The organism is Aequorivita aurantiaca, from assembly GCF_030410135.1.
GTDB lineage: Bacteria > Bacteroidota > Bacteroidia > Flavobacteriales > Flavobacteriaceae > Aequorivita > Aequorivita aurantiaca.
In genome coordinates this window covers 1-57,671 of sequence record NZ_JAUGQQ010000008.1, presented here as the reverse complement: position 1 = coordinate 57,671, position 57,671 = coordinate 1, and the positions used below count along the sequence as shown (strand labels likewise).

Below are 57,671 nucleotides of genomic sequence, written 5' to 3'. Positions count from 1 at the left end.
ATGCTTTTACGGTAATGAGGCTATTTTTATAGGAAGAAATTCGCGAATAAACCTGCTTGTATTTATATACGTCTTTATCAAGGTTCATTTCCTTAATCACTGCACGAATTACGCTTTGCGAATCTTGCGTATCGTAAATGGTAAAGTTGGATGGATAACCTAATTTATCAGCCTCGAATCGAAGTATTTTCGCAAAAATACTGTGGAAGGTTCCCATCCACAGATTTTTGGCTTCGCTAGCGCCAACGATTTTTGAGATACGGTTTTTCATCTCGCGCGCCGCTTTGTTTGTAAAAGTAAGCGCTAAAATATTGAAAGGGTCCACGCCCTGACTCATCAAATATGCAATGCGAAAAGTTAGCACGCGCGTTTTCCCGGAGCCAGCGCCGGCAATCACGATCATTGCGCCGTCCTTTTGCAACACTGGCGCGCGCTGGGCGTCGTTAAGTTGTTCTAAATATTGTTCCAAAACTTCATTTTCTTCAGGTTGTGAAAATAACCATTATCAATCTTTTTTGGGAATTGAATTGTGGTAAATTATAAACAAAAGTGATGGAACTTCACATTCTTTTAACGGGGGGCATTCTTCAGAAACTATATTATTTTAAATATCTTTATAAAAAACTTGATATGGATGCTATTTTATCTTTTTTAGGCGACATCCCTTGGTGGGGTTGGATTCTTTTCTTTTTATTGATTGTTGCCGTTCGGGATATTTTTTTCAACAAAAGACATACTATCAGCCATAATTTTCCCGTGCTTGGGCACTTGCGCTATATGTTGGAAACCATTGGCCCAGAGCTTCGGCAATATATTGTGGCAAACAACCGTGAGGAGCTTCCCTTCAATAGAATTGAGCGCGGATGGATTTATGCCTCGGCGAAAAATGAAAATAATTATGAAGGTTTCGGAACGGATCGGGATATTTATGAACCGAATTACATTTTCATAAACAATTCACTTTTGCCATTTAAGGTTACCAAGGACAACCCGAATTATAAAAATCCTTATTTCGTTCCCTGCGCAAAATTGATGGGCGGTTATCACAAACGCCGCAGACCGTATCGTCCGGCATCGGTGATTAATGTATCCGCTATGAGCTTCGGTTCGCTTTCGGCCCGCGCTGTGGAATCGCTAAACAAGGGTTGTGCGATGGCCTATTGCTATCACAATACCGGCGAGGGAGGGCTTTCTCCTTATCACAAAACAGGAGCCGATGTGGTTTTTCACTTTGGGACGGGATATTTCGGTGTGAGGGATGATGACGGAAAATTTTCCATGGAAAAGATTGTAAAACTCGTAAATGACAATCCGCAGGTAAGAGCCATTGAAGTGAAATTATCACAAGGAGCAAAACCTGGAAAAGGAGGGGTTTTGCCAGGTTCAAAAATAACAAAGGAAATTGCAGAAATACGGCATGTGCCCTTGGGCAAGGACGTACTATCACCGCCGGAACACTCGGCTTTCGAGGGTGTGGAAGGATTGATTGAATTTATTGAAGACATTGCCGAGGCCACTGGTTTGCCAGTAGGTATTAAATCTGCTGTCGGTCGTTTGGGCGAGTGGGAAAAACTGGCAAAATTAATGAAGGAAACAGGAAAAGGTCCTGATTTTATTACCATTGACGGAGGTGAGGGCGGAACTGGAGCCTCGCCACCGAGTTTTGCCGATCACGTTTCCCTTCCTTGGCTATTCGGTTTTGCTGAAGTTTATAAGATTTTCAAAAAGCATGATATCTGTGACCGAGTTGTTTTTATTGGAAGTGGAAAATTGGGATTTCCGGCAAAGGCAGTAATGGCATTTTCCATGGGCGCCGATTTGGTAAACGTGGCGCGCGAGGCCATGATGAGTATTGGCTGCATTCAAGCACAACAGTGCCACACCAACAAATGCCCCAGTGGGGTTGCCACACAAAATAAATGGTTGGAGCGCGGTATCAACGTTGAGGATAAATCGGTTCGGGCGCATTTCTATTTCAAAAACTTTCGAAAGGAATTGATTGAAATGACCCACGCCTGTGGCTATGAGCACCCGTGCCAATTCACAATGGATGATGTTGATATGACTGTTGGAGATAAAAACCTCATCAAAACATTGGCACAATCCTTTATGTATCATAAGTGCACAGTGCCTTTTGAAAGTGTAAAGGCCCTGTCGGATTGTCCACATTTGGGCGGAAATTATCATGAAAAAGAGGCCAAGAAGGAAGTTAAGGAAATGCGTAAAACAAATAAAGTTCGGTATTAGTTTAGGTTTACAATACAATGCAGAAACATTTTTTTTAATTTAAAATCCATTTGAAAATTTTATTCTGAAGGCACCGTAGGTTTGGTACATTTTCCAATAGTTGTGCAGTTGCCGAAAACATATTAAGTTTGTCCACTTTAAAAAATTATGGAACAGACCACTCAAATCATTAGTTATGTAGCTTACTTGTTGCCTGCCATTGTTGTGGGAATCATAGCTTATTTTTTCTTTAAGGGACACACCGCCAATGAGGAAGGACGAAGAAGATATTTAGTTCAAAAAGAGGCGCAAAAGCAAGTTTTGCCCTTGCGGCTGCAGGCTTATGAGCGGCTAACCCTTTTTCTTGAAAGAATTGATCCGAACAAGCTGTTGGTTCGTATAAAACCATTTTCCGATTCAAAGGACGATTATGAAAACCTGCTTGTTAAAAATATTGAACAGGAATATGAGCATAACCTAACGCAACAAATTTATGTTTCCCCTGAATGTTGGAATCTTATAAATGCTGCCAAGAATGCCACAATACACGTTATTAGACAGGGTGCGATGCACCAAAAGGACGGAAATGTAGATAAGATGCGGGAGTGGCTTTTGCAACATTTTATGGAAGAAATTACTCCTTCACAAAAAGCGTTGGCATACATCAAAAAAGAAGTAAGCGAACTTTTTTAAATGCTTAATATTTTCTACGGAATAAAAATATTGTGCTGGATGGCGAAAAGGATAAGCCCGATCCTATTTTTCAAACCGAGTTTTCTATAAAGGGAATCCCGATAACCCTCAATGGTTTTATAACTACAGCACATGGCATCGGCAATTTCCTTATAGCTCATTTCCGTGCAAGCTAGTTTTATAAATTCCAGCTCCTTATCCTTAATTTCAGTGTCAATTTTTTTTTCGGCCGAATCTATTATTAATTTCGATATTGAATTGGAAAAGTAATGACCTTTTTGCATTACTTCCAACAACGCTTTTTCAAGAATTCCTTTTTTTGTGTCCTTCATTAAATATCCCTTTGCGCCGGCACGTAGCATCTTCAAAATCGTGTATTCGTCTTCTTCAATGGAGAGTGCCAGCACATTAACCTGGGGAAATTGCTTGTGAAGTCTTTCGGTGGTTTCTATGCCATTTAGAATTGGCATTTTAATATCCATCAGCACCAAATCTGGAATTTTCCGTGGATCATTAAATTTATCCAACAGTTCTTGCCCGTTTTTACAAAGATATAGCACTTTAAAATTTTCAAATTCATTCACAAGTCCTCCAATGGCTTGTGATAGCAAATAATGGTCATCAACTACTACTACGGAATAATTCATTTCTATTTTTTTTTTTGAAAGTATCCTTACCTAATGTCAATTAAATATACACTCCAAATACAAGGCTGTTCCTTTCCCTTTTTCAGAATTAATTCTTAGGGTGGAATTGATAAGCTTTGCTCGTGTTGTCATATTTTTCAAGCCTATACCCATAAAATCATCATTCTTTTCGAAACCGATGCCATTATCAGCGGCTGTTATTGCCAATTTATTGTCCGTATAATCCAACACCACACTTAACTCGGATGCTCTTGAATGTTTAATGGTGTTTGAAAAAAATTCCTGTAAAATCCTAAAAAGTATAATTTGTGTGTTTGCCTCAATAGGGGTTACGATTCCTTCCACCGTCAATTTCGCGGCTATAAATTTTAATCGGTTAAATCGGTCAATCTCCATACCTACTGCTTCCTTCAAACTAAGACTTTTTAATGCTTCGGGATTTATCAACTTTGAAAGTGCGCGGAGCTCATCAATTCCCGTTCCGATGGTTTCCGAAACCTCTACCATCATCTCGGGCTTTTCCAGGGACATTTGGGCCTGGATTTTGGCGAGGGTCATCAATTGTCCTATATTATCATGCAGTTCCCAACTTATGTTTCGCAGCGTTTCTTCCCTAATTTCTATTTGCGATTCTGCCAGTTCACGTTCAAATTCCTTCTTCGCCGCTTCCTGTTCTTGCAGGAGCCTGTTCTTTCTTCGCGCAAAAACACTGAACAATACTATAACTATAATCACTAGTGATATAGGGATGGCTATGGCAGCAATTACTATTATCTCTTTTTCATCCATAAAAATCCCGTCAAAAAGAACAAATACATTATGATTATTAGCGAAAACTGAATTACCAGTAAAAACTCAAAAAAACTATCGGGTTTATAAAACCAGGTTTTTATGATTTTAATGGGAATATAACCAATATAAAAAAGAAAAAGACCCACGCTAATCCAAAACAAAAGATCATTCTTCACCACCAGAACTAAGTAGGATTGTAGAATATTTATGTAATAAAGAATTATACAGAAAACCAAAATCCCGGCCCCGGCAATATATGTTTTGGCAAAGGAATCGGTACCAATACCAGTGAAAAATAAATCGCTTAAGAAAAAAAGCAAAAATATTCCCATCCCAATTCTAATATATTGTTTGAACCTCCCATCGTCAATTATTGCCATAAAAACGTAAAAGAAAAATGAAAAATGAATTAAATAATATAGGTTGAAAACGAAATAATTTATGCGCAGAAAATCATATTTAATGAAATATCCCACATATTCCGTGGCAATAGTGATAAAAAGAATGACCGGCAAAAACTTGAGCGGAGTATGTTTATATAAGGGTAATTTAAAAAGCGCTATAATAAACACAATGACATATAATGCCATAAAGGAATTCTCAAGTATTTTTAAAACTGCTTCCACGACAATCTGGTTGGACTGACGACCCTAATGGTTATGGCCGAAATCAATAGTGGGCGGGGGCGGTGCCAATTGGCCATCGTTCAAAATCAAACTGGTTGTTCCGCCACCTTGGGCAGCTGCATTATTGGACATAAAAAATCCTGCTTCGTTTGTTTGCAATGTTGAATTTGCATTGGTTTTGCCGCGGTTTTCCCTAGGATTGGAAATTTCTCTATTTATTGGAACCGCAGAAAAATTACCGTTTATTTCTTCAACAGAGAACCCCACGTTCTCCCCTCCCAATTCAGTTGTTGGAACAACGAAAATGCTATTTCTTCTAGTATATTTAACCGGATCGCCATTTAAGAATTTGGTACTATTGGGGTAATTTGAAAGGTAGAAGCGAAGTGTATTAATGCTAACATTGGCACGTTTTGCTTCGTGCTCTATAAAAGCAATATACTGTTTTATTGTTTCGAGATCATATTCTGCGTAACGTGTGGGCTCAAACTTGGAACCATCTGATAATAAACTGTCTTCATATTCCTGAATAATAGGAATGCGCCGCTCGGAATAGGCATTGTACATTTCTTGAGCTTGGGCAACGGAAATAATATGATCCTTTGGTGGCCCTTCATACGGCGGATGTGAAGACGGATCTTGGCAGCCAATAAACATAAAAATGGTAAAAAGCATAAGCAGAAATCGGAAGGAAAATTTTGTTTTCATAATAGAAAAATTTTTTGGTTGTGGCATAAATGTAATTACAAATTAATTAGTTTGAAAGAGGGTGTTTTTCAACTTCGAATGAAAATACAATTTTCTTATTGATAATCAACACCTTAAATAATGTTTTGACATAAAAAACAGGGAAAAACCTGAAAAAAAGGGGGATTTCCCCCTAAGTTAAATTCGAAGAATTTTTTCAACGTTGTGTGTGGTCTTTCAGACAACTAATGGTTATAAACTTTAGTAATTACGAGCCAGAATGAAAACAATATGCGTACGGTCGCGACAATTAGGATTATCTATGCAAAAGCTGTGCGTTCATTCCTTTAAAATGGAATTTAAATAACTCGCTCCAATTTCAGAAACCTGTCTGCCCAAAATCTTAACCTGTTCATAGTATTTTTTACTTTGAAGTAAATTATTCAAAAGTGCTTTTGAAATTTTTGCGAAGCGCCAAGTGGGATGCACGCAGGCTTCCACCAAATTTTTCAGCGTTTGCGTGTCCCAGATTTGAAGCTCGTTTACAAATTCAAATGCTTTTTCGCGGATTTCGAAACTAAAATCCGTTGAAGTATAATTTTTTAATTCGCTTATATATTTTTCCCTTTTGGGGTTTTCGTATCCGTCGGTGATAATTGCCAAAGCCAGCCAAAGCTGCCGAATATTTTTATTTTGAAAACCTTCCATGCCCATGATTTTATTGAGATATTCAAATCGCTTTTCGGGAAATTGCATCCAAAGTTGATAAAGGGCAGTTTCAATTGTTACATAGGAATCGTCATTCAACAAACTTTCATATTCCGTTTGAAGTTCCTTCGGAATGGTTTGCAAAGAAAGCGCCACGGCCTGACGGACATACAGATTATTGCTTTCAAATGCCGTTTTGTATAGCGGAAGTGTTTCAGCAATTGGCTCGTCCACCAATTGAAAAACCGCTTCCTGCCCAATAAAATCATTCGGAAAAGTGAGCGCCGTTTTTAATTGATTTTTTTTATTGGAAAAAGGAACTGCACGAAGCGCGGAAACTTCGAAATATTTTTTGATAAACGAAGATTTCATTAGGGATTGATACGCTTCCTCACTTTGAAAAGCGCTTTGTTTCAGCCAATTATTTTCAAAATCGGTAATATCTATTTGTGAAACTGATTTCACTTCATTCAAAAAATCATCCGTGGAAACATTGTTGAATTTGTATTTTTCCAAATAGTTTTTGACAGCAGTTTTAAAAGCCTCATCCCCTATTTTCTCCCGCAAAATATGAAGCGCCCACGCTCCTTTTTGGTAAAATGTAAGCGAACTTGCTTTAGGGTTCAATAGCGATTCCCCTTTGCCTTCGTCGCTCAATGCCTTTAATTGCTCAGCGGTTCGGTATAATTGCCAGGAAAAATAATCTTCTCCGAATACATCTTTTTCCGCAAGCAAAGCATAATATGTTGCAAACCCTTCCTGCAGCCAGTGATGTGTGTCTGCCGTAGCTGTTATCAAATTCCCAAACCATTGGTGGGCGAGTTCGTGGGCGTTTACATTTATATAATTTCTATCGTCGAAGCCAATGGAATCAACCACAAACGCTTCGGAAAAGAAGGTTGCGGTGGTGTTTTCCATCCCAGCATACAGAAAATCGCGAACGGGAACTTGCTTATAATTCTGCCACGGATACGCAATGCCGATTTCAGTTTCCAAAAAATCAAAAATCTGTTTGCTGTGGCGATACGTTGGTTCAACCTTTAAGGAATCCGATGGTTTGTAATACAATTCAATGGGAATTCCAGAATTTGAAACGAGTTCTTTTTTATCAAAATCACCGATTGCGAAGGCTACCAAATAGCTGGACATTGGTTCTTTCATATCGAAATTATACATCTGCCCAAGCGAATCATTTTCAATTTCAGTCAATTTTCCATTCGCGATTACAGTTTTATTGACCGGAGCGAGTATTTTTAAATCAAATTCAATTTTATCATTTACATCGTCGATGCTCGGCAACCAATGTGATGTGTACTTTCCTTGGCCCTGCGTCCAGATTTGATCCTCGAAAAAATAAAGTGTTTGTTTTGGATTCATACTGTACCATAAATCTGCCGTATAAGTTTTTCCTTTTTCAAAGTTTCCCACAAACCAAACCTTCTTTTCATCAGAAGATATTTTGAAATTTTTAGTTTCAACATCATTTATTTGAATATTAACAGCATCCATAAAAACGGAATCCGTTTCTTTCAACAGTTTAAAAGTAGCTACAAATCGACCTGCTATTTTTTTTTCAGCAGCATCCGGCTTAATCAAAGCCTCAATCTTCAAAAAATCCACAACATCAGTTTGTTGCGCAAATACTGTAAAACTTGAAAAAAGAAACGTTATAAGAAATTTGTTCATTTTAAGAAGGGAAAAATTTTATGAGTAAGCAAATTACAAATTTTCAATCAATGGGATTCACGACTTGGCGGGAATTAGTATTTTCGTTTTATGAACGCAAATTTCCTGCAAACTCCCATAGATTATCTAAAAGGCGTCGGCCCAAACCGTGCGGATTTGCTGAAAAAAGAGCTGGGCATCCACACGTTTCAGGATTTGCTGAATCTCTTTCCGAATCGTTATCTCGATAGAACGCAATACTACAAAATTGGCCAACTTCAGCAGACTAATGCTGAAGTTCAGATTATTGGGAAAATTACCCATATTAAAACGGTTGAGCAGAAAAAAGGAAAACGGTTGGTCGCCACTTTCATTGACGAAACGGGCACGATGGAATTGGTTTGGTTCCGCGGACAAAAATGGATTCGCGAGAATTTGAAGTTGAATGTGCCGTATGTGATTTTCGGAAGAACGAATTTTTTCAATGGCAGTTTTTCTATGCCACACCCCGAAATGGAATTGCTCGATGCCCACGAAAAAAGTATTCGTTCGGCAATGCAACCCGTATATCCTTCCACTGAAAAATTAGCGAATAGCGGCATCACAAATCGGGTGATAAATTCACTGATGCAACAGTTGTTTTTGGAGACCAAAAATGCCTTCTCCGAAACCCTCTCAAAACCACTTTTGGATCAGCTAAAATTGGCCTCAAAAACGGAGGCACTTTTCAACATACATTTTCCCAAAAGTCAGACGCATTTAGCACGGGCGCAATACCGATTAAAATTTGAGGAATTGTTCTACATTCAACTGCAATTAATTCGGAAAAACCTCCTCCATAAATCAAAAATTAAGGGCTATACTTTTGACAAAATAGGGCATAATTTCAACACCTTTTTTTCGGAACATTTACCCTTTGAATTGACCGAAGCACAGAAGCGTGTACTGAAAGAAATCCGCAACGATTTGGGAAGTAACGCACAAATGAATCGGCTTTTGCAAGGCGATGTGGGTTCTGGGAAAACCATTGTGGCGCTAATGTCAATGTTAATAGCACTTGACAACGGTTTTCAAGCCTGTTTAATGGCGCCAACTGAAATTTTGTCAGTACAGCATTATAACGGTTTGGTTGAAATGTGTAACAAACTGAACACCAGTATTGAAATACTAACGGGCTCAACCAAAACTTCAAAAAGAAAAGAAATCCATGAAAAATTGGAAAATGGTGAATTAAACATCCTAATTGGTACTCACGCGCTGCTCGAGGATAAGGTAAAATTTAAAAATTTAGGGCTTGCAATTGTGGACGAACAGCACCGTTTTGGAGTGGAGCAAAGAAGTAAACTTTGGCATAAAGGTAGCCCACCTCAATCCTCCCAAAGGGAGGAAGCCGAAGTGCGCAAAAAATATATGACGGCTAGACCGTCTACTTATAAATTACTGAAAGAGCTTCAGCAAAAAAACAAAAAACAACCCACCCAAGCCGAAGCCATTTTATGGGAATGTTTAAGGACTAAAAAGCTTGATTTTAAATTTAGAAGACAACATATAATTGATGAATTTATCGTAGATTTTGTCTGTCTCGAAAAGAAGCTTGTGGTTGAAGTAGATGGTGGCTATCACAACCATCCGCAACAAAAAGAGGTTGATGAGTTAAGGACACAGATTTTAATAGAACTCGGGTTTAAAATACTACGTTTCACCAACGAAGAAATAATAGGCAACATTGATACTTCAATAAAAACAATTGAGACAACTTTAAAAAGCCTCCCCTTGGGGGAGGTTGGAGGGGCTATTCCCCCACACGTGCTAATTATGACCGCCACCCCCATCCCCCGCACCCTGGCCATGAGCATTTATGGCGACCTCGATATTAGCGTAATTGACGAGCTTCCGCCAGGCAGAAAAGACATCAAAACCGTGCATCGATTTGATGCAAATAGGCTGAAAGTTTTTCGCTTTATTAAGGACGAAATTTCGAAGGGTCGGCAGGTGTATATTGTGTACCCTTTGATACAGGAAAGTGAGAAGATGGATTATAAGGATTTGATGGATGGATACGAGAGTATTGTGCGTGAATTTCCGCAACCGAATTACCAAGTTTCCATAGTTCACGGGCAAATGAAATCTGCCGATAAAGAATATGAGATGAACCGCTTCATTAAAGGAGAAACACAAATTATGGTAGCCACAACGGTTATTGAAGTTGGCGTAAATGTGCCAAACGCCAGCGTGATGATTATTGAAAGTGCGGAACGTTTCGGGCTTTCACAACTGCACCAATTGCGCGGAAGAGTTGGCCGAGGTGCGGATCAGAGTTATTGCATATTAATGACTAGCCACAAACTTTCCGCGGATGCAAAAATCCGTTTGGAAACCATGGTTAGAACCAGCGACGGATTTGAAATTGCTGAAGTAGATCTAAAACTGCGCGGTCCCGGCGATTTGATGGGAACGCAACAAAGCGGCGTTTTAAACCTTCGAATTGCAGATATAGTGAAGGATTCCGAAATATTAAAGATTGCCCGAAGCTATGCTTCGCAAACGTTAAAAACTGACCCAAACCTTTCTTCGGAAGAAAATATTCCTATTAAAAATACCTACGCTCAACTTGTGAAATATCGGAATATTTGGAATTATATTTCATAATTCCTCGATATTTAAAGGCAAACATTAACTAGGATGTAGAAAAAAAAGCCCAACTATCGCCGGGCTTTTTTTCAACTAACTCAAACTTCAACAATTACTGTTCTTTTTTCGCGGGTTGCGCAATGGTTTCTTTTACTTGTTCCTTTATTTTTTCTTTGTCGCCAACCACAATTAGCGTCATTTTATCCGGCTGAATATATTTTTTTGCCATTTCTTGCACTTGCTGTGGGGTAACTGCATTTATGTTTTTCACTTGATTTACCAAAAACGATTCATCCAAATTGTGCACATCGAGGAAATTCAACTGCCCAATAATTCCATAGGGTGTTGAATTTTGAAGCACATAAATGCCCGATTTGTAATTCTTCATCCCATCCAATTCAGCTTTTGCGGGAGCTTCATTTTGCAGGCGAACAATTTCCTTTTTAATTTCATCCACGGAAGCGCCGGTAAATTCAGTGGTAACATCTGCACTTTCGTACCAAAGTCCGCTTTTGTAATTTGCCACCAAAGCACTGCTTGGGGAATAGGTATAGCCTTTATCCTCGCGGATGTTGCTGGTAATTCGCGAGCCAAAGGAACCGCCCAAAAGCGTATTCATAACATCCAGCGCCACATAATCCTTGTTTGACGGATCGGGCACTGGAAGCCCATAATAAATAGTAGATTGGGGCGCGCCCGGACGGTCAATTATTTTTACTTTCCCGTTGGACTGAGCTTGGGCGACAGGATAATTTTCCTTCGGACCCTTCTGCCAGTCGGCCAGTGTAGATTTCACCACTGCTTTAATTTCTTCCGAATTAAAATTTCCAACAACATAAATTGTGGTACGCTGTGCACCGAAATTTGCATCGTAAAAAGATTTTACATCATTCAAAGTATAGGAATCGACTTGTTCGGAAGTGGGATATAATCTTCCGTAGGGATGGTTCGGATACATTTCCGCAAAGAAATCCTTTCTTGCCTGCGCCCCGGGAGTTGATAGCGCAACAGTTAAATTTCTTTTCATATTATTTTTAAGCCTATCCATTTCACTTTGAGGCAATTTTGGATTTTCCAAAACGTCGGCAAGAATTTTTAAGGCATCGGGGGCAAATTCCGACAGCACATCAGTGCTTAGGGATGTATTGTGCGCGCCCACGCCAATATTTAGATTTCCGCCCATTCCCGCAAGCTTGTCCTTTACGGAATAATCGGCCGTACTGCCTTCCTTCATCAAATCGCCCAGCAAGTCGGCCAGCCACACTTGGTCTTTGGTTTCGTTTATATTGCCTGTATTTACTGTAATACTTATGGTGGCTTTCGGGATACTTCCGTAGGGCACCATTACCAATTGTAGGCCGTTGTCCAGACTTATAACTTCTTTCTTCGGAAGCGAAAAATCTTTTGGTTCCGCGCCTTTTGGTGGGGTTTGTTTCTGCGCTATGCCTGGCACGGCGATAAACAAGGCTATAAAAAATGTATAAATTGAAGTTTTCATTTAGTTTGTTTTTTCGTTGTTTGCCAAAAGTGGATTTACCACCAAAATGGTTCGATTCGTTTTTCTTAAATATTCTGAAATTGTCTTTTTCACAATTTCGGGGGTGACCTTTTTAAATTCCTCTTCCAAGGTATTTATTCGCGCGGGGTTGTCGTCAAAAAGAGCAAAGCTGCATAGCAAATCCGCACGGCCAAACCCAAATGTGCCACTCAATTCATCGTATAATTTTGAGCGTATTTTCACCATTGCATTGTCCAACATTTCCTGGTTTATTTTTGTTGAAAGTCCGTCTATAACTTCATCAACGGCGTCCATAACTTGCTGTTTTGAGGTTTCATTGTCATAGGTTACATCGAACATTATTTGCATTGGGCCATTATAATTGAACATATTCCCCAAATAATTTATACCCCCACTTACGTAGGAAGTGTACCCTTTTTCATCCACCAATTTTTTCTGAAGCAAGGCATTATCGCCTTGGATTAAAATTTGATCTAAAAGTCCCATAGCATAATATTCCGGAGTATTGCGCACTGGCATATGGTATGCCACCGCCAGTGCCGGTTTGTTTGCCAAGGAATCATTTTTGGTGAATTGCTTTTCCTTTTCCTGTTTAGGTTCTGAAATGTCCGGCATTGCGGGAATCTGCGCGGAAGGAATTCCGCTGAAATATTGGTCAATCCAAGCTTTTGCCTCGCTAATTTCAAAATCCCCAACTATTGAAATAGCGGCATTATTCGGAGCGTAATAGGTTTTGAAAAAACTTTCAACATCTTCGAGATTTGCGGCATCGAGATCTTTCAAATCTCCGTAAAAATTGTGGGCGTTGTACCAGTTTGTATTTGCGTATTGCGGCATGTCCAGCCAAGGAAAGCCGCCGTACGGTTGGTTCAAAACATTTACCTTCACTTCGTTTTTAACAACGCCTTGTTGGTTGGTAAGATTTTCCTGTGTAATATCAAGGCCTTTCATTCGGTCGGCTTCGGCCCAAAGCATGGTTTCCAGTTTGTTGGACGGGACTATTTCAAAATAATTGGTGAAGTCAAAACGCGTAGAGCCGTTTAAAATGCCCCCATTTTGCTGCACTAATTTTATGAATTCCATTTTGCCCAAATTCTCTGAGCCTTGGAACATCATATGTTCAAACAAGTGCGCAAACCCGGTGCGATCCTTCGGTTCGATTCTAAACCCGATGTTGTAATAAACCGCCACCACAACGGTTGGAGAGGACTTGTCCGGCGATAAAATTACCTTAAGGCCATTGTCCAGTTTGTAATATTCCACCGGAACATTGAATTGGGCGGTTTGCTTGTTTTGTGCATCTTTATTTTGGGCAAAACTTAGTACGCAGCTTGCTAAAAAGAAACACATCAGTATTCTATTTTTCATATGGATATTTTTGGAATGGTTTATAAATAATAGACATTAAGTTAAATAAATTGTTACAGTATTTCTTAAATATTTGATAGCCAAGAAATAAATATTACCCAGTCCATTGTATTAATTTAGTTGTCCATTTCAATACTAATCTGTATTTTTAGTTTATGACAGAAGCCGCATTAGAAGAAGAGAAAAAGGAGATTGCCAAGCACTACAAACAGCTGCTAAAAATTAGTTATCGCACCCTTTCCAAAGAAGATAAAAAACTGATTCGCAGCGCTTTTGATTTGGCCGTGGACGCCCATAAAGACCAACGTCGAAAAAGTGGCGAGGCTTATATTTTTCACCCTATCGCGGTTGCAAAACTAGTTGCTTCCGAAATTGGACTTGACGCCACGAGCATAGCAGCAGCGTTACTTCATGATGTTGTGGAAGATACGGCCTATTCCTTGGAAGATATTGAGGAAATGTTCGGGACGGCGGTTGCTCGGATTGTGGATGGCCTCACAAAAATTTCCCACATCAATATGTCCGAAGACGTATCGATGCAAGCCGAAAACTTTCGGAAAATGTTGCTTACCCTCAACGAAGACATTCGAGTTATCATCATCAAAATTGCGGACAGGCTGCACAATATGCAAACCATGGAAAGTATGCCGCCGGACAAACAGCGTAAAATTGCTTCTGAAACGCTTTACATTTATGCCCCCCTCGCCCACCGGATTGGCCTTTACAATATAAAAACCGAGCTTGAGGATATGGGCCTTAAATTCACCGAGCCCGAGGTTTATGCAGATATTTTGGGAAGAATCAAAGAAAGCAAGGAGGAACAGGATGCCTATATTGAAGCCTTTAACCAAGTAATAAAGGACTCCCTCGATTCCGAAAATCTAGATTATGAAATAAAGGGCCGTCCAAAATCCATTTTTTCCATCCGCAGAAAAATGCTGGTGCAGAATGTGAGTTTTGATGAGGTATATGACAAATTTGCCGTGCGAATTATATACAAAAGCGCGCCCGAGAACGAAAAATTCTTCGCGTGGAAAATATATTCAATCGTTACCGATCATTTCCGCCCGAACCCAATTCGCCTTCGCGACTGGATTTCCTCACCAAAATCAACGGGTTATGAAGCATTGCACATCACCGTTATGGGGCCCAAGGGCCGTTGGGTGGAAGTGCAGATTAGAAGTGAACGGATGAATGAAATAGCTGAAAAAGGATTTGCCGCACACTATAAATACAAAAACAAGGAAAAAGACGATGGTGGCCTTGAAAACTGGCTAAACAAACTACAGGATACCCTTGAAAATTCAGAAATAAGCGCGGTGGATTTTGTGGAAGAATTCAAATTGAATCTTTACGCCAAGGAAATTTTCGTATTTACGCCCAAAGGCGATCTGTATTCACTCCCGAAAGGTGCAACGGCTTTGGATTTCGCATTCCACATCCACACGGAAATCGGCATGCACACCCGCGGCACAAAGGTGAATGGAAAACTTGTTCCATTAAGCCACGAGTTAAAAAGTGGCGACCAAGTGGAAGTTATCACTTCGGAAAACGCAAAACCCACAACCAACTGGCTGAACTATGCAACAACGGGAAGAGCCCGATCCAAAATAAAATCATCACTAAAGGACGAAAAGAAACAACTTGCCGAAGAAGGAAAGGTGATTCTGGCCAGAAAATTAAAATCCCTGAAAATTAATTTAGATGAAAGCACGCTCAACCAGCTTGTGGTTTTCTTTAAAGTGAAAACAAGTCTGGATTTGTATTATCGCGTGGGGGCGGGAATAATTGACAACCAAAAGCTGAAAGATTTCGCGGCTTCGCGAAGCAATGCCTTTATTAGTTTCTTCAAAAACCGAATAAGAAAGCCAGACAAGCCCGAAGATGTCCACAAGGAAGAAATTACCGAAAAGTTTGACCAACTAGTTTTCGGAAAGAGTGAGGACAAACTGGATTATAAAATGGCCAATTGTTGCAACCCCATTCCCGGCGATGATGTTTTCGGATTTGTAACCGTGAATGAAGGCATCAAAGTGCATAAAACAAACTGTCCAAATGCGTTACAGCTTCAAAGCAATTACAGTTACCGCATTATGCCAGCCAAGTGGATTGATAGTACCCAAAGAGAATTCAAGGCGATTTTGGAAATTTCCGGCATTGATACCATTGGGCTTGTAAATGAAGTAACGAAAGTAATTTCCAACAACCTGCACATAGATATGAAAAGCGTGCATTTTGATAGTAATGACGGGGTTTTTACGGGTAAAATTGTTGTAGTAGTAAAAAACAAAACCATACTTACAAACCTCGTGGAAAACATCAAAAAAATAAACGGAATTGATAAAGTTACCAGAGTGTAAAATTTAAGTAACTTTGCAAGCTTAGTTATGAGTTCAAAAACAGACATAAACAATCAAGAAATAGTAAAGAACGTTTTCACGGGTTTTCTTGAGAAAAAAGGACACCGAAAAACACCCGAACGCTATGCCATTCTGCAGGAAATTTATGACCACGACGATCATTTTGACATTGAATCGTTGTACATAAATATGAAGAATAAAAACTACCGCGTTAGTCGGGCCACACTTTACAATACCATTGAGCTTCTTTTGGAGTGCGGGTTGGTGCGTAAGCATCAGTTTGGCCAAAATCAGTCGCATTACGAAAAATCCTATTTTGATCGTAACCACGATCACATCATCCTACAAGATGGCGAAGTAATTGAATTTTGCGATCCACGGATTCACAGCATAAAAAAAACCATTGAAGAGGTTTTCAATATTGAAATAACAAACCATTCACTTTATTTCTACGGAAATAAAAAATCCGCGAACGAGCAGGAAGCGGACAATTCACAATAAATTATGGCAGTAGATTTACTACTTGGATTGCAATGGGGCGATGAAGGCAAAGGAAAAATTGTCGACGTCCTAACAAAAAACTATGATATAATCGCGCGATTCCAAGGTGGTCCAAATGCAGGGCATACGTTGGAATTCGACGGAATAAAGCACGTGTTGCGAACAATACCATCAGGAATTTTCCATAAAAATTCCGTGAACCTCATCGGAAATGGCGTTGTGATAGATCCCGTAGTGTTTGTAAAGGAATTGGAAGCCCTTGATAAATACGATGTGGACTATAAAAAGAATTTGATAGTTTCTCGAAAAGCCCATATCATTTTGCCAACGCATCGCTTGCTCGACGCAGCCTCGGAAGCATCAAAGGGAAAGGCGAAAATAGGCTCAACCCTTAAAGGAATTGGTCCAACCTATATGGACAAAACCGGAAGAAACGGTATTCGCATTGGTGATTTGGAACTTGAGAATTGGCAAGATAAATACCGCGCCTTGGCCGATAAGCACGAGGCAATGATAGCCTTTTATAATGTGGATGTGCAATATGATTTAGCCGATCTCGAAGCCGAATTTTTTGCTTCCGTTGAAACGCTAAAAAACCTCAGGTTTATTGACAGTGAAGAATATCTGCACCAAGCCCAAAAAGATGGAAAAACCATTTTGGCGGAAGGCGCTCAAGGCTCCCTGCTCGATATTGACTTTGGAACCTATCCTTTCGTAACATCCTCAAACACTACTGCGGCTGGAGCCTGCACCGGTTTGGGAGTTCCGCCAAACAAAGTGCAAGATGTATTCGGAATTTTTAAAGCATATACAACCCGCGTTGGCAGTGGCCCCTTCCCTACCGAACTTTTTGACGAAGCCGGGGAGCGAATGGCAAAAATAGGAAACGAATTTGGTGCCGTTACTGGTCGCCCCCGTCGTTGCGGATGGTTGGATTTGGTAGCACTTCGTTACGCAGTTCAAGTAAACGGCGTTACCCAACTTATAATGATGAAGGCCGATGTGTTAAGTGGTTTTGAAAAATTAAAGGTTTGCACAGCCTATAACTATAAAGGTGAAATAATCCATCATTTACCCTATAATATAGAAGCCGAAAATGTAACTCCCATCTATACCGAAATGAAAGGCTGGAAGGCAGATTTAACCAAAATGGGCGAAGCTACCCAATTGCCAGACGCGTTGAATGACTATATAAGTTTTCTTGAAAAAGAACTGGAAGTACCCATCAAAATAGTTTCTGTAGGGCCGGATAGAAAGCAGACCATTCACCGGTAACCAATATTTTGTTGATATTTTCGTTCCCAATGAAAAATAAATTCTCCTTGAAGATATCACATCTCACCTTTTCCGTGTTTCTCATTTTCTGTGGCATTTCACTTTCCGCACAGGAAAAACAGAAGGTTGATATTCAATCCGGTTATTTGGAACTGCGGCCGGAATTTCCTGATGCCGCAATTTATACCAAGGATGAGACGGGGCAGGTATACATCATCCACGAAGGTGTAGAAATGTGGTGCGATCAAGCGTTTGTTTACCTAAAAAGCAACTTCGTAAAAGCTTACGGAGATGTACGCATTACCCAAGGCGACACAGTTTCAATGGCGAGCAAATATGCCGAATACAATGGTAACACACAGTTTGCCTTCGCAAGTGGCGATGTGGTTTTAACCGAACCAAAAACCACACTAACTACCGATACACTCTATTTTGACAGAATAAAACAACAAGCCTATTACCGCACCGGCGGCACCGTTCGCGATACCGCAAGCGTTTTGACAAGTCGCTCGGGAAGATATTTCGCGGAAAGCAAAAAATATCAATTTCTTCAAAATGTAAAGATTGTAAACCCAAAGTACACGGTGAATAGCAATCAACTCGATTTTTATTCCGACACCGGTGATGCCTATCTGTACGGTCCATCAACTATTGTGAGTGAAACCAGTACTGTTTATTGCGAACGCGGGTATTACGACACGCGGGGCGACACTGGTTATTTCGTCAAGAATTCAAAAGTAGATTATGAAAACCGAACACTTTTCGGAGACAGTATCTATTTCGACAGAAACAAGAGTTTTGCTTCGGCAACAAACAATATTCGGGTTTTGGACACTATAAACAAAAGCGTGATACGCGGTCATTATGCCGAAGTTTTTAGAGAAAAAGATTCGGTTTTTATAACAAAAAGAGCGGTCGCCATTACCGTTCGTGATGGCGATTCTATATACGTCCATGCAGATACGCTACGTGTAACGGGCAAGCCAGACAATAGAATTGTAAAAGGATATTATCGGGCAAGGTTATACAAACCTGGAAAAATGGGCGACGACCCAACCAGTGGAAAATGTGACTCCATTTATGTTAGCGAAAAACGCGGAATAACAAAACTGCTGCGAAATCCGGTTTTGTGGAGTGGCGAAAATCAAATGATTGGCGATACCATCCATATTCTTTCCGATACAATTACGGATAAATTAGACACCTTAAAAGTTTTCAACAACGCCTTTTTGGTGCAGAAAGACAGCATGGGCTATAATCAGGTGAAGGGGGAACGGCTAATCGGTCTGTTCACCAATAATGAATTGGACACTGTAAACATCAACAAAAATGCCCAAGTAATTTATTATTCCCGCAATGATAATGACGATTTGGTGGGTATCAATATAACCGTTTCCAGCTCTATTCAAATGTATTTGGAAGAACAGCAAATAACTGGAATCCGTTTTATAAAAAAAGCCGATGGAAAGGTTTATCCGCCATCAATGCTGCCCGAAAACGCACGAATTTTACCCGGTTTTCAATGGCGCGGCGACGAAAGATTGTTTTCAGTTGAAGATTTATTTAAAGGAAAACCCGCCCCCGTGCTTCCAAAAATAACGGGAATTCCACTACCAAAGGATGAAGGCCAGTTTTTTGAAGACATTCCCGAAGATAAAATTCAACTTCCGGCCGAATCCAAATTAACTCCGAAGGATTTGCAAAACAGACCCGATGATCCAAAAGCGGAAACTGCCCCCAACCCTACCGACGGGCCTTAAGAAATGAAAGAGGATTTCTACAAATATCAAGCACAAACCACACCGCATCCCTTGGCGTTAGAAATTTCACACGCTGAAGGAAGCTATATTTATGATACATCGGGCAAGAAACACCTGGATTTTGTGGCAGGTGTATCTGCCTGTACTTTGGGTCACTGCCATCCACGTGTTGTATCCGCGATAAAAAACCAATCAGAAAAATATTTGCACGTAATGGTTTATGGCGAATATATTCAACAACCGGCCGTTGAATTGACAAAATTGCTTTCGGCGAATCTTCCTAAAAATTTAAATACTACTTACTTAGTAAACAGTGGCACGGAAGCGATAGAAGGTGCGTTGAAACTTGCCCGCCGCGCTACCGGTCGAACCCAAATTCTGTATGCATATAATGCCTATCACGGAAATACTATGGGCGCAATGAGCGTGATGGGTTTTGAGGAACGCAAAAATGCTTTCAAGCCATTGGTGCCGAATTGTTTCCCCATTACTTTTAATGATGAAGCCGATATCCAAAAAATAACTTCTGAAACGGCCGCAATTATTTTGGAAACCATTCAAGGAGGCGCGGGATTTATACAGCCGGAAAATGGCTATTTGAAAAAAGTGCGTAAACGATGTGATGAAACCGGAACACTTTTGATTTTGGATGAAATTCAGCCCGGTTTTGGCAGAACCGGTAAGCTTTTCGCTTTTGAACATTTTGATGCCGAGCCCGATATTTTGGTAATGGGAAAAGGCATGGGCGGCGGTCTGCCCATTGGCGCTTTTACCGCATCTCACCAGGTTATGGCGTTTTTAAAGGATAACCCAAAATTGGGACACATCACCACATTTGGCGGAAACCCATTGATAGCGGCTGCCGCTTTGGCAACCTTACGAGAGCTGACAGAGACGCAAATTGTACAGCAAACTCTTGAAAAGGAAAAATTATTCAGAAAACTGCTGAAGCATCCATTAATAAAGGAGGTTCGCGGCAGAGGCCTGATGCTTGCTGCAATGATGGAAACACCCGAAATTGCTTCCGAAGTAATTCTTGCCTGTAAAGAAGAAGGTCTCATACTTTTTTGGCTTCTCTTTGAAGGCCGCGCCCTGCGCATTACTCCGCCACTTACTATTAGCGATGAGGAGATTGCGGAAGGTTGCAGATTGTTGCAAAACGTATTAAATCGTCTCAAAACCGATTAATCGGGTGCAATTCTTTTAATAATAGGAATTTATGGATTACTTTTCTGTTGATAAGTTCGTTAACAACAAACACGGCATAACTATTGAACTTATTTATACATTATTATCTTTAAAATAGAAGAAACCGTTAAACCGTGCGTATGCAATTAAGTTCAAACGAGCATAACAACTTCTCGCTGGAAAGATTCGAATCTATGCTGAAAACCAACAGCGTACTTTTCTTCGACTCCGAGGAATTTGAGGAAATAGTGCATCACTACCTTGAAAACGGAAAAATTGCACTTGCCAAAAAGGCCACCAAATTGGGGTTGGAGCAGCATCCATCATCCACAAATCTGAAGCTTTTCCAAATTGAAATGTACATTTTCGAAAATCAATTGGAAATTGCGGAGGAGCTTTTGGATGCGCTTTACCAATTGGAACAAAGCAATGAGGAAATTTACATTCAAAAGGCCAACATTTTGTCAAGGCGGGACAAACATAAAGAGGCCATTAGCCTTTTAGAACAAGCGCTTGAAATAACCGATGACGAAGCGGATGTTTTGTCATTGCTCGGAATGGAATATCTTTTTATGGAGGATTACGAAAACGCCAAATATTATTTTATGAAATGTTTGGAGGCAGATGAGGAAGATTATTCGGCCCTCTACAACATTATTTATTGTTTTGAATATTTAGATGAAAATGAGGCGGCTATTGACTATTTAAATGATTATCTAAATAAAAATCCCTATTGCGAAGTGGCTTGGCACCAAGTGGGCAAGCAATATTACGATCTTAAGGATTATAAAAAAGCACTGGCAGCATTCGATTTTGCCATAATCAGTGATGACAGCTTTATAGGCGCATATTTGGAAAAAGGAAGGGTGCTCGAAAGGATGAAGAAATATGCGGATGCAATAGAAAGTTACTCGGTCACCTTAAGCCTGGACGATCCTACCTCCTACGCACTATTGCGGATTGGGAAATGTTACGAAAAGCTAGGAAATACTGAAATGGCTCTTCAGTTCTACAATAAGTGCGTGGAAGAAGATTCCTTGCTGGACAAAGGCTGGATAGCGATTACCGATTTTTATTTTAAGAATAAACAATATCAAAAGGCACTTTATTTTATTGAAAAGGCAATAAATATTGATAGTGAGAATGTAAATTATTGGAAACGCTACGCTAAAATAAATAATAAGCTAAACCTTTTTGAAGAAGCTGAAGTTGGGTATCGAAAAGCTTTGGAACTGGGCAATTACGAACTGGAATCCTGGTTGACCCGTGGCGACATTTTAATCAATTTGGGAGAGTTTGAAACTGCCGTAAATAATTTCAATCAAGCTTTGGAATTTTATCCCGAACACCCCGAAGTTGAATACCGCCTTTCCGGAATTTATTATTCCCTAAATGAAAACGATAAAGGAGCCTTCCACTTAAAAAATGCCCTAAAGGCTGAGCCTGAATTCTTGTTGATAATTGAGGAACTGTTCCCTTCGGTGTATCAAATGAAAACGGTAAAGGAAATAATAAGGCAGCACAAAAATCCTTCGCTTTAATTTGTGTATTTTTGAGGCTATTTGAAAAAAACATTATGCCTCAAAGAAATTTTCTCCAATATTTAACAGTAACTGCCAAGGGCCTAGCAATGGGCGCTGCCGATGTTGTTCCCGGCGTATCTGGAGGTACTATCGCCTTCATTTCCGGCATTTATGAAGAATTAATAGAAACCATCCACAATATAGATCTTGGTTTCTTCCGGAGTTGGAAAAAAAATGGCTTTTCCACAGCATGGAAACAGTATAATCTGTCATTTTTAGTGGCTCTTTTCGCCGGGGTTTTTATCAGTATTATTTCACTTGCTAAATTAATCACTTGGCTTTTGGAGGTTTATCCCATTCTTGTTTGGTCTTTTTTCTTCGGGCTTGTGATTGCAAGTATTGTGTATGTGGGCCAACAAATAAAAAACTGGAGTATAGGGATAGTCATTGCCCTTATTGTTGCATCAATCTTCTCCTATTTTATAACTATCGCAGATCCGGTCGGCTCCCCAGATAGCAACTGGTTTTTGTTTTTAGCTGGGTTCGTTGCCATTATAGCCATGATTCTTCCAGGAATTTCCGGCGCCTTTATACTCCTATTGTTAGGCGCTTACACTACGGTTATTGGCATTGTCACCCAATTGGGCGATGGTATTACAACCTTTAACGGAACCCTCTTTTTAAGTGCGCTCACAAAACTTATAATTTTCGGAACGGGTGCAATTGTGGGCCTAAAAATGTTTTCACGGATTTTAAATTGGATGTTTAAGCACCATAAAAATATTACATTGGCGGTACTCACTGGTTTTATGGTTGGCGCACTGAACAAAATATGGCCGTGGAAGGAAGTCTTACAGTATAGAATGAATCATACCGGCGAAAAGGTTCCATTTATTGAGCGCAGTGTACTTCCTCAAAATTATGATGGAAATCCACAAGTGCTCTATGCTCTTTTATTTGTGGCAATTGGTTTTTTCACTATCTTTTTATTGGAGCGAATTGCTGTAAAAAAGGGAACCATTACCCTTGAAAATGACCCTCCGCAAAAACTTTGAATTTGTGAAATAAAAATAAATCGGCAACAATCAAATGTACGAAAACCGCTCACTTTCCGATAAAGCTTGGCTTGTTCTAAAAGGCATCATTATGGGAGCAGCCAATAAAGTTCCCGGCGTTTCGGGCGGTATGTTTGCATTTGTGGCAGGGTTTTATGAGGAATTTATTTATTCACTTCAAAAGATAAACAAGAAAGCCTTTAAACTTATTTGGGGCGGTCGTTTTAGAACTTTTCATAAATATGTGAACGGCCAATTTTTAGGCCTTCTGATTTTGGGAATGGTAATTAGCTATTTCAGTGTTTCAAAAATTCTGGACTTTCTAATAAAACACTATGAACTGTACGTCTGGAGCTGGTTTTTCGGGATGATTTTGGCATCCATTTACTATATTGCCAAGGACTTTGGCGCGTGGCATCGCAAGTATTTAGCGTATTTACTTTGTGGCATCGCAGTGGGTGTGGCTATAAGTTTTTTAGAGCCGGCAAAGGAAAATAGCAATCTAATTTTTGTTTTTTTCTGTGGCATTATAAGCGTGTCGGGAATGACATTGCCCGGCCTTTCGGGATCCTTCATTTTAATTCTTTTAGGTAACTATGTACTGCTTTTGGTGGATTCCGTTAACGCCCTTTTTGATACCATTGCCAATATTTTTCAATGGGATTTTAGCTGGTTTTATAATCCCGAAAGAATTGAACTTCTGAAGGTTTTGGCCGTTTTCTCCCTGGGTTCCTTAGTAGGGTTGGTTTCGCTTTCGCACTTGCTAGCGTATGTTTTGAAGCGATATAAAAAAGCGACTTACGCCGTTATTATTGGCTTCATCGCCGGGTCATTGGGCGTTGTTTGGCCCTGGAAGGAAACAAAATATGAACTCGACGCCACGGGAAACCATATGTTGGACGCCAAGGGAAGGGAGATAATTATTGGCTATGACCGTTTTTTTCCATCCGACTTCGGGAGCGAAACTATTTTTGCCATTCTCTTTGTTCTTTTCGGAGTGCTGATAGTACTCGGGCTGGAGTGGTATGGCATCTATAAAAAAAACCAACATGTCTAAATTTGGATTGATAGGAAAAAACATTGACTATTCTTTTTCGAAAAAATTCTTTTCCGAAAAATTTAATAGCGAAAACCTGCCCCATTCCTATCAGAACTTTGACTTACACTCTATTGCGCTTTTACCAAAAATTATTTCGGAAACGCCTTCCTTAAAGGGTTTAAATGTTACTATTCCTTACAAGGAAGAAGTAATTCCATTATTGGATGCCATGGACGAAACTGCCCAAAAAATTGGCGCCGTGAACACTATTAAAATTTCTGAAGAAAATAAACTTATTGGCTTTAATACCGACCATTACGGATTTCAAAAATCCCTTGAAAAATTTTTTCCGCTTCCGAAAAAAACTGCATTAATTTTAGGCACAGGGGGCGCTTCAAAAGCGGTGGCCTATGTTTTGGAGAAACTAGACTTTAGTTTTAGTTTTGTGAGTCGAACCGAAAATATGCATTCCATTAAATACGAATCGCTGAACAAATCGGCAATTGAAAATCATTTTCTTATTATTAATTGCACGCCGCTGGGCACCTTCCCCAATATTCACGAATATCCCGCAATTCCATATAACTTTTTGACCCCAGACCATCTATTATTCGATTTAATTTACAATCCTTCCGAAACCGAATTTCTTAAACAAGGAAAAATCAGGGGCGCAAAAACCAGCAACGGTCTATCAATGTTAGAGTTGCAAGCTGAAAAATCTTGGGAAATTTGGAATTCATAAATTTTACCAAAATATCCCCAAAAAAACGCCCCGTTCTTTGCCAGTTGCGCAGTTGTTAGTATCTTGACCCATTAAGAAATAGGAACTTTAACATTGAAACAAATGTCCGACGAAAAATTGCCACAGGATACTTCGGCTTCGCTAAATAATCAGGAAAACGAAAAGAAAAAACCATTTACCGAATCAACGGAAGAAACTAATGCTGATTCCGAAAACGTTGAATCTAATGTAAATGAAACTACTGCGGAAATAGAAAAATCCGAAGCAGTGAATGAGGAAACCGACAACATAGACTCTGAAGATATTGCAGAAGAGAATATGGTTGCAGATGCAATGATTGAGGAAAAAAAATCGGTTGAGAATCCTGCAAACGAAAAGGTAGACGCTACCGAGGAGGGAGATGATGAAGAAGAAGTAGCCTCCTCCGAAGATGAAGAAGCGGATGACGATCACGAGGAAAAAGCACAAAAGGACTATAGCACACTTTCGGAAAGTGAATTGGTTGCAGCATTGGACACACTGCTGAAAACGAAGAAAATTCAACATATTAAGCACGATGTGGAAGAAATTCGTTCGGAATTCAATAACAAATTCAACGACCAACTGGAGCAAAAAAAGGAAGAATTTTTGGCTGAAGGCGGCAATATTATTGATTTTCATTACACCACCCCATTAAAAAAAGAGTTCAATTCCCTTTATTTTGATTATAAAGAGAAACGAAACAATCACTATAAAAATCTTAAGAAGGACCTTCAAGCAAATTTAGACAAGCGCTGGGAGCTAATAGAGGAACTGAAAAGTCTTTTGAGCGCCGAAGAAAATATCAACACCACCTACAAACATTTTAAGGAAATTCAGGAAAAATGGCATTTGGCCGGCGCAATTCCGCGTGATAAATACAACACTGTCTGGAATACCTATCATCACCACGTTGAAAATTTCTACGATTTTCTTCATTTGAATCGTGAGTTCCGCGATATGGATTTCAAGCATAATCTCGACTCAAAATTAAAACTTATCACCCGCGCCGAGGAACTTGCACAGGAAAGCGACATAAACAAAGCTTTCCGGGAACTGCAAATGCTACACAAAATGTGGAAGGAAGAAATTGGGCCAGTTGCTAAAGAATATCGAGATGAAGTTTGGGATAAATTTAGCGAGGCGACCAAAGTTATCCACGACAAACGCCAAGAGCAATTGGCCGATATGGAAAAGGATTTCGAAGCCAATTATGAAAAGAAAAAACAAATAGTTGAAGAAATAATACAGGCCACCGAAGAAGCAAAACCGAGCCACCAAGGTTGGCAAAACGCAATTAAGAAAGTTCAGGAACTGCGCGATTCCTTTTTCAATACCGGGCGCGTGCCAAGGGAAAATAACAAAGAAATTTGGAAAGCCTTTAAAGATGCTACTAGCGACTTTAACCGTCAAAAAAACAGTTTTTATAAAAACCAAAAAAAGGACCAATTTACCAATCTTGAGCAGAAGCGCGAACTAATTAAAATTGCTGAGGAAAATAAGGACAGTGAGGATTTTGAAGCAACAACCGCTTTGATGAAAAAAATTCAAGAGGAGTGGAAAAGTATCGGCCACGTGCCACGAAAGGATAGTGACAAAATCTGGAAACGCTTTAAGAAAGCTTGCAACCATTATTTTGACAGGTTACATGCACAGAAAAATGAAGCGGGCAAGGAGGAATTGGCAAATTTTGAATCCAAACAGCAAATGCTTGAAAAACTTTCTGCCTTTGAAATGAGCGGTGACCATAAAGAGGACCTAAAATCGATAAAAGAATTTATAACCGCATGGAAAGAAGTTGGTCGCGTTCCATATAACAAGCGAAATATTGAACAGAAATTCAACAAAACATTGGATGCGCTGTTCGGAAAATTAGATTTAGGGAAAAAGGAAACGGAGCTAATAAAATTTGACAATAAATTAAATACACTTGTCAATCGCGACGACGACAGAAAATTGCAGAACGAACATTTCTTTATTTCAAAAAAGATTGATGAAACCAAGGATGAAATCCGCCAATTGGAAAATAATCTCGGCTTTTTCCATCACGTAGATGAGAATAATCCTTTGGTGAAAGAAGTTCACAAAAACATTGAGCGCCACAAGGAACAGCTCGAGGTTTGGAAGGCGAAGCTTTCAAAAATTAAGGAAGTTCGGGAAGATTAATTATAAAATGCCAGACGTGAATCTGGCATTTTTTATTACAATAAACTCCCGCTGAATACTAACTACTCTTTTTTAGCTTCGTTCCAAAAAATATCCATTTCAGCCAAGGTCATATCCTTTAATGATTTGTTCATTTCCTTGGCTTTGCCTTCCAAATATTGAAAGCGTTTTATGAATTTTTTGTTAGTCCGCTCGAGAGCGTTTTCAGGATTCACCTTTAAAAATCTGGCATAATTTATCATTGAAAAAAGAACATCGCCAAATTCGGCTTCTATCTTTTCTTTGTTGTTTTCGTTTAATTCGTGCTGAAGCTCGCCCAATTCTTCCTGCAACTTTTCAAAAACCTGTTGTGGCTCTTCCCAATCAAACCCCACTCCGGCGACCTTCTCTTGAATTCTACTCGCTTTTACCAAGGCTGGCAATGATTTCGGGACGCCTTCCAAGACGCTTTTTTTTCCTTCTTTTAATTTTAAATTCTCCCAATTCCTTTTAACTTCCTCTTCATCAGCAACTTTCACATCGCCATATATATGGGGATGTCGGGATATCAATTTTTCACAAATATCATTGCACACATCCGCAATGTCAAAATCATTGGTCTCACTTCCAATTTTCGAGTAAAAAACGATATGCAACAATACATCGCCCAGTTCCTTTTTCACCTCCTGTAAATCCTGCTCCAGAATGGCATCGCCCAACTCATAGGTTTCCTCAATGGTCAATGGCCGCAGTGTTTCCATAGTTTGTTTCTTGTCCCACGGACATTTTTCGCGTAGCTCGTCCATAATGGTCAACAATCTGTTGAAGGCTTGTAGCTGTTCTTTGCGGGAATTCATAGTTGTTTTGGACTTTTAGTTGCAGGTAGCAGATTAAGGACTTTAAAATTTCTTATTAAGTAACAAAAAAATCCCGTAAGCCAACAGCTTTCGGGATTTAACTTATAAAATAATTGTTCAATTCTAGGTTTTGCGTGATGCGGCGTTTTTGGTAGCTCCTCCTTTTTTGGTTGAGGAAGCTTTTGGATTGGCGGTTTTGGCAGCTGCTGTTTTTGGGCCAGCGGCTTTTTTGGTAGTGGCAACTTTTGCCTCCTTTTCCTCTTCCTTTGGCGCCTCTTTCGGTGTAGAAAAATCGGAAAGGCCGTTTTTCACAAGTAAGTTATACCATTGCACCATCTTTTTGATATCACTGGCGTAAACCCGATCTTCATCATAATCTGGCATCACTTCGAAGAAAAATTCCTCCAGCTCTTCCTTTGAAGCCTTATGGCTAAGGGTTTCCTTTCCATCTTCCTTTTCAGAAATTTTCTGAAAAACCTCTCGAAGTGGCACTTCTTCCTTAAGGGTATAAACCGCAATTTCCGAAAGAAGACTCACGTTCTGGCGGCCACTTACATTTATTGTTTTGCCATCCAAAAGCGATTCTGCCAAAAAACCGGTTCGCGTTTGGGTTTTCAATTTATATAACCCAGGTTTCCCTGAAATGGAAAGCACTTTTTCTAAACTCATAAAATACCTTTAAAATGATTTATTGGATGCAAATATCTTTGGTTTGATTTATATATACAAGCGAGTTAACGTTTCTTTTTTGCGTTTGGGAATTTCATTCGGTAATCCACGCTAATGTTTCCTTTTGAAATATTGGCCAGTTTGCCTTTAATTAACCTTTTTTTCAGCGGTGAAAGCTTATCAGTAAAGAGTATTCCCTCAATATGGTCATATTCATGCTGAATGATTCGCGCTACAATTCCGTTGAAGGATTCCTTATGTTTTTTGAAATTTTCGTCCTCATATTCGAGCACAATATTGCGCTGTCGGAAAACATCCTCACGCACTTCGGGAATGCTGAGGCAGCCTTCGTTAAACGCCCATTCATCTCCCGTTTCCTCTAGCATGCGCGGATTAATAAAAACTCTTTTAAAATCAGCCACAAATTTCTGTTCCGCTTCCGAAAGATCGTCATCATCCTCAAAAGGCGTGGCATCCACCACGAAAAGACGGATGGGTTCCCCTATTTGCGGCGCGGCAAGGCCAATGCCTCGGGCGTCGTACATGGTTTCGAACATATTTTCAATAAGCTCATCCAGTCTGGGAAAATCTTTTGTTATCGTTTCGGTTTCCTTTCTTAAAACCGGGTCGCCGTAGGCTACTATTGGGAGAACCATTTTTATTTTTTATTAATATTTCTAATTATTTTAAGTCGATAAGATAATAGATTTTTGATGCTGCAGATTCTAAAATGTAATCTTTCTATCTTCAACTATCAACCATCAACTATTGTAAAGATATTGTTGCAGAATTATCGTTGCGCTAATTTCATCAACCAAAGCCTTGTTTTGGCGCTGCTTCTTTTTTAGGCCGCTGTCTATCATTGTTTGGAAGGCCATTTTGCTGGTATAACGTTCATCAATGCGCAGTATTTTCATTGCCGGAAATATTTCAGAAAATTTCTTTAAAAATGTTTGAATTTCTTCTTCAATGCCGGAATGTGTGCCATCCTTTTGTTTTGGCTCGCCAACTAAAACCAGTTCCACATTTTCCGAAGCAATATATTTCTTCAGGAAATCCATCAATTCTGAAGTGGAAACGGTTGTTAAACCCGAAGCAATAATTTGCAGCTCGTCCGTAATGGCGATACCTGTGCGCTTGCTCCCGTAATCCAATGCCAAAATTCTTCCCATATCGACGGCAAAAATAAGGGTTTCGGAAATAGTATGCTAAAAATGGTAAGTTAATTGAGATTGAGGTTTTATATTTGTGGCAAGCTGCACGCTTTAAAAAATAATGAATTTAGCCAACTTCAAAAAAAATGACAGATCTTCAAAAAACTATAGAACAGGCCTGGGAAAATCGCTCCCTATTAACCGAAACAGATACAATTGTCGCCATTCGAGAGGTTGTTAATTTGTGTGATGAGGGAAAACTGCGCTGCGCCGAACCGACCTCCGATGGATGGAAAGTTAACGAATGGGTTAAAAAAGCTATTGTGCTCTATTTTCCAATTCAAAAAATGCGCACTTTGGAGGCTGGAATATTTGAATATCACGATAAAATTCCTCTGAAATCGGGCTATGAAGCCAAAGGTATTCGCGTTGTTCCGCATGCGGTGGCGCGTCATGGAGCTTATATTTCCAAGGGCGTAATTTTGATGCCAAGTTATGTAAACATCGGTGCCTATGTGGATGAAGGTACAATGGTGGACACTTGGGCTACAGTGGGCAGTTGTGCACAAATTGGCAAAAACGTTCACCTTAGCGGTGGCGTGGGCATTGGCGGAGTTTTGGAACCTTTGCAGGCCGCCCCGGTAATTATTGAAAACAGCGCTTTTATCGGATCCCGATGTATTGTCGTGGAAGGCGTTCGCGTTGGAAAAGAGGCCGTCCTTGGCGCAAATGTGGTGCTTACCGCTTCCACTAAAATAATTGACGTAACGGGGGAAAATCCTTTGGAAATAAAAGGTTACGTTCCCGAACGTTCCGTCGTAATTCCAGGAAGTTATACGAAGAAATTCCCAGCTGGCGAATATCAAGTGCCCTGCGCCTTAATTATCGGAAAACGGAAAGAAAGCACCAATTTAAAAACATCCTTAAATGACGCCTTGCGCGAGTATGGTGTTGCGGTTTAGACTGCGGAAAATATTTATTCCGGCAGCGGCCATTAAAAAAATTTATGGGGAATTAAGAGGCGAGGAAGAATTTTGTGGATTCTCTATCTTATTTTTAACTAGCGTTACTTTCGCCTTCGCAATTTCTTACTATTAATTTTTTTCTGAAAAGCGCGACTGTGCTTCAACATAAGCGAATAGGTTTCCTCGAAACTTTTACCATAAAGCTGGGCATATTCGTGCGCCATGATTTTAACCATTGTTTTTGAGGGCCACAACCTGCGGAAATTGTGCATGCGCTGTTCAAAATCTAAACATTCAAATCGCATACGGTTCAGGTCTATTAAAAAGAAATCGTATTTATCATTTTCCTCTTCCACAATTAAAGTGTTTCCCGGCGAATGATCCAAAAAGTTTATTCCGTTCTCGTGAAGTTTAAACGTGAATTGCGTAAACTGCCTCAATATTTCTGTTCGCTTTTGAAATTGTGGATTATGGATTAGTTCGCGAAAATCAAAATCATAATTTATATGCTCGCTTATGTAAAAACTTTGCCGCAAACCAAACGAAAAAACTTCCAAATATGCTACTGGAAAAGGTGTCTTAACACCCAGGCCAATAAGTTTTGAGGCATATTCAAAGGAGCGCTTCGCCTTACTTTTTCGGATGAATTGGTACACCAATGCTTGAAACAAATTGGGCTGCTTAAATGCTTTTATATTGAAGGAAGTACCTTTTAACTGCACCATTTTTATAATGTTGCGCTCGCCCTGGGCTACATAATTTCCTTTTTCGGAAAAATTATGGAGGACCCCCTTTAACGTTTCGGCCAAGTGGGAATATTTTGGAGCAATAACAAAATTCTCGCGCATTTTTAAAAAAGATTCTTTTAAAAAAGGTATTTTGCGAAGGTAATCTTTATGAAGAAAATTCTTGTAATACAAAACAAAAGAATTGGCGACGTGCTAATAAGTTCTGTCATTGCCAACAATATAAAAAAAGTTTTTCCGCAGAGCCAAGTCACCTATTTTGTTTATGAATACACTGCGGGAGTCTTGGAAAACAACCCGAATATAGATCGGATTATAGCTGTCCGCGAAAAGGAACTGAAGAGTTATACCAAGCTTTTCCAAACTATTTCCAGAATAAAAAAGGAGGAATATGATATAATTTTCGATCCATATTCCAAATTGCAAAGTAGGCTAATCTGCCTTTTTTCCGGTGCAGAATATCGAATCGGTTTAAAACGCGCCCATAAGGATTTAAAACTTCCATTTTACACCCATCCCATCAGCCATTTGGAACTTCGCACCAAAAATTGCGGAAAAGCTATAGAAGATAGAATTAATATGATAGCCTCCGTTTTTGAACTGAAGGAACCGGAATATGCTCCAAAAATATTTCTTACAGCCGAAGAAAAACAATATGGCAGAACTGATTCCCTACAAAAACCGGTAATAATGTTAGGCATTTTGGGCAGCACGCCGCAAAAGTCCATGCCTCACGAATACATGGTTCAAATAATAAATTACATTACCCAAAACTATCGATGCACAGTGCTTTTCAATTATGCGCCAAATCAAAAGGCTGAAGCAGAAATGGTTTTTGAAATGTGCGAAAACAAAGACCAAATTAACATTGACCTGTATGAAGATTCCATTCGCGGGTTTATAAAATTGATGAACAAATGCGAGCTGTTGGTTTCCAATGAAGGGGGAAGCGTTCATATAGCCAAAGCTTTGAACAAACCAACTTTCACCATTTATTCACCATATGTAAACAAAGAACATTGGTGCAGTTTTGAGGATGGCGATCAGCACGATTCCATACATTTATTGGAGGAAAAACCCAATCTTTTCAGCAGTTTTACTTTGGAGGAAAGAAGAAATATTGAAGAAGATCCCAATTCGCTTTACAACCAACTGACACCCGAAATGATTCTTTCAAAACTCAAGCCGTTCTTAGCGCATCATTTGGGGTAATTTCTTTTAAATATTCACATTTTCATCACTTGCAACCGGCAACGGATTTTTCGATTTTACAATTCCAAATTCGGTCCAAACACGTCTTTCCTGTTTCGTGACTTTTCGGATGGCCTTGTTTTTTACAAACATTTGCTTCGTCACATAACCGCGTTCGTGATCTAAGTGCAGGGTTACGGTGCTATATCTTATTTGTTGTGGCTTAATGCCGTAGTTCATCAACCGCTCCCCCATTTCACGATCCTCGCCGCCATATTGCATGCGCTCGTCAAAACCGTTTACGGCCAGAACGTCCTTGCGCCAGCCCGAAGCATTGTTTCCGTCCCAAGTGGCGCTTGTTGGGGTGAAAGTATTCAAAAAATCTTCCTTAAACCCATACGATGTCAATTTGTTGATCTTAAAAGTTTTTTTCAGTCCGTGTTTTAAGAGCCATTTCGCATTGAAACAGCGCTGGGTTTCAATATCATCCTTAGTTATCTGTTTGGAAATTTTCATAGAAAGTTTAAAATATCCTGCGGACAAAAAACAGCCGGGGCGGCTAAGGCCCAAATGTGTAGAGACCAAATCATTCCGAGGGATGCAATCGCCATCGGTGAAAATCAGATATTCCCCTTTGGAAGCAACAATGGCCTTGTTGAGGATTTTCGTTTTTTGAAACCCATGGTCTTCCTGCCAAACGTGGGTTATTTTCAATGACGATTTTTCCTTAAAATAATCTATGAGCTCTTTCGTTTCTATGGTAGAGCCGTCATCGGCAATGATTATTTCAAAATTCTTTTCAAGTTGCTGCTCAAAACCCCAAAGTGCTTTTTGTAGCCACTCGGGCTGATTATAAGTACTCACAATTACGGAAACGAAAGGTACATTTATGGCATTTTTCACGATTCCAAAGGGAGTCCATTTCTTTTTTTGGTTTCGCGTTTGTTTCCGAATTGCTAAATTTTTTTCAATGGATTGTTGATTTTTGTAACCTCGTGGATGGTCCAGATGCAGCACCACCGCATTGTAGCGAATTTGCTTGCTTTGAATTCCCAAATTTATCAATCTTTCACCAAGTTCGCGGTCCTGCCCACCGTATTGCATGCGCTCATCAAATCCATTTATGGCAATTATATCCTTCTTCCAGCCGGATGCGTTATGGCCATTCCAACTGGCATTTGTGGTTGTAAAGGCATTCAAAAGCGAAGCCTTTAGCTGGCCCGACCGTAGCTTATTATTTTTGAAGGAATATTTCAGGCCGTGTTCCTTCAACCATTTCACATTGAAACATTTTTCCGAATAAATATCTTCCTTGCTAATTTCTTTGGAAATGTCCATCGGCAACATAAAATAGCCGCCTGATAGAAAAAACCCTTCCTCCCTGTATTTTACGTGCTGCTCTACAAAATCCTTCCGCGGAATGCAGTCGCCATCACTCATAATAATATATTCGGTACCGCATTGTTGAATAGCCTTGTTAAGAATCTGAGATTTCTGAAAACCTTTATCCTCATGCCACACGTGAACAATGGAATAAAAAACCTCTTCTTGCATCCTTTTGAGCAACTGCCGCGTTTCATCTGTGGAACCATCATCGGCGATTATCACCTCAAATTGTCTATAGGTTTGGTTGTTGTAACCGTAAAGAACTTTTTCCAGCCATTCAGCGGAATTGTAGGTACTAATAATTATGGAAGTGTCCAGTTGCTTCATCTGTGCAAAGATATAGTTATTTGCGGAGTTGGCTCAAGAAACAAAAAGTTGTAATTTCGAAATGAATAACAATTTTCCTTTTGTTCAAGCTAAATTAAAATGCCGAAACTAACCGTAATTATACCCACCTTCAACGAAGAAGCATTTATTGAGGACGCGCTTTTTTCCGTCCGTTTTGCAGATGAAGTTATTGTGGTAGATTCTTTCAGCACAGACAGAACATCGGAAATAGCAAAAAAATATGCAACAAAATTTCTACAACGTGAGTTCGATAATTTTTCCAACCAAAAAAACTTCGCATTAGCGGAAGCCACGGGCGATTGGGTGCTGTTTGTTGATGCGGACGAACGCGTTACGCATTCCTTGGAAAACGAAATAAAGGAAACGCTGCAAAAACCACGGCACGGTGGCTACAAAATAAATTTTCCACATTTTTATATGAATCGGTTTCTATACAATCACAGTGATGACGTGCTACGGTTGGTGAAACGAGATGGTGCACATTTTTCCGGTGCGGTCCACGAAAAGCTGCAATGCGTTGGCAGTATTGGGAAACTGAAAAATAAAATGCTGCATTTTACTTATAAAGGATTGGATAGCTATATTTCCAAAAAGGAAAGTTATGCTTGGTTTCAGGCGCAACAATTATTTGACAAAGGCAAAAAGGCCACATGGCTCCACCTAATTTTTAAACCTACCTATAGGTTTTTCCGATCCTTCATTCTAAAAGGCGGATTTCGGGATGGGGTGCCGGGAATGACCGTTGCTGCCGTAAATGCTTATGGTGTTTTTGAACGGTACGTGAAGTTGATGCTTCTTCATCGAGGAATGAAGTGATTAAAATATAGCGAAAGCTTAATTAAAAAGAAAACTAGAAAAGTTTCCCAAATTTAATTTTCTGTCTAAACGTTAACAATGAAAATTCTCCTTTCACGTCAATTCTTTCAATTTCGTAAGGTTTTTTGAAGGGAAAATTATTGATTCTATTCCCTATTCGAAGGCCATATTCAATTTTATTTTGGGAAAGCAGATTTTTGAAAATGCCGTTTCGGGTTTTCTCCTTCGGAAATTTACCGAAGGGATAGGCCAAAACGGGCGCAAAATTCAATTCCATTTCTGAAACAAATTCCATGCATCGTCGTGTATCAGCTTCAATTTCGGCATTGGAAAGTTCCGTATATTTTTTGTGATAATAGGAATGAAAACCAAGTTCGAACAATTGCGGATCTAAGGATTTTAATTGTTCAATTCTCATTATTTCCAAGGAAGTTGTATTCCAACTATCCGTTTTTCCCAAAAAATTTAAGGGCACAAAAAAGGTTGCCTTCAATTTGTATTTTTTAAGCAATGGCATGGCCAAATTCAATTGGCTCACATAGCCATCGTCAAAAGTAATTACAATATTTTTGCCCTTGGGCAACTCTTTTAGCTGCAGCAATTCCTTAAAATGAAAGGTTTTATAACCACTCTCGGCCAAATATTTAAACTGTTTTTCAAGTTTTTCCACGGAAATAGTCAGGCCTTTTCCGGCGTGCTCGGTAATGTGATGGTACATTAAAATCGGGAGCTTCGTCATAGCGCATTTCAAATTTATACATGTAAAATTATTACTTTTACGCAAACTACCGCCCATTTTTGGAAAACCCCGCAAAAATCACCGCTATAGCCATTACGCTGAACGAAGCGCAGAATATTGAGGCTTATATTGAGAGTCTTTGGTTTGCCGATGAAATTGTTATAGTTGATTCCTTCAGTAGCGATGACACCGTCGTTTTAGCTTCAAAACAGCCCAAGGTTCGGGTTTTGCAACGCAGTTTCGACAATTTTTCATCGCAAAAGAATTTCGCGATTGCGCAAGCCAAAAATACTTGGGTCACCTTTTTTGACTTGGATGAAACCATAACGCCCCAACTGGCCGAAGAAATTGTGGAAAAAAGCAAAAACTCAACCGCGGTTGCCTTTTTTGTGAAACGGGATTTCTATTTTATGGGTAAACGTATTCGCTATAGTGGTCTGCAGAATGATTACGTGGTTCGTTTTTTCAATAAAAATCATTGCCGGTACAATGAAAACTTGGTGCACGAAACGCTGGAAGTAAACGGCAGGAGTGAAAATTTAAAGAATTCCCTGCCGCATCACACCTATAAATCCTTTGACGCATATACCGCAAAGGCACATCAATATAGCGCCCTGCAGGCCGAAATGCGCTACAAAAAAGGAGAGAAACCAAATTATTACCACTTCCTTTTCCGGCCATTTTACCGCTTTTTGAATCAGTTCGTTTTCCGCTTGGGTTTTTTGGATGGAAAAGAAGGTTTTATTCTGGCTTATGTAAGCGCCTTTTCCGTATTCAAGAGATATGTGAATCTATGGCTTTTATATCGAAAAATAGAATAGTTCAAATTGAACTAAGCCAAATATTTATCAATTCCGTTTTCGCACCATTTGCTCTTTTCCACGACCACTTTTTCTTGCAGGGTATCGTTGATTTTGAACCTACTTTGGTCCTTCACTTTGTGCCAAATGTGGTAAATAATTCCCCGGTATCGCAGTCTTCTGCCCAAAACTCCGTTATGCATCATCCGTATTATCAATTCTGAATCTTCGCGGCCCCAGCCTTCAAATTCTTCATTGTAACCATTTACGGCGATCACATCTTTCTTCCAAAAAGAAACGTTACAACCGCGCATTTTTTCGGAAACTGCCGACGTGGTTTTATATAGGTTCCCCAAAACGGGAACGCGCAGATTTCGAGTTCGTTTTTTAATGCCTCTATCAAAAAATCCGAATGTTATTTTTTGTGCGGAAAACAATTTCGGAAGAAATTCCTCCTGAATATTCACCCGGCTCCCAAAAAGATATACGTTTGGCAGCGCCAGCGCTTTGTGGTCCCGCACAAAATCCTTGTGCATAATGCAATCTCCGTCCACTTGAATTATATAATCGCCCTTCGCGGCGGCAATGGCTTTGTTTAAAATAATTGCCTTTCGGAAACCTTTGTCCTCGTGCCAAAAATGCCGAATGGGAACCACTAATTTTTTTTGAAAATCATTGATTAGTTCTCTTGTTTCAACCGTAGAGCCATCATCCGCAATTAAGATTTCTTCAGGCTGTACGGTTTGATTCTGCACACTCAAAAGCACCAATTCCAAGGCTTCCACCCAATTGTATGTTGAGATCAACAACGAAGTTTTCATTTAAAAAGATGTTTAAAAAATTGTCCAATATTTTTTTTGAATAGAAAAAATGACGAAGGATGCAATTCTGGTTTTGCATTTAACTTCTTCTTTATTTCATCCATATTTTTTGATTCAATAAAATCCAAAGTTTTCCAACCTTCGGGCTGCAAATAGAAAAAATCCTGCATTTCCTTATAGTTTTCCTTATTTACGGAACGCCATTTTGCGACATATTCTTCAATATCAAAATCTTTGGAATGGCCCCAATTGGTGAGCTTTGTCATCAAATCTGATTCGCTCCGCGAGATGCATTCGTGCATCAAAAGGGTATCCGTATAGATAATCCGTTTTCGGTTTTGGCGTGCGAAAGTGTACTTCGGATAATTGGTGGCCAACAAAACTTTGGTTGGGTTGTCCACGTAAAGCAGGCCATCCTCGGTGTACTTATACATATTTATAAGGAATCCGGCAATTTGGACCGGTGTTTTTTCGGGTTTTTTTAGAAACCCGTCGTATTTCCGTAGGGTTTTTACAAACCCTTTGAAATCGATAAAATATTCATCGGCATCCACCTGCACGAGCCAATTGCCAATCCCCATTTTTTCTGAAAGCATAGTGCGTTCACGGGTATCGTTTTCAATAGCGGAAAGTTCGGGAATATAGAAATCATCCTTATAAATCTGGATTTTCTTTTCAGTATCGAATTTGTGCAACCAATCATAAAATGACGGTGAAACCTCAAATTTTTCGCCGGACCAAGTTCGATATTCCAGATCTTCCGCTATAAAAATGGCATCCGCGTCCTTATAAACCGGAGGAATTGCCTTTTTCAGATTTTCATAATCATACGAAAGCAAAAAACCGACATGAATTTTTTTCATTCCAAGAATTTTTTTTCAAATATACGGTTTCAGCAATAACTGTTTAAATTATCTATTTTTACCGAAATAACGCTTATGAAAATTTGCCTAATAAGTTTTGATTTCTGGAATTATGACCACCACATTGTCAATGCGCTCCAAAAAAAGGGAATTAAGGCACACCACATCAACCTGCGGCATTATAGGCATCATTACCCCTCCATTTTTCACAGAATTGGCAATTTTTTTGGGAAGCTTCTTTTTAATAAAAATGCCAAAAAAACCAAGCGTGAGGATTATATTTTAAAGGAGCTGGCTGTTTTGGGCCAACAGGATCGAATTCTAATTATCAATCCGGAAATAATTACAATCGCCACCCATAAAAAAATTAAAAACTTCACCAATAGCTATATTGCCTATTTGTATGATAGCAGTAAACGCCGTCCGATTGCACATTTATTGGAAGCAAACATTTTTGACACCGTTTTTTCTTTTGATCCCGAGGATGTTGAAACCTATAACCTAAAACCGCTAACCAACTATATTTATTTTCACAAGCATCCATTGACCCCAATGGGAGAAACGGAATATGATTGTTTCACTATAAGCTATTTGGATGAAAGGTTGGAAACTATGAATAGGATTGCGGCAATTTTAAAGGGGAAGCAATTGAATTCCCACTTTATAGTTGTTGGCAAAAACGAACCGGCCGGCATTCATCCCGATATAATTTTTACAGAGGAAAGGCAAAATCAGGAACAGGTGCATGAAAATATAAAAAAATCAATAGCCGTTTTGGATTTGCTGCGGGATGATCAAGCGGGCTTAAGTTTTCGAATTTTTGAAGCAATGGGCTTTCAGAAAAAAATTATAACTTCAAATGAATACGTGAAGGAATTCGACTTTTACAATCCTGAGAATATTTTAGTCATAAATCCAGAGAAACCGGAGATTCCAACTAGTTTTTTTGAATCACCATATGTTCCAATTCCGCAGGAAATTTATCGCAAATATACATTGGAAGGTTGGGTGGAACAGGTTTTTAGAATCCAGTAAAACTAGCTAAGGATTTTTAGTATGTTCGCCTCAATGTTGCTTATGGAAAAGGGTTCCAGCACTTTTTCAGAATTTCCGCTTACCTCAGTCCACAAAACCTCATTGGTATAGAGCGCGATAATTTTTTCGGCAAAAGCCTGCGGATCGGCCATTGGCGCAACCATTGAATTTTTAAATGGGGAAAAGTTGAAACCTTCGGCACCAATTTCAGTGGTTACCAATGGAAGCCCAAACTCCAGACTCTGTCCTATTTTTCCCTTTATACCAGCCCCGAAGGCCAAGGGAGCGACAAATAGTTTTGCACTGTTAAAATATTCGGATATATCATCCACGAAACCGTGTACCCTAAAATTTTCTGAATTAAGGTCCAAAATTTCCCGGGGAGCATAACTTCCAATTATTTCCATTTTCAGCAATGGCAACTTCTCCCGAAGAATGGGAAGTATTTTATGGTAAAGATATTGTACCGCATCCAAATTGGGAGTATGTATAAAACTGCCGATAAACAAAAGGTTCTGGCGCTGTTGGAAATTCTTAAAACCAGGATTATTTACTTTAAATTGATGAACATTGCCCACCACCTGCATTTCGGTTTTGCTTTTAAGTAAAGGCTGCAGTTCCTTTTTGTCCTCCTCGGTTATGGGCACTACCACGTTGGCCCTTTCAGCATTTTGAAGTTCCATTTTTAAGTATCGGCTCATTGCCTCTTTCGTTTTTGGATCTCCGTTTTGTTGCCATTCCCTTTTAAACCGTAGATAATGAAAATCCACCATATCGAAAATCAATTTTGCTTTGGAATATTTTGTTACCAAGCTATAATACTTGTGAAAAATATCTGGCCTGTGGAGCCACGCAAATTGAATATAAGGCCCGATTAATTGGATAAACCTTTCCCTGTCAATCAAATTATTATTGGAATCCAAAACGGGCTGATACACCACCGCACCCATTGTTCGGTAGGTTTCGACGTATTCATATTTAAACCGATATTCTTTTGTATCAGCCAACAAAAAAACATTGAAACCGCGCTTGAGCATAATTTCAATAATAAGAAACAAACGCCGTGAACCAGAATCCCGGTCATATTCAGGAATAATTGAATCTATAATGAGAACGCCCTTTTTTGTCTTATCGAAATTGGAGAAATCAAAATAAATGGCATCCTTACGCAATTTCTTTAGGAGCTTTCGTTTTCTGATATAATGCTTAAGATTTTTATACATCCGTTAAATTTGTTGGTAAAGCTACAAAACTGATCATAAGGTTTGGACAGATTCTAGGCAGGTTGTCCAATGAGAAATCAGGCTTTATATAGCGCAACTGGAATTTTTTGAACCTACCTTTGCCTTTTTTAGTGCTAAAAATAAACTAATTTTAAAGTTAAATAAGCATCGGGGAACGTCGAGTCCTCTTTAAAAACAACTATGCACATTTTAATTGTTGATTGGTCCGGCCCCATTCCAGCCCTCAAATATGGAGGCACGGAACGCGTAATTTGGGGTCTCGGAAAATATCTTTACGAGCTTGGCCATAGCGTTACGTTTTTAGTGCCCGACGGTTTTACCGGCGATTTTGCCAAAAGCATCCCTTTGGACCAAACCAAGGATTTGAACAGTCAGATACCAGATTATGTGGACCTTGTGCATTTCAATTATCCGCCACGGCAACCCATCAACAAACCCTATATTATTACCATGCACGGCAATCCGAAACCGGACGAAGAGATCGATAAAAACACCGTATTCATTTCGAGAAACCAAGCAGCCCGTTATAATTCCAATGTTTTTGTGCACAACGGCCTGTATTGGGATGATTACGGCCAGCCGAATTTGGAAAATGACCGGCGCTATTTTCACTTTTTAGGGAAGGTTTCTCGCCGGGTAAAAAATGTTTTTGGCGCAGCAAGAATTGTTTCCAAAGCCAATGGAAAACTGCTGATAATGGGCGGCGACCGATGGACATTTCGGAATATTACCCGCGGTTGGCGCTATATTTTTAATCCGAAAATAATGTTTTTGGGAATGTTGGACGATGCCGAAAAAATGAAAATTATGGAGAAATCCAAGGCCTTGGTTTTTCCCGTGGAATGGCATGAGCCGTTTGGCTTAGTGATTATTGAAAGCCTGTATGCGGGCTGCTCGGTTTTTTGCACTACGAATGGATCGCTGCCAGAACTTTTGATTCCGGAAGTGGGGCTGGCATCCAACGATTCCGAAGAACTGGCCGCGGCCATTCGCAATTTTAGGTACAACCCAACAAAATGCCATGAGTATGCAAGGGATCAATTCAATGCAAAAAAAATGACTTTTGAATATCTTAAAATATATGAAAAGGTAATCGCCGGCGAAAATCTTCATTCCCAAAAACCAACCTTCCTACCGGCGGAAAATAATATTAAAATGTTATCATAATGAAAGAAGAAATAGAGAATGCATATGCAGTTTTAAAAAGAGGTGGCACAATACTTTATCCCACTGATACCGTTTGGGGTATAGGTTGCGACGCCACCAATCCTGAAGCTGTGGACAAAGTTTATAACTTAAAAAAACGAAGCGATACGAAATCCATGATTTGTTTGGTGAGTGATTTCAAAATGTTAAATGAATATGTTGAAAACGTGCCGGAAGTGGCTTATGATATATTGAAATATGCCAAAAAACCGACCACAATTATTTATGATGATCCCATTCGCGTTGCCGAAAACATCATTGCCGAGGACAATTCATTAGCCATTCGAGTAACAAAGGATGAATTCTGCAAAAAACTATTGCAGAAATTCCGCAGGCCGCTGGTTTCCACTTCCGCAAATATTTCCGGGGAACAAACCCCAAAAAGCTTTACCGAAATAGACCCTTTAATTTTGGAAGGCGTGGACTATATTGTAAATTTGCAGCGCGACAAAAAATCGGGCAAACCTTCGTCCATTATTAAGTTGAAAAACGATGGATCGGTGAAGGTGATTAGGCAATAAGATTTGGCATTTAGCCTTAAGTTATTGGCTATTTGCAAAAACAAATTGATTCAATGTTTTTGACTGTTCGAGTTGAAAAAAATTAATGACGAAACAAACCTACATATCAGCTCTTAAAAATCCCGTTTTCAGAACAATTTCCAAGGCTTCTTCAAATCTTAAGCTTGAATGCTATGTGATTGGCGGCTACGTCCGCGATTTTATATTGGACCGCGGCGAAGCAAAGGATATTGACATAGTTGCCGTTGGAAGTGGCATTGATCTAGCCGAGGAAGTATCTCGGTTATTGCCCGGCAAACCTAAAGTGAGCATCTTTAAAACCTACGGAACCGCAATGCTAAAAAGCGGCGGTATTGAGCTCGAATTTGTAGGAGCACGTAAGGAATCCTATTCTGAAGAAAGCCGAAATCCGGCAGTGGAAAACGGCACTTTGGAGGATGACCAAAACCGCAGGGATTTCACCATAAATGCCTTGGCACTGAGCCTAAACGAAGAAAACTTCGGAACTATGCTGGATCCATTCAATGGAATTGAGGATTTGCAAAAAAAGATAATCCGCACGCCATTAGATCCAAACATTACCTTTAGCGATGACCCCCTACGGATGTTACGCGCCATTCGCTTCGCAACCCAATTGAATTTCAATATTGAAAAAAAATCCCTTGAGGCAATTGAAAGAAACGCTCAGCGAATAAAAATAATTACCAATGAACGCGTGGTGGACGAGCTGAATAAAATACTCCTCTCCGAAGTTCCCTCGATGGGATTTTCCCTATTGCACAAAACCGGTTTATTGCCCTTCATTTTGCCCGAATTGGTTGCCTTACAAGGCATAGATGAAAAGGAAGGCCAAACCCACAAAGATAATTTTTGGCACACCTTGGAAGTGGTGGACAACATATCACGAACCACGGACGACCTTTGGTTGCGGTGGGCAGCGTTACTTCACGATATTGGCAAGGCACCCACAAAGCGCTTCGATAAAAAGTTGGGGTGGACGTTTCATGCACACGAATTTGTGGGCTCGAAAATGGTATTTAAACTTTTCAAAAGGTTAAAATTGCCATTAAACGACAAGATGAAATTCGTGCAAAAAATGGTATTGATGAGTTCGCGCCCAATTGTTTTGGCAAGTGAGGTAACGGACAGTGCAGTACGGCGATTAATTTTTGACGCCGGCGAACATGTGGAAGCATTAATGACCCTCTGCGAAGCGGATATCACAACAAAGAATCCGAAAAAATTTAATAAATACCACGCCAATTTTCAACTGGTGCGTGACAAAATTGTGGAGGTTGAGGAGCGCGACCATGTCAGAAACTTTCAGCCCCCCGTGAGCGGTGAGGAAATTATGGAAACCTTCAACTTAAAACCCTCGCGTGAAATCGGGATTATCAAGGACGCAATAAAGGAAGCTATTCTTGAAGGGGAAATTCCCAATGAATATGAAGCCGCGCACAAATTTATGCTTCAGAAAGGAGCAGCTATCGGCTTGAAGGCTGAAAAGAAATAAAAATAGCTACAGCGTGAAGGGTTGTTTTTAGTGAAAAAGGATGGAAAAAAGCAATTTTAACATTAAATAATTTTGCGAGCTCGAAGTCAAAAAAGGACTGCAAATTCGCCTATAAAAAACCGAATTATCCGTGGCAAACAAGGACAATAAAAACGTAATTTACTGGCTCTTAACGGGCTGTTTCCTTATTTTTATTATGGTTGTAGTTGGTGGGATTACCCGCCTAACCCATTCGGGACTATCCATTTCCAGCTATAAATTGATTTCCGGAACCATCCCACCCCTTAATGAAGCGGAATGGATTGCCGAATTTGAGCATTATAAACAGTTTCCGGAATATCAAAAGCTGCACAATCATTTTGATCTGGAGGATTTTAAGGATATTTATTTTTGGGAATACATCCACAGGGTGCTGGGCCGGTTGTTGGGAATTGTTTTCATCATTCCGTTTTTTTATTTTCTTCTTAAAAAACAACTGAGCAAACCAACAATAAAAAAGGCGATAATACTGCTTTTTCTTGGCGGTTTCCAGGGATTTTTAGGTTGGTATATGGTGAAAAGCGGCTTGATTGATAGGCCAAGCGTAAGCCACTATCGGCTAGCCATGCACTTGACCACGGCCTTTATAACTTTTGCCTATACTTTTTGGGTAGCGCTGGATTTGTGGTATCCCGTCAAAAAAGAAATCAACAAATATATCCGAAACATCATTCGTGTGGCAATGGCGGTGCTGCTCATCCAAATTGTGTGGGGCGCATTTGTTGCGGGCCTTGATGCGGGTTGGATCCACAACAATTGGCCATTTATGAACGAAGGTAAATTGATGCACGAAACTGTATATACCGAACAGGTTCCCATGTGGAAAAACTTTGTGGAAGGCAAAAGTGGAGTACAATTCATCCATAGATATATGGCCTATGCGGTGGTAGGAATTATATTCTTTATTTGGTACAAGACCCGAAACCTGCAGCTCACTGCCCCGCAAAAGAACGGGATCAATCTGCTCCTGGTTTTGGTTTTGGCCCAATTTATTCTTGGTGTTTTCACACTGCTCTTCCAGGTGCCGGTGGTTTTAGGTGTTTTACACCAAGTAACTGCCTTTTTTCTTTTGGCTTCCTTGACATACGTTTTGCATCGGTTTTCAAGATAAGTTATAACCAAAACTGCCATCCGTAACCAAATACTATTTACTTTTCAATAACTTTGCATACTTAATTCAACAAAATGATTTACCGTTTCAGAATAATTCTTGATACCTACGAAGATGTTTTCCGCGATATAGAAATTGAGCCTTCGGCTACTTTGGAGGATTTTCACAACGCCATAACCCAAGCCTTCGGTTTCGATGGGCAGGATATGGCTTCCTTTTATACTACAAATGAACTGTGGGAAGAAGATGAGGAAATTTCTCTTTTTGACATAAGCGACGGAATGGACGGCGCCCGAAATATGGCGGAAACCAACATAGAAGACGTTGTGGATATAGAAAATACCCGCCTATTGTACGTGTACGATTTTTTAAATATGTGGACATTTATGGTTGAACTTGCCGATATAGCAGAGGCCCAGGCCGGAATGCTTTATCCAAATTTGATGTATTCCCACGGACAAATTCCCGACGAAGCACCCGAAAAAGAATTTACCTCAGAACCCATTGAAGGAGAAGAGGATTTTGATGAGGATTTTGATCTTGACCCAGAGGATTATGACAGTCTTGATTTTGACGAAAACTGGAATTAAAATAGATTTTGGTTTTTAGGTTTTAGGCCAAAGTTTAAAGCTTATCGCTCATAATCCCGAGTCGCTTCATCCTAAAACCTTAACAAGCCTCATACCCCAACCCAGAACCTACATCCGAAAAAACATATCCACCACATTAACTCATAACATATTTTATGATCAATCTTTTCAGTGCCCACATAGCATCCCTTTCCATTCACCGCGTGGGCAATAAAAGCCGCAACGAAGCTATTTTTCTTTCTGCGGAACCTTATAAAATGGACGACGAAATAACGCCATTGTTGAAAGAATTCTTTTTGAAACCTTTCAGGGAGAAAGAAGAGAATTATTTTCACTTTTCACACGAGGCCGATTTGGAGTTTCACGAGCTTTTCAATGCAAGCTCTAAGATTTTTGACAACCCACAGCAGATCCATGACGAAAGCCGGAAAATTGCTTCCTATCTATACAACCAGTCCGAGCACCCCCATATAAAAAGCGGCGAGGTGTATATTGGTTACCTTGAAAATGTACAGTTGGACAACGTAAAGATGGATGCCATTGGGATTTTTAAAAGTGAACTAAAGCAAGATTTTCTCCAATTTGCCGAAGAAGGAAATCAGTTGGAAGCCTTGTTGCAGCACGGGGTTAGTTTGAACAAATTGGACAAGGGTTGCCTGATTTTCAATTCGCAGAAGGATGAGGGTTATAAAATTCTTTCGGTGGACAGCAACCGCTATGACGCCAGGTATTGGTTGGAAAGTTTTTTAGGGGTTGAAGCGCTAGCCGATGACAATTTCTACACAAAAAAATATTTAAAGTTCTGCCAGGATTTTGCGAAGGATGTGGTACTGCCTGCGGAAGACAAAAAACAGGAGGTAATGTTTATGAACCGTGCGGTGAACCATTTTGCCAAAAACGACAATTTTGAGGAAACTGCTTTTATGAACGAAGTAATCGACAATCCGGATTTATTGCCGGAATTCCGCCATTACAAAAGTGAAAAGGCACCCAAATACAGCATTGAGGATTTAACCACTTTTCCCATAGCAAATACTGCAGTGACCGCTGCCCGCAAGAAAATCAAGAATGTAATTAACTTGGATACGAATATTCAAATTAAATTGGACTTCATCAATCCGGAAAGTGCAGAAAAATTTGTCGAAAAAGGTTGGGATGAGGAAAAGCAGATGTACTATTATTTGGTCTATTTCAATAAGGAACAGAAAAGTTAACTGGCCCTGTTCAGCGACGGATGGCAATTTTAATAATTACTGATTACTGATCATTAATTTCCAACCTCGCTGATGAATTTAATTCGGTATAGGCGCAATTCCTCTTCGTCATAATCGCCGTCAAACTCTTCCATTGCCTCTTCTATTTTATCGGTTTTGGCTTCCAGGAAATAGTCGTGTATTTCTTCCTGTTGGTCTTCGTCCAGCACCTCATCTATCCAATAATTTATATTAAGCTTGGTGCCACTATAAACTATAGCTTCCATTTCCTTTATAAAATCGGGCATTTCAAGCCCCTTGGCATTTGCAATATCAGGAAGGGCCAACTTCCTATCAACATTTTGGATAATATATAATTTGAGGGCGCTATTGCTTCCCGTGGATTTCACAATAAAATCATCCGGGCGAATTATATCGTTTTCTTCAACATAATTTTGGATGAGTTCCAAAAATGGTTTCCCATATTTCTTTGCCTTTCCCTCACCCACTCCGTGTACATTGGCAAGTTCATCAATAGTTACCGGATATTTAAGGGCCATGTCCTCCAGGGAAGGTTCCTGAAAAATTACAAAGGGAGGCAGATCCAAATCGTGCGCCACCTTTTTTAGTTCAGCCTTTAAAAGCTTAAATAGGTTTTCATCTGCCGCTTCGCCACCTTTTGCCGCGCCCACAATAAGATCATCATTGGCATCCTTAAAGGAGTGGTCCTCAGTCATCATAAAAGAGGTGGGTGATTGGATAAAGTCCTTACCCGCCTGCGTTAAATGGATTACGCCATAGGTTTCGATATCTTTTTTTAAATAGCCGGCCACCAACAATTGGCGCAAAAGAGCCATCCAATAAGCAGCATCGTTATTCTCGCCAGAACCGAAATATTCCTGGTCATCGGTTCGGTGGGATTTTATGAGCGCATTCACCTTACCGATAAGTACGTTTACAATTTCCTTGCTTTTGTATTGCTGGTGGGTTCTTAAAACTACCTCCAATAATAACTTGGCATCGTCCTTCGCCTCATGTTTCTTTTTTGGATGCCTCATATTGTCGTCCATCATTCCGCCCTCACCTGTTTCGTTATCAAATTCCTCCCCAAAATAATGGAGGATGAATTTTCTGCGGGAAATTGATGTTTCGGCAAAGGCAACCACTTCCTGCAAAAGAGCATGGCCAATTTCCTGTTCAGCCACGGGCTTGCCGCTCATAAATTTCTCAAGTTTTTCAACATCCTTATAGCTGTAAAAAGCCAAACAATGACCTTCACCGCCATCCCTTCCGGCACGGCCGGTCTCTTGGTAATAACTTTCAATGCTCTTTGGAATGTCATTATGGATCACAAAACGCACGTCCGGTTTGTCTATTCCCATCCCAAAGGCGATGGTGGCTACCACCACATCAACATCCTCCATAAGAAACATGTCCTGGTGTTTTACCCGGGTCTTACTGTCCAACCCGGCGTGGTATGGCACTGCTTTTATACCGTTTACTTGTAATGCCTGGGCGAGCTCTTCCACCCTTTTGCGGCTAAGGCAATAGATGATGCCACTTTTGCCTTCATTCTGCTTTACGAAACGGATGATATCCGAATCCACATTTTTGGTTTTCGGCCTAATTTCATAATAAAGATTGGGGCGGTTAAAGGAGGCCTTAAAGGTTTTGGCCTGCTGCATATTGAGGTTTTTCAGAATATCCTCCTGCACCTTGGGGGTGGCGGTTGCGGTGAGCCCAATTATTGGAATGTCGTTCCCGATGCGTTGAATAATGCTTTTTAAATTACGGTATTCGGGCCTAAAATCGTGCCCCCACTCGCTTATGCAATGGGCCTCATCTATGGCCATAAATGAGATTTTTTGTGATTGGAGAAAGTTAACGTACTCTTCCTTGGTAAGGGATTCCGGTGCAACATAGAGCAATTTTGTTACTCCATTGGCAATATCCATCTTCACGCGTTTAACTTCAGTTTTGTTGAGGGAGGAATTCAGGACGTGTGCAATTCCTTCTTCGGAAGAAAGGGCCCGAAGGGCGTCCACTTGATTTTTCATTAGTGCGATAAGAGGAGAAACCACTATTGCCGTTCCTTCCTGCATTAGTGCCGGAAGCTGGTAACATAGGGACTTTCCGCCGCCCGTGGGCATTACCACGAACGTGTTGTTACCGTTGAGGATGCTTTTTACCACTTCCTCCTGCAGACCCTTGAAACGGGTAAATCCAAAATATTTCTTTAGAGCTGCATAAATGTCAATATCTGCCACGCTTCTTTAATTTTAATAGGTAATTCAGTTTTAGCCAACAATACATTGTTTTACAGATTAACAATTGTAATTTTGCAACCGTAGAAAGCTAACTGCATCTTAAAGGAAAAAGTATCAAAATTTAAGATTTCTGAATTTATTTAATTCTATTCTAAATATACTAATTTCTGATACAGTTACAAACATTCAAAAGCATTAAAATTTTGAACAAGCCAGAAAGAATTATTTCCGTAGCGAAAAATACTATAGAAACTGAGAGCAAAGCCATTGCGAACTTGGCACATTTGGTAGATGAGGAATTTGCAGGTGCGGTTGACTATATTTACCATTCCAAAGGAAGGGTGATCGTGACGGGAATTGGCAAAAGTGCCAACATTGCCACCAAAATCGTGGCAACATTAAACTCCACCGGCACCCCCGCAATATTTATGCATGCCGCCGATGCCATTCATGGGGATTTGGGGACCATCCAACAAAACGATACTGTTATCTGCATTTCAAAAAGCGGCAACACTCCAGAAATTAAGGTTTTGGTTCCCTTGATAAAAGCGGTTGATAACAAATTGATTGCCATTACCGGCACCCGCGATTCCTTTTTGGGGCAACAGGCAGATTTTGTTTTAAACGCCTATGTTGAAAAAGAAGCGTGCCCCAACAATCTGGCGCCCACTACCAGTACCACTGCCCAATTGGTTATTGGCGATGCCTTGGCAATGTGCCTGCTGGACCTACGCGGATTTAGTAGCAAGGATTTTGCGAAATTCCATCCGGGCGGTTCCTTGGGAAAAAAACTATATTTGAGGGTGAGCAATCTTACTTCCCTTAATGAAAAACCACAAGTTAGCCCAGACACTGACGTTAAGAAGGTGATAGTGGAAATTTCTGAAAAAATGCTTGGCGTTACCGCCGTTGTTGAAGATGATAAAATTGTAGGGATCATAACCGATGGCGATTTACGACGGATGTTGACCAGAACGGATAGTTTTGCAGGACTAACGGCCAAGGACATTATGACTCGCAACCCAAAGAGAATAGCCAACAATGCCATGGCTGTTGAGGCTATGGAAATGATGGACAACTTCGGGATAACCCAAATCCTTGCCGAAGAAAAAGGAAAATATTCTGGCGTGGTGCATATCCATAACCTTACCAAAGAAGGCATAATTTAATGAAGAAAAAAGCTTCCCCCGAAAAAGAAATGTCCTTTTTGGACCATTTGGAAGAGCTGCGCTGGCACCTTATCCGCTCCACACTGGCAGTATTAATTTTAGGCGTTGTTGCCTTTATATTCAAGGATTTCATTTTTGATACGCTTATTTTCGGTCCCAAACGATCCAATTTTCCTACCTATAGAATGTTTTGTGACATTTCCCGTTCCTTAGGAATGGACACCTTTTGTTTTCAGGAGATGCCCTTTAGAATTCAAAGTAGAACTATGGCCGGACAGTTCTCGGCCCATATGTGGACTTCAATATATGCCGGGATTATTGTAGCCTTTCCATATATCCTTTACGAATTTTGGAAATTTATCAGTCCAGGCCTGAAGGAGAATGAGCGCAGCTCCAGCCGCGGTTTTATTTTAATTGCATCCATTCTATTTTTCTTGGGTGTGCTTTTCGGATATTATCTTATTACGCCACTATCCATCAACTTTTTGGGGAATTATCAAGTGAGCAAGGAGGTATTCAACGACTTTGACTTGGATAGCTATATTTCCTTGGTGAGAACCTCCGTGCTGGCTTGTGGTATTGTTTTTGAACTGCCAATATTAATGTACATTCTCACAAAAATAGGGGTGGTAACTCCGGAAAGTCTTCGGAAATATCGAAAATTTGCGTTGATTATAATTCTAATCCTTTCCGCAATAATTACGCCTCCGGATATTGTGAGCCAGATTATCGTGGCCGTTCCCATACTTATTCTTTATGAAGTAAGTATTTATATATCAAAAATTGTGGTCAAAAATCAGAAGAAAGCAGAAAGCCTTAAATAGTTGATGGTTGATGGTTGAAGGTTGAAGGTTTATTTCTCAAAAATAATATATTATAAAAATGGAAAACAACATAGTTTCGGAATTTAATGCCTATCGCGAGAAGATGAACGAGAAAATGCTGGATGACAATAACAAGATCATAAAGCGTATATTCAATCTGGACACCAATGCCTATATGGAAGGCGTGCTCCCGAAGAAAACGAAGGAACTTTTGGGCCTTGGCAATTCATTGGTGCTGCGATGTGATGATTGCGTGCGCTACCATTTGGAGGAATGCCACAAACTGGGCCTGACCAAAGAGGAAGTTGTTGAAGGAATGAGCATTTCCTTACTAATTGGGGGCACCATTGTTATTCCACATTTGCGCAGGGCCTTTGAATATTGGGAAGCTTTGGAGGTTAATGGTTGAGGGCTCGTGGTTGATGGATGGTGATTCTTGGCGATTACAATTTGAAACTTGATCCTTTAGTTCCGAAACCTATAATCGATAAAATGAATATATTCGTAGTAAGCATGTGTTGCCGAAAAACAAATAAATGAAGCTAAAAGCCGAAAATTTAATGAAATCCTATAAAGGCCGAAAGGTTGTAAAAGGTATTTCCGTGGAAGTGAACCAAGGTGAAATTGTTGGACTTTTGGGTCCCAACGGGGCGGGAAAAACCACTTCCTTCTATATGATTGTTGGTCTTATAAAACCCAACGGGGGTCAGATTTTTTTGGAAGGAACGGAAATCACAAAATACCCAATGTATAAACGGGCGCAAAACGGTATCGGCTATTTGGCGCAGGAAGCTTCCGTTTTTAGGAAATTGAGCGTGGAAGACAATATTTTAAGCGTTTTGCAGCTCACAAAGCTTTCAAAAAAAGAACAACGGACAAAAATGGAATCCCTTATTGAGGAATTCGGTTTGGGGCATATCCGCAAAAACAGAGGCGACCTTTTGAGCGGCGGGGAAAGAAGACGAACCGAAATAGCCCGTGCCCTGGCCACCGATCCTCATTTCATTCTTTTGGACGAGCCCTTCGCAGGGGTTGATCCCGTTGCCGTGGAAGATATTCAGCGCATCGTGGCACAACTTAAAAATAAAAACATCGGGATTCTTATTACCGACCATAATGTTCAGGAAACCCTGGCAATTACTGACAGAACCTACTTAATGTTCGAAGGCAGCATCTTAAAACACGGAATTCCTGAAGAACTTGCTGCGGATGAAATGGTAAGAAAAGTTTATCTGGGGCAGAATTTTGAACTTCGAAAGAAGAAGTTGGAATTTTAATTATTTTAACCCCTTTACAAATGTTTTCTTCCGAAATCATTTATGAGCTTGACGTGGTTTCTTCTGTTGTGGCCTTTTCCAAATTGATGACAGCAATATATATATCAAAATAATAAATGGTATTGCCAAAAACTTCAGCAGTATTAAAAGCACCACGCAAAGTATTAAAAACACGTAACGCAAGGCATTGCTCTTAAAATCCCATGTTTTAAACTTTAAGGCGAAAAGGGGGATTTCGGCATTTAGCAGAATACAGCTTAGCAAGGTTATACTTATCAAAAACCATTGGTTTAAAATAATGGTTTCGGCCAATTCCGAAAATTGAAATTGTAAGATTAACGGTAAGCTTAAAATTAATAAGGCATTTGCGGGTGTGGGTAAGCCGATGAAGCCCGAAGTTTGCCGAGTATCAACGTTGAATTTTGCCAAACGATAAGCCGAGGCAACTACTATCAGCAAACCGAATAAAGGCATATAGCTTTGCAGGCCCACATTCCACCCGTCCACGGAAAATGTGTCGGTTAATGTTTGCGGTTGATGGAAATAGGAAAGATTGAACATTTGATACATCACCACCCCCGGCGCTACGCCACTCGTAATTACATCGGCCAGGGAATCGAGCTGCAATCCCACGTCGCTCTGCGCTTTTAGCAATCTTGCAGCAAGGCCATCAAAAAAATCGAAGAAAATTCCGAGGAAAACAAAGAACGACGCGGTAATCAAGTCGCCCGAAACGGCGAAAAGCACAGCCACACACCCACAAAGAATGTTTAGGGAGGTGATGATGTTTGGAATTTGTTTTTGCATATTAAAAAGGTGGTTTCGACATCGCTGGACTTGTCAAAATCTTGTCCATTTTGTTGATTAATAAACTTTCCTGTAAAAATAGGAAAGTATTTTCGTCCAATGCCATCAATACACAATATGTGCATAAATTTAAAGTTTAGTATTTTGTAAAATAGTGTCATATTTGTCCAAATTTTTAAGATTGAAAGAGAAACTTCTCCTGCTTTTACTTATTTTTTCAGCCACATTGGGGGCACAGACCGTTCGAAAATATTCCAACGAATTTATGAACATAGGCGTGGATGCCGCAGCTTTTGGGATGAGCAATGCCGTGGTAGCCTCTTCTGCCGATGTGAATTCTGGCTATTGGAATCCTGCAGGTTTGGCAAATATTGAAGACAAGCAGATTTCCCTGATGCACGCTTCCTATTTTGCGAATATTGCCAATTATGATTACGCGGCTTTCGCAATGCCCTTGGACGACCGGAGCGCTGTTGGGCTTTCCGTAATCCGCTTTGGGGTGGATGATATTTTGAACACTACCCAATTGATTGATGACGAAGGCAACATCTATTACGATAGGATCAGTAAATTTTCAACCGCAGATTATGGCTTTACTTTTTCATACGCCCGTCGGCTTCCGCTGGACGGCTTAAACTATGGCGTGAACGCAAAGGTAATCCGTCGTGTTATTGGCGATTTTGCCTCCTCCTGGGGTTTTGGGTTGGATGCGGCAATCCAGTTTAGAACCGACAAATGGATGTTCGGCGTTATGGCGCGGGACATAACAACTACTTTCAACGCGTGGAGCATTGATGAAGAAAAGTTTGCTGAAATTCAAGGCGCCGTGGATGGGCAAAATCAGGAACTGCCCGAGACCACCGAAATCACCATACCTAAATTACAACTGGGGATGGCGCGAAAATTTGTTTATCGCTATGATTTTTCATTACTGGCAGAGGTAGATCTGAATTTCAGATTTGCGCAAACCAATGATATTATCTCAACTTCCTTCGCCAGCATCACCCCTTCCCTGGGACTAGAATTTGCTTATATCGATATGGTATATGTACGCGGTGGCGTGGGGAATTTTCAAAACATAAAGCAATTGGACGGCGCGGATGCCGTAGGGTTTCAACCAAACATTGGGGTTGGGTTTAGATATAAAGGAATTCAAGTGGATTATGCGCTTACCGATATTGGCGACCAAAGTGCAGCGCTATACTCCAATGTGTTTTCGTTGAAGCTGGATTGGGAGATTTTTAGGTAGTCTGTCGTTGGTTGCAGGCTCCGCGATGCAGGTTGCGGGTTACAAGTTGCGGGTTGTTGGTTATGAGGTTTGAAGTTGGGGTCTGGAAGAATAGAAGATAGAGAACAGAGAGTTGAGAACTGAGAACTGAGAATTAAATTCCGAATTATACACACAAACCCACTGCACACATTTCAATAGATTAAAATTAAGTTTCCGTGAAAAAAAATTACATTCTTCTCTTTCTTTTGCTAATAACTATTGCGGTTAAAGCGCAATATGTTTCTTTATCCGAAAATTCTGAAATAAGCATTTTGACCATTGGTCCGGGGGCTGAGCTTTATGACAAATTTGGGCACAGCGCCTTTCGTATTAAGGATTCGCTCAGCGGGGTAGATGTGGTTTTTAATTATGGGGTGTACGACTTCAACACGCCAAATTTCTATACTAAGTTTGCACAGGGAAAGCTACTTTATCAATTAGGGGTGAGTTATTACCAACCTTTCTTTGAAAGCTATGTTGCCCAAAATCGATGGATCAAGGAACAAACACTGAATCTTACCGAGGAGGAGAAGGATGCGGTTTCAGATTTTCTGTGGAATAACGCCCAGCCCGAAAACAAGAAATATAAGTATGATTTCTTTTATGACAATTGTGCCACCAAAATCCGTGATGTAATTCAGGAGGTTTTGGGGAAAGATTTGGAATTCAAGGAAGACCATATAAAAGAACAGTTTACATTCCGTGAGCTTATACAGAAAAATTTAGTAGCCAATAGCTGGGGAAGCCTTGGAATAGATGTGGCGCTTGGCGCAGTTATAGACCGGAAGGCGAAACCAATTGAATATCAATTTCTGCCCGACTATGTTTTTAAGGGAGCTGCAAATGCAGTAATTCACAGAGACAGCCAAAGTGTGCCATTGGTGAAGGAAACAAAAGTTCTCTATGAAAATACCCCCCATCCCCCATCGGGAAACTTTTTATTGAGTCCGCTTTTTATTTTTGGGATTTTGGGATTGACGGTAATATTTGTAACCTATCGCGATTATAAAAAAGGGTCGCGAAGTAGGTTTCTCGATGCCGCCATATTATTTACTACTGGGTTAATTGGTATATTTCTGCTATTGCTCTGGTTCGCAACCGACCATACCGCTACGGCCAATAATTACAACCTATTGTGGGCATTTCCTATTTCCATACTCGTTTTTTGGGCAATTGGGCAGAAGAATGTTTCCCCCAAGCTGAAACGTTATTCGCTGTTATTATTTCTTCTATTAATTCTTTTGACCATACATTGGATTACGGGAGTACAGGTTTTTGCTTTGGCTTTGTTGCCTTTATTAGTTGGTTTGGGGGTGCGGTATGTTTTCTTGATGGGATTTATTGGAAGGACGGAATGACATCCCTCCCCCTGTCCCTCCCTTCTAAGGGAGGGGGGTTATTTTTTATTATTTTTTTGGAGAGTAGAATTTGATTTTATACAATGGTAATCTAATTCTGAATTACCGAATTTAGTACTTAATGACCGGCATTATTGCACGGGAAAAAGTTTGTCGTTGCAATTTATTAATCCAGATGGATTTCTAAATCACTGACCTCTAAAGAAAATTATTGTGCTTAGTGTTTTTATTATTATTGTTATGTCGAGAAAAAGACTTCTGTGCTTGATGTAATATAGGTCATATTGAAGCTTTTCAAGGGAATCTTCATCACTGGAGCCGTATTTGGCGTTTACCTGTGCCCATCCGGTGACGCCTGGCTTCACCAGGTGCCGCACTTCATAAAATGGTATTTTTTCTTTTAAATCCTCCACAAATTCAGGGCGTTCCGGCCTTGGCCCTATTACGCTCATTTCGCCCTTTAAGACATTGATAAACTGCGGGATTTCATCAAAGCGGGATTTCCGCAGGAAGCGACCAAATTTTGTTACGCGGCTGTCCCTTGCTTCCGCAAACTGCGCCCCATTCTTTTCGGCATTCCTTACCATACTTCGCAGTTTGTATATCCTGAAATACTTCCCGTTCTTCCCTACCCTGGTCTGGCTGTAAAAGAAGGGGCCACGGTTCGCGAGTAGATTCCCGATTAAAAGAAATGGCACAAGCATCATCCCAAAAGCAAGACCCAGCACCGAAAAGAAAAGATCCAAAATTCTATTAAAAAAAAGATAGAGCTTGTTTTGGTTGCTTCGGCTAAAGGGGAAATATCTATAAAAATCCTTTTCTACGTGCTTCACCGGAATCCGGTGCGTCAGCTCCTCATAAACCTGGGTGTATTCCCTAATGGGAATGCCCTGTTCCAAAAGTTTGATGAGCTGATTGTTCAATTCCACCGTCATTCCTTCGGAAAGAGGGGTGCCTACCACAATTTCAGAAATTGTGGTTTCCTCAGTAAGCAGGCCAATGTCCGAGATTGATATGGCATCTATTTCCAGGGTATTGATAATAGTGCCGTCATTAGGACCTGTGTTGAAATATCCGATTACCCGATAATTCGGATCCGATTTTTGAAGGGAAGCCACAATGCCTTCCACATCGGAACCGTGTGCAATCAGAAGTACCCTTTTATAAAATCGGGGGGCTGAAACAAGCACAATATACGCATACCGCCAAGCCAGCATGGCCACATTTATGGCCAAGAAGAAATAGACAATCTGTAAACGGTTGGATGGCAGCATGGGGGTGTAAAACGGCGTGAGCAAATAGAATAGCACCGTTACAGAAGAAGTGATGATTACATTTTTTACGACCACATCAAACTTGCTAGCTTTTTGGAGATTGTAAAGTTCGAAAATAGTGGCAAAAATGGTAAGATATAAAGCCAATACAATAGACCACACCCAGTGCTGTGAGTTGATTTTGAAATAATCAAAATTGAAGACGATGCCCACCATGTAGAGCAATGATAACACCGAAACTATGTCCAAAATACGAAGAAGTATCTTTCTTTCGGAAATATCAAAATGGATGCTGGATTTGGGCATTGGTTGTTGGTTGTTGGTTGTTGGGTTATTTGGTTATTTGGTTATTTGATTATTGGTTATTGGTTATTGGGTATTGGTTATTGGGTATTTGATTATTGGTTATTTGATTATTGATTATTGGTTATTGGTTATTGGTTATTGGTT

The 57,671-nt window shown here is 40.1% G+C and carries 51 protein-coding genes and 1 pseudogene (1 of these 52 running past the window's edge); 30 read left to right on the top strand and 22 right to left on the bottom strand.

What is annotated here, in order from left to right; translation table 11 throughout:
- On the bottom strand, positions 1-469 hold the start of the coding sequence (locus QRD02_RS11675) for an ATP-dependent helicase (RefSeq protein ID WP_290255134.1). Its footprint begins 1,853 nt before the window's first position; only the first 469 of its 2,322 coding nucleotides appear in the window; it begins with the start codon at positions 467-469; its stop codon lies off the left edge, out of view.
- A 161-nt stretch (positions 470-630) separates the two neighbouring features.
- On the opposite strand from QRD02_RS11675, the gene QRD02_RS11670 reads away from it, so the two are divergent.
- Together QRD02_RS11670 and QRD02_RS11665 are read left to right on the top strand one after the other, a co-directional pair.
- The gene (locus tag QRD02_RS11670; protein WP_290255171.1) at positions 631-2,247 is read left to right on the top strand and encodes an FMN-binding glutamate synthase family protein; all 1,617 of its coding nucleotides are present in this window, start codon (positions 631-633) and stop codon (positions 2,245-2,247) included.
- Positions 2,248-2,394: 147 nt separating this feature from the next.
- Entirely contained in the window at positions 2,395-2,919 is a 525-nt protein-coding gene (locus tag QRD02_RS11665) for a DUF7935 family protein (RefSeq protein WP_290255133.1), read from the top strand.
- Positions 2,920-2,933: 14 nt separating this feature from the next.
- Here QRD02_RS11665 and QRD02_RS11660 read toward each other — a convergent pair whose 3' ends face one another.
- The 5 genes from QRD02_RS11660 to QRD02_RS11640 all read right to left on the bottom strand — a co-directional run bounded on the left by QRD02_RS11660 (position 2,934) and on the right by QRD02_RS11640 (position 8,065).
- Positions 2,934-3,566, bottom strand: a complete 633-nt coding sequence (locus QRD02_RS11660; protein WP_290255132.1) for a response regulator — start codon at positions 3,564-3,566, stop codon at positions 2,934-2,936.
- Between the two features lie 36 nt (positions 3,567-3,602).
- On the bottom strand, positions 3,603-4,355 hold the full coding sequence (locus tag QRD02_RS11655) for a sensor histidine kinase (RefSeq protein ID WP_290255131.1): 753 nt from the start codon (positions 4,353-4,355) through the stop codon (positions 3,603-3,605).
- A complete protein-coding gene (locus tag QRD02_RS11650) occupies positions 4,337-4,984 on the bottom strand; it encodes a hypothetical protein (RefSeq protein ID WP_290255130.1) in 648 nt (215 codons plus the stop codon). The genes QRD02_RS11655 and QRD02_RS11650 overlap by 19 nt, the downstream gene beginning before the upstream one ends.
- A 24-nt stretch (positions 4,985-5,008) precedes the next feature.
- Complete coding sequence (locus QRD02_RS11645) at positions 5,009-5,692, bottom strand: hypothetical protein (protein ID WP_290255129.1); 684 nt, start codon at positions 5,690-5,692, stop codon at positions 5,009-5,011.
- Between the two features lie 318 nt (positions 5,693-6,010).
- Positions 6,011-8,065: a M1 family metallopeptidase gene (locus QRD02_RS11640; protein ID WP_290255128.1), complete on the bottom strand. Its 2,055-nt coding sequence runs from the start codon at positions 8,063-8,065 to the stop codon at positions 6,011-6,013.
- A 90-nt stretch (positions 8,066-8,155) separates the two neighbouring features.
- Here QRD02_RS11640 and QRD02_RS11635 point away from each other — a divergent pair, with 90 nt between their 5' ends.
- On the top strand, positions 8,156-10,693 hold the full coding sequence (locus tag QRD02_RS11635; protein WP_290255127.1) for a DUF559 domain-containing protein: 2,538 nt from the start codon (positions 8,156-8,158) through the stop codon (positions 10,691-10,693).
- Positions 10,694-10,787: 94 nt separating this feature from the next.
- On the opposite strand, the gene QRD02_RS11630 is transcribed toward QRD02_RS11635, so the two are convergent.
- Together QRD02_RS11630 and QRD02_RS11625 are read right to left on the bottom strand one after the other, a co-directional pair.
- Positions 10,788-12,173: a M16 family metallopeptidase gene (locus tag QRD02_RS11630; protein ID WP_290255126.1), complete on the bottom strand. Its 1,386-nt coding sequence runs from the start codon at positions 12,171-12,173 to the stop codon at positions 10,788-10,790.
- Entirely contained in the window at positions 12,174-13,562 is a 1,389-nt protein-coding gene (locus tag QRD02_RS11625; protein ID WP_290255125.1) for a M16 family metallopeptidase, read from the bottom strand.
- A gap of 155 nt (positions 13,563-13,717) precedes the next feature.
- Between QRD02_RS11625 and QRD02_RS11620 the strand changes: the two genes are divergently transcribed.
- The 10 genes from QRD02_RS11620 to QRD02_RS11575 all read left to right on the top strand — a co-directional run bounded on the left by QRD02_RS11620 (position 13,718) and on the right by QRD02_RS11575 (position 27,189).
- Entirely contained in the window at positions 13,718-15,922 is a 2,205-nt protein-coding gene (locus QRD02_RS11620; protein WP_290255124.1) for a RelA/SpoT family protein, read from the top strand.
- Positions 15,923-15,949: 27 nt separating this feature from the next.
- Positions 15,950-16,423 carry a Fur family transcriptional regulator gene (locus QRD02_RS11615; RefSeq protein WP_290255123.1) on the top strand — a complete coding sequence of 158 codons (474 nt, stop codon included), beginning with the start codon at positions 15,950-15,952 and terminating at the stop codon, positions 16,421-16,423.
- 3 nt (positions 16,424-16,426) lie between these two features.
- On the top strand, positions 16,427-17,698 hold the full coding sequence (locus QRD02_RS11610; protein WP_290255122.1) for an adenylosuccinate synthase: 1,272 nt from the start codon (positions 16,427-16,429) through the stop codon (positions 17,696-17,698).
- Between the two features lie 53 nt (positions 17,699-17,751).
- Entirely contained in the window at positions 17,752-19,458 is a 1,707-nt protein-coding gene (locus QRD02_RS11605) for an OstA-like protein (protein ID WP_435373039.1), read from the top strand.
- Positions 19,459-19,461: 3 nt separating this feature from the next.
- The gene (locus QRD02_RS11600; RefSeq protein ID WP_290255120.1) at positions 19,462-20,646 is read left to right on the top strand and encodes an aspartate aminotransferase family protein; all 1,185 of its coding nucleotides are present in this window, start codon (positions 19,462-19,464) and stop codon (positions 20,644-20,646) included.
- 140 nt (positions 20,647-20,786) lie between these two features.
- Positions 20,787-22,187, top strand: a complete 1,401-nt coding sequence (locus QRD02_RS11595; protein WP_290255119.1) for a tetratricopeptide repeat protein — start codon at positions 20,787-20,789, stop codon at positions 22,185-22,187.
- Between the two features lie 35 nt (positions 22,188-22,222).
- The gene (locus QRD02_RS11590) at positions 22,223-23,224 is read left to right on the top strand and encodes a DUF368 domain-containing protein (protein WP_290255118.1); all 1,002 of its coding nucleotides are present in this window, start codon (positions 22,223-22,225) and stop codon (positions 23,222-23,224) included.
- A gap of 34 nt (positions 23,225-23,258) precedes the next feature.
- The gene (locus QRD02_RS11585; protein ID WP_290255117.1) at positions 23,259-24,281 is read left to right on the top strand and encodes a DUF368 domain-containing protein; all 1,023 of its coding nucleotides are present in this window, start codon (positions 23,259-23,261) and stop codon (positions 24,279-24,281) included.
- The gene (locus tag QRD02_RS11580; RefSeq protein ID WP_290255116.1) at positions 24,274-25,005 is read left to right on the top strand and encodes a shikimate dehydrogenase family protein; all 732 of its coding nucleotides are present in this window, start codon (positions 24,274-24,276) and stop codon (positions 25,003-25,005) included. Before QRD02_RS11585 ends, QRD02_RS11580 begins: the two co-directional genes overlap by 8 nt.
- A gap of 102 nt (positions 25,006-25,107) precedes the next feature.
- A complete protein-coding gene (locus QRD02_RS11575) occupies positions 25,108-27,189 on the top strand; it encodes a DUF349 domain-containing protein (RefSeq protein WP_290255115.1) in 2,082 nt (693 codons plus the stop codon).
- Between the two features lie 62 nt (positions 27,190-27,251).
- Here QRD02_RS11575 and mazG read toward each other — a convergent pair whose 3' ends face one another.
- From mazG to ruvX, 4 genes are all read right to left on the bottom strand, one after another.
- Positions 27,252-28,025 (bottom strand): nucleoside triphosphate pyrophosphohydrolase, encoded by a 774-nt coding sequence (gene mazG, locus QRD02_RS11570; RefSeq protein WP_290255114.1) that lies wholly within the window; start codon positions 28,023-28,025, stop codon positions 27,252-27,254.
- A gap of 123 nt (positions 28,026-28,148) precedes the next feature.
- The gene (locus QRD02_RS11565) at positions 28,149-28,694 is read right to left on the bottom strand and encodes a DUF5606 family protein (RefSeq protein WP_353959579.1); all 546 of its coding nucleotides are present in this window, start codon (positions 28,692-28,694) and stop codon (positions 28,149-28,151) included.
- Between the two features lie 65 nt (positions 28,695-28,759).
- Entirely contained in the window at positions 28,760-29,350 is a 591-nt protein-coding gene (def, locus tag QRD02_RS11560; RefSeq protein ID WP_290255113.1) for a peptide deformylase, read from the bottom strand.
- Positions 29,351-29,455: 105 nt separating this feature from the next.
- Entirely contained in the window at positions 29,456-29,866 is a 411-nt protein-coding gene (gene ruvX / locus QRD02_RS11555) for a Holliday junction resolvase RuvX (RefSeq protein WP_290255112.1), read from the bottom strand.
- A gap of 128 nt (positions 29,867-29,994) precedes the next feature.
- Between ruvX and QRD02_RS11550 the strand changes: the two genes are divergently transcribed.
- Positions 29,995-30,810, top strand: coding sequence for a 2,3,4,5-tetrahydropyridine-2,6-dicarboxylate N-succinyltransferase (locus QRD02_RS11550; RefSeq protein ID WP_290255111.1), 816 nt, complete (start codon positions 29,995-29,997; stop codon positions 30,808-30,810).
- 104 nt (positions 30,811-30,914) lie between these two features.
- On the opposite strand, the gene QRD02_RS11545 is transcribed toward QRD02_RS11550, so the two are convergent.
- Complete coding sequence (locus tag QRD02_RS11545) at positions 30,915-31,661, bottom strand: lipopolysaccharide kinase InaA family protein (RefSeq protein ID WP_290255110.1); 747 nt, start codon at positions 31,659-31,661, stop codon at positions 30,915-30,917.
- A gap of 48 nt (positions 31,662-31,709) precedes the next feature.
- Here QRD02_RS11545 and QRD02_RS11540 point away from each other — a divergent pair, with 48 nt between their 5' ends.
- Positions 31,710-32,771 (top strand): glycosyltransferase family 9 protein, encoded by a 1,062-nt coding sequence (locus tag QRD02_RS11540; RefSeq protein WP_290255109.1) that lies wholly within the window; start codon positions 31,710-31,712, stop codon positions 32,769-32,771.
- A 6-nt stretch (positions 32,772-32,777) separates the two neighbouring features.
- On the opposite strand, the gene QRD02_RS11535 is transcribed toward QRD02_RS11540, so the two are convergent.
- Both QRD02_RS11535 and QRD02_RS11530 read right to left on the bottom strand, forming a co-directional pair.
- Complete coding sequence (locus tag QRD02_RS11535) at positions 32,778-33,614, bottom strand: glycosyltransferase family 2 protein (RefSeq protein ID WP_353959580.1); 837 nt, start codon at positions 33,612-33,614, stop codon at positions 32,778-32,780.
- Positions 33,615-33,644: 30 nt separating this feature from the next.
- Positions 33,645-34,463: pseudogene (locus QRD02_RS11530) on the bottom strand (glycosyltransferase family 2 protein); the annotation flags it as partial.
- A gap of 99 nt (positions 34,464-34,562) precedes the next feature.
- Between QRD02_RS11530 and QRD02_RS11525 the strand changes: the two are divergent.
- A complete protein-coding gene (locus tag QRD02_RS11525) occupies positions 34,563-35,300 on the top strand; it encodes a glycosyltransferase family 2 protein (protein ID WP_290255108.1) in 738 nt (245 codons plus the stop codon).
- Between the two features lie 34 nt (positions 35,301-35,334).
- Here QRD02_RS11525 and QRD02_RS11520 read toward each other — a convergent pair whose 3' ends face one another.
- Entirely contained in the window at positions 35,335-36,039 is a 705-nt protein-coding gene (locus tag QRD02_RS11520) for a polysaccharide deacetylase family protein (protein WP_290255107.1), read from the bottom strand.
- 59 nt (positions 36,040-36,098) lie between these two features.
- Between QRD02_RS11520 and QRD02_RS11515 the strand changes: the two genes are divergently transcribed.
- A complete protein-coding gene (locus QRD02_RS11515; RefSeq protein WP_290255106.1) occupies positions 36,099-36,860 on the top strand; it encodes a glycosyltransferase family 2 protein in 762 nt (253 codons plus the stop codon).
- An 11-nt stretch (positions 36,861-36,871) separates the two neighbouring features.
- Here QRD02_RS11515 and QRD02_RS11510 read toward each other — a convergent pair whose 3' ends face one another.
- Together QRD02_RS11510 and QRD02_RS11505 are read right to left on the bottom strand one after the other, a co-directional pair.
- Positions 36,872-37,660: a glycosyltransferase family 2 protein gene (locus QRD02_RS11510; RefSeq protein ID WP_290255105.1), complete on the bottom strand. Its 789-nt coding sequence runs from the start codon at positions 37,658-37,660 to the stop codon at positions 36,872-36,874.
- Entirely contained in the window at positions 37,657-38,523 is an 867-nt protein-coding gene (locus QRD02_RS11505) for a hypothetical protein (protein ID WP_290255104.1), read from the bottom strand. Before QRD02_RS11505 ends, QRD02_RS11510 begins: the two co-directional genes overlap by 4 nt.
- 75 nt (positions 38,524-38,598) lie before the next feature.
- Between QRD02_RS11505 and QRD02_RS11500 the strand changes: the two genes are divergently transcribed.
- Positions 38,599-39,558 carry a WaaS/CpsH family glycosyltransferase gene (locus tag QRD02_RS11500; RefSeq protein ID WP_290255103.1) on the top strand — a complete coding sequence of 320 codons (960 nt, stop codon included), beginning with the start codon at positions 38,599-38,601 and terminating at the stop codon, positions 39,556-39,558.
- A 2-nt stretch (positions 39,559-39,560) separates the two neighbouring features.
- Here the strand turns inward: QRD02_RS11500 and QRD02_RS11495 are convergent, their stop codons facing one another.
- Positions 39,561-40,781 (bottom strand): glycosyltransferase, encoded by a 1,221-nt coding sequence (locus tag QRD02_RS11495; RefSeq protein WP_290255102.1) that lies wholly within the window; start codon positions 40,779-40,781, stop codon positions 39,561-39,563.
- Between the two features lie 201 nt (positions 40,782-40,982).
- On the opposite strand from QRD02_RS11495, the gene QRD02_RS11490 reads away from it, so the two are divergent.
- From QRD02_RS11490 to QRD02_RS11465, 6 genes are all read left to right on the top strand, one after another.
- Complete coding sequence (locus tag QRD02_RS11490; RefSeq protein ID WP_290255101.1) at positions 40,983-41,969, top strand: glycosyltransferase; 987 nt, start codon at positions 40,983-40,985, stop codon at positions 41,967-41,969.
- A complete protein-coding gene (locus QRD02_RS11485; protein ID WP_290255100.1) occupies positions 41,969-42,529 on the top strand; it encodes an L-threonylcarbamoyladenylate synthase in 561 nt (186 codons plus the stop codon). Before QRD02_RS11490 ends, QRD02_RS11485 begins: the two co-directional genes overlap by 1 nt.
- A gap of 85 nt (positions 42,530-42,614) precedes the next feature.
- On the top strand, positions 42,615-44,042 hold the full coding sequence (locus QRD02_RS11480) for a CCA tRNA nucleotidyltransferase (protein WP_290255099.1): 1,428 nt from the start codon (positions 42,615-42,617) through the stop codon (positions 44,040-44,042).
- A 130-nt stretch (positions 44,043-44,172) separates the two neighbouring features.
- Positions 44,173-45,192 carry a COX15/CtaA family protein gene (locus QRD02_RS11475; protein WP_290255098.1) on the top strand — a complete coding sequence of 340 codons (1,020 nt, stop codon included), beginning with the start codon at positions 44,173-44,175 and terminating at the stop codon, positions 45,190-45,192.
- A 74-nt stretch (positions 45,193-45,266) separates the two neighbouring features.
- Positions 45,267-45,782: an IS1096 element passenger TnpR family protein gene (locus QRD02_RS11470; RefSeq protein ID WP_290255097.1), complete on the top strand. Its 516-nt coding sequence runs from the start codon at positions 45,267-45,269 to the stop codon at positions 45,780-45,782.
- 155 nt (positions 45,783-45,937) lie between these two features.
- Complete coding sequence (locus QRD02_RS11465; RefSeq protein WP_290255096.1) at positions 45,938-46,996, top strand: nucleoid-associated protein; 1,059 nt, start codon at positions 45,938-45,940, stop codon at positions 46,994-46,996.
- A gap of 53 nt (positions 46,997-47,049) precedes the next feature.
- Here the strand turns inward: QRD02_RS11465 and recQ are convergent, their stop codons facing one another.
- Entirely contained in the window at positions 47,050-49,242 is a 2,193-nt protein-coding gene (gene recQ / locus QRD02_RS11460; RefSeq protein ID WP_290255095.1) for a DNA helicase RecQ, read from the bottom strand.
- A gap of 203 nt (positions 49,243-49,445) precedes the next feature.
- On the opposite strand from recQ, the gene QRD02_RS11455 reads away from it, so the two are divergent.
- The 4 genes from QRD02_RS11455 to lptB all read left to right on the top strand — a co-directional run bounded on the left by QRD02_RS11455 (position 49,446) and on the right by lptB (position 52,512).
- Positions 49,446-50,411 carry a KpsF/GutQ family sugar-phosphate isomerase gene (locus QRD02_RS11455; protein WP_290255094.1) on the top strand — a complete coding sequence of 322 codons (966 nt, stop codon included), beginning with the start codon at positions 49,446-49,448 and terminating at the stop codon, positions 50,409-50,411.
- A complete protein-coding gene (tatC, locus tag QRD02_RS11450; protein ID WP_290255093.1) occupies positions 50,411-51,235 on the top strand; it encodes a twin-arginine translocase subunit TatC in 825 nt (274 codons plus the stop codon). Before QRD02_RS11455 ends, tatC begins: the two co-directional genes overlap by 1 nt.
- Positions 51,236-51,293: 58 nt before the next feature.
- Complete coding sequence (locus QRD02_RS11445) at positions 51,294-51,644, top strand: carboxymuconolactone decarboxylase family protein (protein ID WP_290255092.1); 351 nt, start codon at positions 51,294-51,296, stop codon at positions 51,642-51,644.
- 127 nt (positions 51,645-51,771) lie between these two features.
- On the top strand, positions 51,772-52,512 hold the full coding sequence (gene lptB / locus QRD02_RS11440; protein WP_290255091.1) for an LPS export ABC transporter ATP-binding protein: 741 nt from the start codon (positions 51,772-51,774) through the stop codon (positions 52,510-52,512).
- Positions 52,513-52,548: 36 nt separating this feature from the next.
- Here lptB and QRD02_RS11435 read toward each other — a convergent pair whose 3' ends face one another.
- Positions 52,549-53,319: a CDP-alcohol phosphatidyltransferase family protein gene (locus QRD02_RS11435; protein WP_290255090.1), complete on the bottom strand. Its 771-nt coding sequence runs from the start codon at positions 53,317-53,319 to the stop codon at positions 52,549-52,551.
- 181 nt (positions 53,320-53,500) lie between these two features.
- On the opposite strand from QRD02_RS11435, the gene QRD02_RS11430 reads away from it, so the two are divergent.
- Together QRD02_RS11430 and QRD02_RS11425 are read left to right on the top strand one after the other, a co-directional pair.
- On the top strand, positions 53,501-54,568 hold the full coding sequence (locus QRD02_RS11430; RefSeq protein WP_290255089.1) for a putative type IX sorting system protein PorV2: 1,068 nt from the start codon (positions 53,501-53,503) through the stop codon (positions 54,566-54,568).
- A 197-nt stretch (positions 54,569-54,765) separates the two neighbouring features.
- Positions 54,766-55,947, top strand: a complete 1,182-nt coding sequence (locus QRD02_RS11425) for a lipoprotein N-acyltransferase Lnb domain-containing protein (protein WP_290255088.1) — start codon at positions 54,766-54,768, stop codon at positions 55,945-55,947.
- Between the two features lie 188 nt (positions 55,948-56,135).
- On the opposite strand, the gene QRD02_RS11420 is transcribed toward QRD02_RS11425, so the two are convergent.
- Positions 56,136-57,527, bottom strand: a complete 1,392-nt coding sequence (locus QRD02_RS11420) for a sugar transferase (RefSeq protein WP_290255087.1) — start codon at positions 57,525-57,527, stop codon at positions 56,136-56,138.
- Positions 57,528-57,671 lie beyond the last annotated feature (144 nt).

Coding starts and splice junctions, on each gene's coding strand:
- QRD02_RS11655 (WP_290255131.1), bottom strand. CDS start 4,355: ATGGATGAAAAAGAGATAATAGTAATTGCTGCCATAGCCATCCCTATA.
- QRD02_RS11525 (WP_290255108.1), top strand. CDS start 34,563: ATGCCGAAACTAACCGTAATTATACCCACCTTCAACGAAGAAGCATTT.
- QRD02_RS11610 (WP_290255122.1), top strand. CDS start 16,427: ATGGCAGTAGATTTACTACTTGGATTGCAATGGGGCGATGAAGGCAAA.
- QRD02_RS11540 (WP_290255109.1), top strand. CDS start 31,710: ATGAAGAAAATTCTTGTAATACAAAACAAAAGAATTGGCGACGTGCTA.
- QRD02_RS11615 (WP_290255123.1), top strand. CDS start 15,950: ATGAGTTCAAAAACAGACATAAACAATCAAGAAATAGTAAAGAACGTT.
- ruvX (WP_290255112.1), bottom strand. CDS start 29,866: ATGGGAAGAATTTTGGCATTGGATTACGGGAGCAAGCGCACAGGTATC.
- QRD02_RS11505 (WP_290255104.1), bottom strand. CDS start 38,523: ATGAAAAAAATTCATGTCGGTTTTTTGCTTTCGTATGATTATGAAAAT.
- QRD02_RS11490 (WP_290255101.1), top strand. CDS start 40,983: ATGCACATTTTAATTGTTGATTGGTCCGGCCCCATTCCAGCCCTCAAA.
- QRD02_RS11480 (WP_290255099.1), top strand. CDS start 42,615: ATGACGAAACAAACCTACATATCAGCTCTTAAAAATCCCGTTTTCAGA.
- QRD02_RS11470 (WP_290255097.1), top strand. CDS start 45,267: ATGATTTACCGTTTCAGAATAATTCTTGATACCTACGAAGATGTTTTC.
- QRD02_RS11600 (WP_290255120.1), top strand. CDS start 19,462: ATGAAAGAGGATTTCTACAAATATCAAGCACAAACCACACCGCATCCC.
- QRD02_RS11485 (WP_290255100.1), top strand. CDS start 41,969: ATGAAAGAAGAAATAGAGAATGCATATGCAGTTTTAAAAAGAGGTGGC.
- QRD02_RS11580 (WP_290255116.1), top strand. CDS start 24,274: ATGTCTAAATTTGGATTGATAGGAAAAAACATTGACTATTCTTTTTCG.
- QRD02_RS11565 (WP_353959579.1), bottom strand. CDS start 28,694: ATGAGTTTAGAAAAAGTGCTTTCCATTTCAGGGAAACCTGGGTTATAT.
- QRD02_RS11465 (WP_290255096.1), top strand. CDS start 45,938: ATGATCAATCTTTTCAGTGCCCACATAGCATCCCTTTCCATTCACCGC.
- QRD02_RS11510 (WP_290255105.1), bottom strand. CDS start 37,660: ATGAAAACTTCGTTGTTGATCTCAACATACAATTGGGTGGAAGCCTTG.
- mazG (WP_290255114.1), bottom strand. CDS start 28,025: ATGAATTCCCGCAAAGAACAGCTACAAGCCTTCAACAGATTGTTGACC.
- QRD02_RS11625 (WP_290255125.1), bottom strand. CDS start 13,562: ATGAAAAATAGAATACTGATGTGTTTCTTTTTAGCAAGCTGCGTACTA.
- QRD02_RS11665 (WP_290255133.1), top strand. CDS start 2,395: ATGGAACAGACCACTCAAATCATTAGTTATGTAGCTTACTTGTTGCCT.
- QRD02_RS11545 (WP_290255110.1), bottom strand. CDS start 31,661: ATGCGCGAGAATTTTGTTATTGCTCCAAAATATTCCCACTTGGCCGAA.
- QRD02_RS11495 (WP_290255102.1), bottom strand. CDS start 40,781: ATGTATAAAAATCTTAAGCATTATATCAGAAAACGAAAGCTCCTAAAG.
- QRD02_RS11550 (WP_290255111.1), top strand. CDS start 29,995: ATGACAGATCTTCAAAAAACTATAGAACAGGCCTGGGAAAATCGCTCC.
- lptB (WP_290255091.1), top strand. CDS start 51,772: ATGAAGCTAAAAGCCGAAAATTTAATGAAATCCTATAAAGGCCGAAAG.
- QRD02_RS11630 (WP_290255126.1), bottom strand. CDS start 12,173: ATGAAAACTTCAATTTATACATTTTTTATAGCCTTGTTTATCGCCGTG.
- tatC (WP_290255093.1), top strand. CDS start 50,411: ATGAAGAAAAAAGCTTCCCCCGAAAAAGAAATGTCCTTTTTGGACCAT.
- QRD02_RS11595 (WP_290255119.1), top strand. CDS start 20,787: ATGCAATTAAGTTCAAACGAGCATAACAACTTCTCGCTGGAAAGATTC.
- QRD02_RS11635 (WP_290255127.1), top strand. CDS start 8,156: ATGAACGCAAATTTCCTGCAAACTCCCATAGATTATCTAAAAGGCGTC.
- QRD02_RS11435 (WP_290255090.1), bottom strand. CDS start 53,319: ATGCAAAAACAAATTCCAAACATCATCACCTCCCTAAACATTCTTTGT.
- def (WP_290255113.1), bottom strand. CDS start 29,350: ATGGTTCTCCCAATAGTAGCCTACGGCGACCCGGTTTTAAGAAAGGAA.
- QRD02_RS11620 (WP_290255124.1), top strand. CDS start 13,718: ATGACAGAAGCCGCATTAGAAGAAGAGAAAAAGGAGATTGCCAAGCAC.
- QRD02_RS11420 (WP_290255087.1), bottom strand. CDS start 57,527: ATGCCCAAATCCAGCATCCATTTTGATATTTCCGAAAGAAAGATACTT.
- QRD02_RS11575 (WP_290255115.1), top strand. CDS start 25,108: ATGTCCGACGAAAAATTGCCACAGGATACTTCGGCTTCGCTAAATAAT.
- QRD02_RS11670 (WP_290255171.1), top strand. CDS start 631: ATGGATGCTATTTTATCTTTTTTAGGCGACATCCCTTGGTGGGGTTGG.
- QRD02_RS11520 (WP_290255107.1), bottom strand. CDS start 36,039: ATGACGAAGCTCCCGATTTTAATGTACCATCACATTACCGAGCACGCC.
- QRD02_RS11445 (WP_290255092.1), top strand. CDS start 51,294: ATGGAAAACAACATAGTTTCGGAATTTAATGCCTATCGCGAGAAGATG.
- QRD02_RS11640 (WP_290255128.1), bottom strand. CDS start 8,065: ATGAACAAATTTCTTATAACGTTTCTTTTTTCAAGTTTTACAGTATTT.
- QRD02_RS11500 (WP_290255103.1), top strand. CDS start 38,599: ATGAAAATTTGCCTAATAAGTTTTGATTTCTGGAATTATGACCACCAC.
- QRD02_RS11590 (WP_290255118.1), top strand. CDS start 22,223: ATGCCTCAAAGAAATTTTCTCCAATATTTAACAGTAACTGCCAAGGGC.
- QRD02_RS11645 (WP_290255129.1), bottom strand. CDS start 5,692: ATGAAAACAAAATTTTCCTTCCGATTTCTGCTTATGCTTTTTACCATT.
- QRD02_RS11660 (WP_290255132.1), bottom strand. CDS start 3,566: ATGAATTATTCCGTAGTAGTAGTTGATGACCATTATTTGCTATCACAA.
- QRD02_RS11585 (WP_290255117.1), top strand. CDS start 23,259: ATGTACGAAAACCGCTCACTTTCCGATAAAGCTTGGCTTGTTCTAAAA.